At 36.9% G+C, this 41,974-nt stretch carries 46 protein-coding genes (1 of these 46 only partly in view); 18 read left to right on the top strand and 28 right to left on the bottom strand.

Annotated features, from left to right (window positions below; genetic code table 11):
• The first annotated feature begins 292 nt into the window (after positions 1-292).
• The gene (locus AC6EI2_RS11280; protein ID WP_498462398.1) at positions 293-955 is read left to right on the top strand and encodes a TIGR04282 family arsenosugar biosynthesis glycosyltransferase; all 663 of its coding nucleotides are present in this window, start codon (positions 293-295) and stop codon (positions 953-955) included.
• Positions 904-1,608 (top strand): TIGR04283 family arsenosugar biosynthesis glycosyltransferase, encoded by a 705-nt coding sequence (locus tag AC6EI2_RS11275; protein WP_498462397.1) that lies wholly within the window; start codon positions 904-906, stop codon positions 1,606-1,608. The genes AC6EI2_RS11280 and AC6EI2_RS11275 overlap by 52 nt, the downstream gene beginning before the upstream one ends.
• A 23-nt stretch (positions 1,609-1,631) precedes the next feature.
• Here the strand turns inward: AC6EI2_RS11275 and AC6EI2_RS11270 are convergent, their stop codons facing one another.
• From AC6EI2_RS11270 to hisG, 3 genes are read right to left on the bottom strand one after another with little or no spacing between them, the layout of a single operon-like run.
• Complete coding sequence (locus AC6EI2_RS11270) at positions 1,632-2,174, bottom strand: GNAT family N-acetyltransferase (RefSeq protein ID WP_498462396.1); 543 nt, start codon at positions 2,172-2,174, stop codon at positions 1,632-1,634.
• 13 nt (positions 2,175-2,187) lie between these two features.
• Positions 2,188-3,984, bottom strand: coding sequence for an ABC transporter ATP-binding protein (locus AC6EI2_RS11265; RefSeq protein ID WP_498462395.1), 1,797 nt, complete (start codon positions 3,982-3,984; stop codon positions 2,188-2,190).
• A complete protein-coding gene (gene hisG, locus AC6EI2_RS11260; RefSeq protein ID WP_498463496.1) occupies positions 3,971-4,633 on the bottom strand; it encodes an ATP phosphoribosyltransferase in 663 nt (220 codons plus the stop codon). The genes AC6EI2_RS11265 and hisG overlap by 14 nt, the downstream gene beginning before the upstream one ends.
• Before the next feature lie 50 nt (positions 4,634-4,683).
• Between hisG and gloB the strand changes: the two genes are divergently transcribed.
• From gloB to AC6EI2_RS11245, 3 genes are all read left to right on the top strand, one after another.
• Positions 4,684-5,439 (top strand): hydroxyacylglutathione hydrolase, encoded by a 756-nt coding sequence (gene gloB, locus AC6EI2_RS11255; RefSeq protein WP_498462394.1) that lies wholly within the window; start codon positions 4,684-4,686, stop codon positions 5,437-5,439.
• A gap of 43 nt (positions 5,440-5,482) precedes the next feature.
• Positions 5,483-5,893 carry a RidA family protein gene (locus AC6EI2_RS11250; protein WP_498462393.1) on the top strand — a complete coding sequence of 137 codons (411 nt, stop codon included), beginning with the start codon at positions 5,483-5,485 and terminating at the stop codon, positions 5,891-5,893.
• An 86-nt stretch (positions 5,894-5,979) separates the two neighbouring features.
• The gene (locus tag AC6EI2_RS11245) at positions 5,980-6,210 is read left to right on the top strand and encodes a DUF3136 domain-containing protein (RefSeq protein ID WP_011294518.1); all 231 of its coding nucleotides are present in this window, start codon (positions 5,980-5,982) and stop codon (positions 6,208-6,210) included.
• Positions 6,211-6,216: 6 nt separating this feature from the next.
• On the opposite strand, the gene AC6EI2_RS11240 is transcribed toward AC6EI2_RS11245, so the two are convergent.
• The 9 genes from AC6EI2_RS11240 to csoS1 (AC6EI2_RS11200) form a co-directional block, all read right to left on the bottom strand.
• Positions 6,217-6,471 (bottom strand): 4a-hydroxytetrahydrobiopterin dehydratase, encoded by a 255-nt coding sequence (locus AC6EI2_RS11240; protein WP_498462392.1) that lies wholly within the window; start codon positions 6,469-6,471, stop codon positions 6,217-6,219.
• Between the two features lie 75 nt (positions 6,472-6,546).
• A complete protein-coding gene (gene csoS1 / locus AC6EI2_RS11235; protein WP_498462391.1) occupies positions 6,547-7,095 on the bottom strand; it encodes an alpha-carboxysome major shell protein CsoS1 in 549 nt (182 codons plus the stop codon).
• Between the two features lie 45 nt (positions 7,096-7,140).
• Complete coding sequence (locus AC6EI2_RS11230; protein ID WP_158466232.1) at positions 7,141-7,392, bottom strand: carboxysome peptide B; 252 nt, start codon at positions 7,390-7,392, stop codon at positions 7,141-7,143.
• Positions 7,392-7,667: an alpha-carboxysome shell vertex protein CsoS4 gene (gene csoS4, locus AC6EI2_RS11225; RefSeq protein WP_011294514.1), complete on the bottom strand. Its 276-nt coding sequence runs from the start codon at positions 7,665-7,667 to the stop codon at positions 7,392-7,394. The genes AC6EI2_RS11230 and csoS4 overlap by 1 nt, the downstream gene beginning before the upstream one ends.
• Positions 7,668-9,227 carry a carboxysome shell carbonic anhydrase gene (locus AC6EI2_RS11220; protein WP_498462390.1) on the bottom strand — a complete coding sequence of 520 codons (1,560 nt, stop codon included), beginning with the start codon at positions 9,225-9,227 and terminating at the stop codon, positions 7,668-7,670.
• 7 nt (positions 9,228-9,234) lie between these two features.
• Positions 9,235-11,619 (bottom strand): alpha-carboxysome scaffolding protein CsoS2, encoded by a 2,385-nt coding sequence (gene csoS2, locus AC6EI2_RS11215; protein WP_498462389.1) that lies wholly within the window; start codon positions 11,617-11,619, stop codon positions 9,235-9,237.
• Between the two features lie 98 nt (positions 11,620-11,717).
• Positions 11,718-12,059: a ribulose bisphosphate carboxylase small subunit gene (locus tag AC6EI2_RS11210; protein WP_036906978.1), complete on the bottom strand. Its 342-nt coding sequence runs from the start codon at positions 12,057-12,059 to the stop codon at positions 11,718-11,720.
• 100 nt (positions 12,060-12,159) lie between these two features.
• On the bottom strand, positions 12,160-13,572 hold the full coding sequence (locus AC6EI2_RS11205) for a form I ribulose bisphosphate carboxylase large subunit (RefSeq protein WP_036906976.1): 1,413 nt from the start codon (positions 13,570-13,572) through the stop codon (positions 12,160-12,162).
• 73 nt (positions 13,573-13,645) lie between these two features.
• A complete protein-coding gene (gene csoS1, locus AC6EI2_RS11200; protein ID WP_011130577.1) occupies positions 13,646-13,957 on the bottom strand; it encodes an alpha-carboxysome major shell protein CsoS1 in 312 nt (103 codons plus the stop codon).
• Between the two features lie 355 nt (positions 13,958-14,312).
• Here csoS1 (AC6EI2_RS11200) and AC6EI2_RS11195 point away from each other — a divergent pair, with 355 nt between their 5' ends.
• On the top strand, positions 14,313-14,900 hold the full coding sequence (locus tag AC6EI2_RS11195; RefSeq protein ID WP_498462388.1) for a non-canonical purine NTP pyrophosphatase: 588 nt from the start codon (positions 14,313-14,315) through the stop codon (positions 14,898-14,900).
• Here the strand turns inward: AC6EI2_RS11195 and AC6EI2_RS11190 are convergent, their stop codons facing one another.
• Positions 14,901-15,677 carry a BMC domain-containing protein gene (locus AC6EI2_RS11190; protein WP_498462387.1) on the bottom strand — a complete coding sequence of 259 codons (777 nt, stop codon included), beginning with the start codon at positions 15,675-15,677 and terminating at the stop codon, positions 14,901-14,903.
• Between the two features lie 104 nt (positions 15,678-15,781).
• On the opposite strand from AC6EI2_RS11190, the gene AC6EI2_RS11185 reads away from it, so the two are divergent.
• Positions 15,782-16,147 (top strand): DUF8679 domain-containing protein, encoded by a 366-nt coding sequence (locus AC6EI2_RS11185; RefSeq protein ID WP_498462386.1) that lies wholly within the window; start codon positions 15,782-15,784, stop codon positions 16,145-16,147.
• Between the two features lie 11 nt (positions 16,148-16,158).
• Here the strand turns inward: AC6EI2_RS11185 and AC6EI2_RS11180 are convergent, their stop codons facing one another.
• Positions 16,159-17,736, bottom strand: a complete 1,578-nt coding sequence (locus tag AC6EI2_RS11180; protein WP_498462385.1) for a ferredoxin:protochlorophyllide reductase (ATP-dependent) subunit B — start codon at positions 17,734-17,736, stop codon at positions 16,159-16,161.
• Positions 17,737-17,740: 4 nt separating this feature from the next.
• Positions 17,741-18,997 carry a ferredoxin:protochlorophyllide reductase (ATP-dependent) subunit N gene (locus AC6EI2_RS11175; RefSeq protein WP_498462384.1) on the bottom strand — a complete coding sequence of 419 codons (1,257 nt, stop codon included), beginning with the start codon at positions 18,995-18,997 and terminating at the stop codon, positions 17,741-17,743.
• 360 nt (positions 18,998-19,357) lie between these two features.
• On the opposite strand from AC6EI2_RS11175, the gene bchL reads away from it, so the two are divergent.
• On the top strand, positions 19,358-20,248 hold the full coding sequence (gene bchL / locus AC6EI2_RS11170) for a ferredoxin:protochlorophyllide reductase (ATP-dependent) iron-sulfur ATP-binding protein (protein ID WP_036906964.1): 891 nt from the start codon (positions 19,358-19,360) through the stop codon (positions 20,246-20,248).
• A gap of 16 nt (positions 20,249-20,264) precedes the next feature.
• Here the strand turns inward: bchL and AC6EI2_RS11165 are convergent, their stop codons facing one another.
• Both AC6EI2_RS11165 and AC6EI2_RS11160 read right to left on the bottom strand, forming a co-directional pair.
• Positions 20,265-21,278, bottom strand: a complete 1,014-nt coding sequence (locus tag AC6EI2_RS11165) for a protochlorophyllide reductase (protein ID WP_498462383.1) — start codon at positions 21,276-21,278, stop codon at positions 20,265-20,267.
• A gap of 69 nt (positions 21,279-21,347) precedes the next feature.
• Positions 21,348-21,752 carry a hypothetical protein gene (locus AC6EI2_RS11160; protein WP_498462382.1) on the bottom strand — a complete coding sequence of 135 codons (405 nt, stop codon included), beginning with the start codon at positions 21,750-21,752 and terminating at the stop codon, positions 21,348-21,350.
• A 269-nt stretch (positions 21,753-22,021) separates the two neighbouring features.
• Between AC6EI2_RS11160 and AC6EI2_RS11155 the strand changes: the two genes are divergently transcribed.
• Entirely contained in the window at positions 22,022-22,771 is a 750-nt protein-coding gene (locus AC6EI2_RS11155; protein ID WP_498462381.1) for a lipoyl protein ligase domain-containing protein, read from the top strand.
• Here the strand turns inward: AC6EI2_RS11155 and AC6EI2_RS11150 are convergent.
• Positions 22,762-24,045 (bottom strand): site-2 protease family protein, encoded by a 1,284-nt coding sequence (locus tag AC6EI2_RS11150; RefSeq protein ID WP_498462380.1) that lies wholly within the window; start codon positions 24,043-24,045, stop codon positions 22,762-22,764. The genes AC6EI2_RS11155 and AC6EI2_RS11150 overlap by 10 nt on opposite strands.
• A 20-nt stretch (positions 24,046-24,065) precedes the next feature.
• Here AC6EI2_RS11150 and AC6EI2_RS11145 point away from each other — a divergent pair, with 20 nt between their 5' ends.
• A complete protein-coding gene (locus tag AC6EI2_RS11145) occupies positions 24,066-24,746 on the top strand; it encodes a phosphoribosylanthranilate isomerase (protein WP_498462379.1) in 681 nt (226 codons plus the stop codon).
• Between the two features lie 22 nt (positions 24,747-24,768).
• Here the strand turns inward: AC6EI2_RS11145 and AC6EI2_RS11140 are convergent, their stop codons facing one another.
• The 5 genes from AC6EI2_RS11140 to AC6EI2_RS11120 all read right to left on the bottom strand — a co-directional run bounded on the left by AC6EI2_RS11140 (position 24,769) and on the right by AC6EI2_RS11120 (position 29,302).
• Positions 24,769-25,476 carry an SDR family oxidoreductase gene (locus tag AC6EI2_RS11140; protein ID WP_498462378.1) on the bottom strand — a complete coding sequence of 236 codons (708 nt, stop codon included), beginning with the start codon at positions 25,474-25,476 and terminating at the stop codon, positions 24,769-24,771.
• Between the two features lie 26 nt (positions 25,477-25,502).
• Positions 25,503-26,492, bottom strand: coding sequence for an acetyl-CoA carboxylase carboxyltransferase subunit alpha (locus AC6EI2_RS11135; RefSeq protein WP_498462377.1), 990 nt, complete (start codon positions 26,490-26,492; stop codon positions 25,503-25,505).
• 25 nt (positions 26,493-26,517) lie between these two features.
• Positions 26,518-27,558 carry a long-chain acyl-[acyl-carrier-protein] reductase gene (locus tag AC6EI2_RS11130; protein WP_498462376.1) on the bottom strand — a complete coding sequence of 347 codons (1,041 nt, stop codon included), beginning with the start codon at positions 27,556-27,558 and terminating at the stop codon, positions 26,518-26,520.
• A gap of 146 nt (positions 27,559-27,704) precedes the next feature.
• Positions 27,705-28,430 carry an aldehyde oxygenase (deformylating) gene (locus AC6EI2_RS11125; protein ID WP_498462375.1) on the bottom strand — a complete coding sequence of 242 codons (726 nt, stop codon included), beginning with the start codon at positions 28,428-28,430 and terminating at the stop codon, positions 27,705-27,707.
• A gap of 74 nt (positions 28,431-28,504) precedes the next feature.
• Positions 28,505-29,302 (bottom strand): creatininase family protein, encoded by a 798-nt coding sequence (locus AC6EI2_RS11120; protein WP_498462374.1) that lies wholly within the window; start codon positions 29,300-29,302, stop codon positions 28,505-28,507.
• 101 nt (positions 29,303-29,403) lie between these two features.
• On the opposite strand from AC6EI2_RS11120, the gene AC6EI2_RS11115 reads away from it, so the two are divergent.
• From AC6EI2_RS11115 to AC6EI2_RS11105, 3 genes are all read left to right on the top strand, one after another.
• Positions 29,404-30,675: a S1 RNA-binding domain-containing protein gene (locus AC6EI2_RS11115; protein WP_498462373.1), complete on the top strand. Its 1,272-nt coding sequence runs from the start codon at positions 29,404-29,406 to the stop codon at positions 30,673-30,675.
• A gap of 32 nt (positions 30,676-30,707) precedes the next feature.
• Complete coding sequence (locus AC6EI2_RS11110) at positions 30,708-31,595, top strand: Tab2 family RNA-binding protein (RefSeq protein WP_498462372.1); 888 nt, start codon at positions 30,708-30,710, stop codon at positions 31,593-31,595.
• A gap of 574 nt (positions 31,596-32,169) precedes the next feature.
• The gene (locus tag AC6EI2_RS11105; RefSeq protein ID WP_498463495.1) at positions 32,170-32,346 is read left to right on the top strand and encodes a laccase domain-containing protein; all 177 of its coding nucleotides are present in this window, start codon (positions 32,170-32,172) and stop codon (positions 32,344-32,346) included.
• A 28-nt stretch (positions 32,347-32,374) separates the two neighbouring features.
• Here AC6EI2_RS11105 and AC6EI2_RS11100 read toward each other — a convergent pair whose 3' ends face one another.
• The 3 genes from AC6EI2_RS11100 to hemH form a co-directional block, all read right to left on the bottom strand.
• Positions 32,375-32,722 (bottom strand): nuclease, encoded by a 348-nt coding sequence (locus AC6EI2_RS11100; protein WP_498462371.1) that lies wholly within the window; start codon positions 32,720-32,722, stop codon positions 32,375-32,377.
• A 14-nt stretch (positions 32,723-32,736) separates the two neighbouring features.
• Positions 32,737-34,500, bottom strand: coding sequence for a biosynthetic-type acetolactate synthase large subunit (gene ilvB, locus AC6EI2_RS11095; RefSeq protein WP_498462370.1), 1,764 nt, complete (start codon positions 34,498-34,500; stop codon positions 32,737-32,739).
• Between the two features lie 146 nt (positions 34,501-34,646).
• Entirely contained in the window at positions 34,647-35,822 is a 1,176-nt protein-coding gene (hemH, locus tag AC6EI2_RS11090; protein ID WP_498462369.1) for a ferrochelatase, read from the bottom strand.
• Positions 35,823-35,892: 70 nt separating this feature from the next.
• Here hemH and AC6EI2_RS11085 point away from each other — a divergent pair, with 70 nt between their 5' ends.
• The 5 genes from AC6EI2_RS11085 to AC6EI2_RS11065 all read left to right on the top strand — a co-directional run bounded on the left by AC6EI2_RS11085 (position 35,893) and on the right by AC6EI2_RS11065 (position 40,378).
• On the top strand, positions 35,893-37,050 hold the full coding sequence (locus tag AC6EI2_RS11085; protein ID WP_498462368.1) for a site-specific integrase: 1,158 nt from the start codon (positions 35,893-35,895) through the stop codon (positions 37,048-37,050).
• Between the two features lie 81 nt (positions 37,051-37,131).
• The gene (gene cobO / locus AC6EI2_RS11080; RefSeq protein WP_498462367.1) at positions 37,132-37,824 is read left to right on the top strand and encodes a cob(I)yrinic acid a,c-diamide adenosyltransferase; all 693 of its coding nucleotides are present in this window, start codon (positions 37,132-37,134) and stop codon (positions 37,822-37,824) included.
• Between the two features lie 97 nt (positions 37,825-37,921).
• The gene (gene pyrH, locus AC6EI2_RS11075; RefSeq protein WP_498462366.1) at positions 37,922-38,635 is read left to right on the top strand and encodes a UMP kinase; all 714 of its coding nucleotides are present in this window, start codon (positions 37,922-37,924) and stop codon (positions 38,633-38,635) included.
• Between the two features lie 52 nt (positions 38,636-38,687).
• Positions 38,688-39,236: a ribosome recycling factor gene (gene frr / locus AC6EI2_RS11070; protein ID WP_498462365.1), complete on the top strand. Its 549-nt coding sequence runs from the start codon at positions 38,688-38,690 to the stop codon at positions 39,234-39,236.
• Positions 39,233-40,378 (top strand): NAD(P)/FAD-dependent oxidoreductase, encoded by a 1,146-nt coding sequence (locus AC6EI2_RS11065; RefSeq protein WP_498462364.1) that lies wholly within the window; start codon positions 39,233-39,235, stop codon positions 40,376-40,378. The genes frr and AC6EI2_RS11065 overlap by 4 nt, the downstream gene beginning before the upstream one ends.
• Here the strand turns inward: AC6EI2_RS11065 and AC6EI2_RS11060 are convergent.
• Both AC6EI2_RS11060 and AC6EI2_RS11055 read right to left on the bottom strand, forming a co-directional pair.
• Entirely contained in the window at positions 40,367-41,365 is a 999-nt protein-coding gene (locus tag AC6EI2_RS11060) for a transaldolase (RefSeq protein ID WP_498462363.1), read from the bottom strand. The genes AC6EI2_RS11065 and AC6EI2_RS11060 overlap by 12 nt on opposite strands.
• A 92-nt stretch (positions 41,366-41,457) precedes the next feature.
• Positions 41,458-41,974 carry the 3' end of a peptidoglycan D,D-transpeptidase FtsI family protein gene (locus tag AC6EI2_RS11055; protein WP_498462362.1) on the bottom strand. Its footprint extends 1,280 nt past the window's final position, so the window shows 517 of its 1,797 coding nt (coding positions 1,281-1,797); its start codon lies beyond the right edge, outside the window; its stop codon occupies positions 41,458-41,460.

The raw sequence follows: 41,974 nt of genomic DNA, 5'->3' as shown, positions 1-41,974 counted from the left end.
AGAAATTACCTAATGGATTTTGATTTTAGCGAGAACTTCAATCAGAAATTGTTAAATCTGGGAATCCAGTTGTAAAAATTGAATCGTTACATTCAAGAAGGTAAATTTCGTCATGGATCAGAAAAAAAAATCACATAAATAGGTTTATTTTTTTTTAAGAACAAAAATTAATCAGATGAAATAAATAGTAACTTAAACTTCAAGAACGTCGAAAAGACCTAAATCAATAACTATGTATAAGGTAGTTAAAACGGCAAGATTCAATAAAAGCAATAAACCAACTATAGTTTTAATGACAAGATGGCACGCTATCTTTAGATGTAAAAGTCGTTTATCCAAGGATATAGGGGCACTTCATGCAGCAAAGATCCAAGAAAAACTCACTAATCACACTATTCAAGTAGCTAAAGAGATTCAAAAAGATGGTCTCGCTGATGTAACAGTTGCCATCGATGGAATTGGAATTCAGGCAGCAAAAAAATGGGCGCTCAAAAATAAGATTCAAAAAATTGCGCTTCAAGGGCCTGGCAATCTAGGAACAAAAATGAAAAGACAGTTTTTAAAGACTCAATTTGAAAATACTATTTCTCACAAAACGATTCATAAACCTGTCCTATTAATTGGAACTGATTTACCATCAATCTCACAGTTTGACTTAATTCAAGCTATTCAAATACTTAATAAAAAAGAAATGGTATTAGGTCCCTCAAAAGACGGTGGGTACTGGCTTATTGGATTATCAAACAAACTCTTAAATCCACTATGCACCTGGCCATTTTCTGGTATAAAATGGGGAAGCGATAAAGTGCTTGAAGAGACAATTCGATTGGCTTCCTTAAATCAAATAAATTATCAATTACTTCAAACTAAAAATGATCTTGACAATATTTTGGATTTATCACCATGGCTAGATCACAACAATTTCCAACTCTCAGCATCGTCATACCAACTCTAAACGAAGCAGATCATCTTCCTCTTCTCTTTGCTGATTTAAATGAATGGCCTGATGCTTTTGATTTAACAATAGTGGATGGAGGGAGTACAGATTTAACTATTTCAATTGCAAAAATACAAGGAGTTAGTGTTATCAATAGTCCTAAGAAAAATAGAGGATATCAATTAAAAACTGGTGCCTCCAAAGCAAAAGGAGATTGGCTTCTATTTCTTCATGCAGATAGTAGGTTAGACAAAAGATGCGGAGAAACTTTGTTTAAAATAATTCAAAATAAAACATCAAAGAATTATGCATGGTATTTTGATTTTAAAGTCAAAAAAGATAGGTTAGAATACAGAATTTTAGAACTCGCTGTAGCACTTAGAAGTCATTTTTTACAACGTCCTTATGGCGACCAAGGTTTACTAATTCATAAAGACCTTTACCACCGATCAGGAGGGTTCTCATCCTTAAAAATAATGGAGGATCTCGACTTGATAACTAGAATTACGACAACTGCAAAAGTAAAGCGTATCGGTTTAAATTTATACACTGACGATATAAGATGGTCTAATTCAAATATAATTAAACGTGCTATTAAGAATGCAAGGTTAAGAAAGAAATGGCGCCAAGGCCATGGAACAGATAAATTATCAAAAGAATACTATTCATAATTTATCAACTGTAATTTAATCAATTAATTAGAATACCAAAAGGCACATTTATTCCCTTTTGGTTCTAGATTCCATCCTTGTCTTTTATAAAAAGTTATCACATCAGAATCAGCAAATAGAGTTACTCTAGTAACACCTTGCCTTTTTAAACTCCGCATTAAATATGACATAAGTTGTTTCCCTAATCCATAACCTTGATAAACAGGATTAATGGCTACATCCCATATTGTTGCATCAATAACTCCGTCTCCGGTGCATCTTGCAAATCCAATTAATCTTGGAAACTTAGGATCATGTTGCCATAGACCAATCTTAAGCAAGCTATTATCTAGAGCTCGTTTCACTCTTCGAAGTGGTCTTCTTCCCCATCCAACTGCTTGTAAAAGTTGCTCAAGTTCAATTAAGTCAAAAGATTTAGAATCACTAAAAACGAAGAGGGATGAATTATCTTGATTAAAGTATTGAACAGCTTGTTGTCCATATATATTTTTTAAGGTTTCATCTGCAAGAACATTTTGATTCCTCCAGCCTGACATTCCTAATTTTTTTGAACCTAGATTAATCATAAATTAGTACTATTCAGATAGATGCGAGACCTTTTTCTTGCAAATCAGATAGTTGGGCATAAAGTCCACCCAAAGCCCTCAACTCTTCATGATTACCTTGCTCAACTAGCCTTCCTTTTCTCATTACAAGGATTCGATCAGAAGATTCTATTGTTGCTAATCTATGTGCAATAACGAGCGCTGTTCTTTTCTCTAACAACCTATCAAGATCTCTTTGCAAAGTTGCCTCCGTTGACGGATCCATAAAAGCAGTAGCTTCATCCATGATTAATACTTTTGGATCTCTTATTGCAACTCTTGCAATAGACAAAAGTTGTCTCTCACCTGAAGAAAGATTCCCTCCTCTTTCCCTGATATATGTATCTAATCCATTTGGAAGCTTTCTCAATAAATTATCGAGTCCTAATTCACTGCATATATCTTTCAAGCCCTGATTATCTATTGAAGAATCCAAACGAAGATTATCTGCAACGTTTCCACTAAAAAGGAAAGTGTCTTGAAGAACTACTCCAAGTTGTTTCCTAAGAGCTTGAATAGAAATGTTTCTAATATTTTGACCATCAATGTATATATTTCCTTTTTGAGGTTCATAAAGCCTACATAATAATCTAATCAAAGTGGTCTTACCTGACCCAGTTGGGCCAACGAGAGCGACATGTTCACCAGGATTAATTTTGAAACTTAAATCGTTTATTATTGGTTCATCTTCTCTGTAAAAAAAACTAACATTTTCAAATAAAACTTCTCCAATTCGAGTTTCATTTGAATTGATTATCTTTTTATTTTCTAGCTTCTTATCAATTTGATCATAAATCTCTATTTTCTTTTCAAGCAGCTCACTTATTCTCTCAACTGCTGTTAGCCCTCCCTGGATTTGTGTAAATCTTTCTGCCAATTGTCTCAGAGGTTCAAATAATCTTTGTGAATAAAGAATAAATGTGGTTAAAGTACCAAGTCCCATAGCTCCTGCCGTAACCATATAGCCGCCCAAAGAAATAACCAATGCGACTGCTGCCAATGAGACCCATTCAATAAAAGCTGAAATACTGCTGTCATAAAAAATAGTCCCGTTTACCGCATTTTTATAATTAGCACCTGTTTTGGAGAATTTTTGACCATTTAATGATTGCCTTCTGAACATCTGAACAACTTCTAGGCCTTGTAAATTTTCCTGAAAGTTTGCATTCAGTTGGGAAAGTTCCTCTCTAACTTTATAGTTTTCTATTCGATAGCGTTTTTGTAACCAAAGAATAAAAGCTGTAACAGGTATTTGAACAATTAAAAGAAGCAAACCCAATCTCCATTCAATTAAAATCATAGTTATTGATATAACTATAAGGCTTACAAAATCAGCTAAAACACCAACAGCTCCACTTCCAAAAACTTCTGACAATGCATCAACATCACTAGTTAATCTTGTTAGCAATTTACCAACAGGCATTTTGTCATGAAAACGCAATGACAACGACATGGAATGAGAAAACAAATCATTTCTAATTCTTGCAGTCAGCCTTTGCCCTACAGCCTGTATATTGTATGACTGAAAACCCTGTAATCCAAGTCTAAGTAGTACTGTTATGAATAGAGTTATTATTATCAAACTAATTGATGATTGACCAGATAAATTATCAAAAAAAGATATCGTATCTTCTCCTCTTAAAACAGAGATAGCTTGCCCTACAAGTAGAGGTTGAATTGCACCGGCTAAAGCAACAGGTATTAGTATTAGAAGTATTAGGATTAAACGTTTTTTTTCCTTTTTTAAATACTTACCAAGTTTCTTAACTCTTCGAAAATCATTTTTTGCCATCAGGAGAGAGATTAATCTGAGATTGGATTTGAATTGAATCAATAATTTCTTGAAGTGGACCTCTATCTAACCTAAGTGATAGTGGATGACCAACAAGCCGAGCGCTTGATTTGAAAAGTTCTTCAATTTCTATCAGACCATTATCTCTAAGAGTACGGCCAGTTGCGACTAAATCAACGATTGCTTCAGCCATACCTGTTATTGGACCAAGTTCAACCGATCCACTCAAATGAACCAATTCAACAGGCAAATCAATTTGATCAAAAAATTTCTTTGCACAGTTTGTAAATTTACTTGCAACACGACAGTTAGGTGGCAAGTCAGAAGCACTCAAATAACCACTACTCGATTTAACTGCAACAGACATATGGCAAGCTCCAAAACCAAGATCAACTAAATTAGACACCTGTAATTTCTGCTCTCGTAACACATCAAAACCCACTATTCCCAGTTGTGCCTGTCCATAAGATACGTAAACAGGGACATCACTATTCCTTACTAAAAGGGCTTTAGCTCGTCCACAAACTGACGGAACCATCAATTGACGATTGCTATCTTCTAAAACAGCCGAGAAGTCAAGTCCAACGTTCAAAAACATTGAGACTGATTCTTTCAACAAGGCGCCTTTTGCTAATGCAACTGTAAACATGTCAAAAACCATTGAAATGGATGCCAACTATTTCATTACTTAAATAAAAAATGTTAGAGAAAGAAAGCGAATTCACTATTCATCCAATTACTGTTTTACAGGACAATATCGTATGGGTATGGGTCCACAATTGCAATGCGGTAGTAATAGATCCATCTATCTCAAGTCCGGTAGAAAAATGGCTTTTAGAGAAAAACCTATCCTTGAAAGCTATCCTTCAAACGCATCATCACGATGACCATATAGGTGGAACACAAAAGCTAATAAAAAGATGGCCGAATGCAAAGGTAATTGCTTCAAAAAAAGAACTTACAAGAATACCTTTTCAAACATTTTCAGTAGATGATAATGATATTTTTCATTTAATGGATGGTGAGATTAAAATAATTGAAGTGCATGGTCATACGAACAACCATATTGCCTTTTATGTATCAAAAGAAAATGCTAAATATAATATATTATTCCCTGGAGACACAATTTTTGGAGGTGGTTGTGGTCGCCTTCTAGAAGGAACGCCGTCTCAAATGTTTGAAAGTTTATATAAACTTAATTCCTTACCAGAAAACACAAAAATATACTCAGCTCATGAATATACAGAAAACAACTTAAAATGGGCATTAACTTTAGATTCAAAAAATATTTCTATTAAAGAAAGATTAGAGCTTGTTCAGAATAAGCTTCGAAATGGAATACCTAGTCTCCCATCAACAATCGCAGAAGAAAGAAAAACAAATTTATTTTTAAGAGCGCAAAATGTCGAAGTATTTACAAAACTAAGACTGCACAAAGATAGTTGGAAATGTTAAATTCTAATTTAACTATAATCTCTTAACACAAGCCTATACATTTATGAAAAGTTCAGATATAGAGCCAATCGAGACAGAATTCGCACCTAAACCAGTTGGCCCTTATAACCAAGCTGTATTAGTAGAAAACTGGTTGTACTGCTCAGGACAAATTGCTTTAGACCCTTCAACTGGGATAATGCTAGGGAATGGGAACATAGAGGAGGAGACTAGACAAGTTTTAAAAAATTTAATGGCAGTGGTTGAAGCTGCTGGTGGAAAAACTTCAAATGTAGTAAGAACAACTATTTATTTAACTGATTTAAACGACTTCGCAAAAGTGAATTCGATTTATGCAGAAACCTTTGGGGGAGAAGCGACGAGCCCAGCAAGAGCATGCGTGGAAGTATCAAATCTTCCAAAGGGAGGAAAAATTGAAATAGATTGTGTTGCTTGGCTAGGAAACAAGAAATAAAAACAACTTTGTGACTAAACAGAACATTGCCACTTTGCTAAGTGGCCCCATGATTGTCTAAATTAATAATTGATTAGCAATAGACAATGTCCACTGCCAAGTTGACTATTGGCGAACTAGAAGCAGGATACCCTCTGTACTGCAAAGCACTTAGGAGGCTCTTGCAACAAGGACGTACCGCTGATCAAATTCAAAGAACAGTTTGCTGGAGCCATCTAGAGACTCTCAATCGCTGTTTACCAGGGAGATATAAAACCCCCTCTTATCTAATGGCATTAATCAAAAGAGACCTAGAACAACCAAAAGAGGAAGATTAATTTTTTTCACTGATTATTTAAAAAATCTATATTATTCGCGAAATCAAAATCATCTTTTGATATTTCTTCTTTCTCATTATTTTCTACAGGCCTGATGGTGATGTTTGCATAAGTCTTCCCAAAACTTATGTCAGGGTAGCGATTTACCTTCTCGCAAAAATCACCTAGCTCATCTAGAAAATCTCTGTTTTCTTCATAAGATTGGAATTCAAACCTTTTTTCTAGACACTCTGGTCTTTTCTTTTGCCTCCACCCTTCCATAAAAAAAACATTTCTTTTATAAAAACTACTACATCGTGAATTGATTGAAGAAATAATTTATAAACAAAAAACTAATTAACTTCTTCTTTTAGCACCACTCCCTTTTAAAGCCGGCTCAACTTCGATATGTGGACGGGCAATGATGTGTGCCGCAACTAAACCATCCCCAACACGCTCACATGCATCAGCACCTGCTCTCACAGAAGCATTCACAGCACCAGTTTGACCACGAACCATTACTGTTACATATCCTCCACCTACGAGTTCCTTAACGATCAAATTAACTTCAGCAGCCTTAGTCATTGCATCTGCTGCTTCTATTGCGGGTACAAGTCCACGAGTCTCTATCATTCCAATTGCAATCCCTGATTTTGAATTACTTTTAAAACCTTTATTTTTTTTAATTGGAGTTTTTGTTGAGCCAGAACCTCCAGAGCCATTTAATATATTTTTAGCTCCAGGAATACTTTTATTATTAGATACTTTTTCATTCGAAGAGGACTTTATGTTGGAAGTAATTTTTAATTTAGTGCTTAAATTCAAGGGAGTAATATCAACAATCTGATCTTTATTTTTAATGCTTTTATTACCACTTTTTGGTCGTCGATTTGAAGAGTTAGTCATAATTTAGGAATTTATAAAATTTAGCTTTATTGAATAGTGCTGAAACTAATCATCAGGTGACCAATTGTCAATAATCCCACCAATAGTTAAATCAGTTTGAACATTTGGATCTGGGCATCCCCACCTTGCTGCGGTTCCTGTTGCAGTAAAGACCCAATTACCTTCTCGCGCACCGACAGGGTCAACAGCCACAAGTCTTTTACCTTTGTTATTACATAATATTCTTAAATGCATGTGTCCTAAACCTTCCACTCTCTGTGTACATACCAACCGTCCCATAACTTGCATGATCTCCATTATTTTGCTCCTCCTGAAATCTGTTGTTGTGTCTCTGGATCCCAATGATCAATAATCCCAACAATAGTTAAATCACTAGGATAAGACTTACTTCCAGCAGCTTCGCGAGCTGCAGAACTTCCGACACATATAACCCAATCATCTGGTTTACATCCAACAGCATCAACAGCAACTTTTTTTGAGCTACCGTCTAATACAACCTGTAAATGCTTATGTTCAAAGCCTGGGATACGATTGGTTGAGACAAGTGGTTTGAGAACTTTACAAATGAGCATTTAATGAGCCTCCTGAGTGACTGGATCGAGGGAAGAACCTACAACTTCTGCAGGAGCCTTTTTATCTCGATCTCGAATAGTAAGAAATGTGTGAAGTGAACCATTATCTATTAAATCTCGATAACGAGACTTAATAGCCTCATTAATTCTATGACAATCAGATAATGCTCTATTTCTAGCATGAGGGACACTACCTGAGTAATCAAAGCGAATGACAATAGGGATTGGTAAACTTCTCGAGATGTTGAGACCTGTAAAAATTTTCACTCCGACGTCTAGATCAGGAGCTCCTTGTTCAACAGTCTCCAAATGAGCAAAATAAGTAAGATTCCTTAAGTGAACTTCTTTAAAACCAATACCTACACCAATAAACCTCTCAGCATGACCTGCATCTTGGTAGCTTCCGGAATGAAAATTCTTCACATAATCAATTTGAGAAATATTATTAGAAATGAGTCTGGTAATAAACATAACCATATTTGGATCTGTTTCTCCAGGGCAAACACTTTTGATGTTTTCTTGAATCTTATGAAGAGCCTCCTCAGTAGTTAGAAATTGAGTCTCTTTGTATATTTCATTTGCACAAACCCATGACTTCAAATCAACTTCATTAGTTTTCGAAGGAGTATGAACTCTTATCGCATCTGTATCTGTGTCAATACCAATTAAAAGCAAATCAACAGATGCACCACAGCAAAAACTATTTTCGACTGCTTCCCTAAAATCTAGTAATCGCTGTAAGCCTTCTGATGCTGCCAACTCATCATTACTACCATGAGCAGCACATCCTTGGTGCGTTGGATCAACAGAACTAAAATGATAGATTACTGATTTTAAATATCTTGTTGGCTCAGTTGCAGAGTTGGGAGTTGACTCTCTATATCTACTATGTTCAGTTTTAATCCAACGATTAACTGTTTTTTCAATATCGAATAGTGCACCGGCATGAGAACGCCTCCTAACAGAGCTAAAAGGTATACGTAAAGCGTAAGAAATAGAATGAGCTAATCGTCCATCAGCGCAAGGAGTTATATCTAAAAGATGAAAGCCACATTGATAAAGAAAAGATTGAAAAGATTTGGCATGTTGACTATCCTCAGATCCCTCTATTGGATCTGAATTAAAAAATTCATTACTAGTCAATTGGTGTGATTGAAAAACACACCATGCAAACAAGGCACTAATATCAACACTCCCGATCCACGCCTTTTCAAGTATGTGCGATGGTAATTCATACCCTAATTCTGAGCGACATAAATTTTGAGCTCTTTCTACAAAATTTAAATCGTTTTGAAGACTAGAGACTCTTTTTAAAAGAGGGACAATATTATCAAATCGACCTTTAACCTTTTTTTCGTATTGATTTAACCTCTGATTTTCTTGAGAATTCGTTAATGGATGATCAGTTGAGAAAGAGCTAATAGTTTTGATTTCATCAGAGAAAGAATTAGTAGTCTTAATTACTTCAGGATTCAAGCTCTGGTTACCTAGATCGACAAATCTTTTCATAGGAGCTGTAGGCCCACGAAAAGATTTCTTGGCCAAATTTCGATAGGCCATCGGCTATTTAACCTCTTGCTCCACCAGAGAAAGTAACCAATTGACCTTCCCTTGTATTGCCACTAGATCCTGTGATCAAAAAGTCTGGCTCAGGGACTTCCTGATTCCTTTTCAATTCAGCTGCCTGCATTGCACTCATTGGACCTGGGCGAGAAGGATTACGTCTCTTAGCAGAAGCCCCTTCTGTTCCTGTTACATGTTGTCCTCTTGCCCAATCATCTCCAGTAATATTTAAACCAGCTGATTGGCCCTCGCCTGTGATTCGTGAGGTTGGTCTTTGCTTGGTCTCTTCGTTAACTACTTCATCAACTTTATTTTGCTGAGCATTAGATATTTTTTTATCAAATCTAAATTGTTCGGTACCAGTTACTTTATTAGCAGCCATGTCAAATGGGCCTGTAATTCTGGAACTATCTTCGTAGCTTGTTCCAGTAACACCTGACTTTAATTCTGTTTGAATATGAGCTTCCCTTGCTGGAGATTTCACACTAAAACTTGTCCAAGGTGCTTGTTCAGTATTTTCTTGATGCGCATAACCTGCAGAACTATTTGAAAGACCACAATTTTCGCTTAATTGATCACCACCAACATATGGTGTTCCAGTTAAAGGCTCGCAAGCACCTTTGTGAGCTCCTGTCATTTTCCCCCCTATACCAGGTTGCTGACCAGTCAATCTTGCCGCAGGAGTCCCAAGTTGCCGAGGGGTTCTAGCCTCTATCTCAGAAGAGGTAGCTTTATCACACCATTGATTTGCTTGTTCTAAACCTGCATATGGTGTTCCAGTTACTGCTTTACAAGTTCCAGGTTCATCTCCAGTTACAAGCTGAGATCTACCTGTCATTGTTCCACTTACAGACTGAGTCTTATTAGTCAGACTTAAACCAACCTTGGCAGGATCAGGCTCAGGTTTACCACCACAAAAAGAATCGAATTGCTTAGAACCTACATATTCGTCTCCTGTCACATTTTTACAACTGCCAGCCTCATTGCCAGTCACATTTTCTCTTCTTGACACATCAGTTCCAGTTACACCATTACCACGAATTGTTTTTAAGGAACCAACCTTTTCAGCAGGTCTTCCAGAAGGCAATGGATCAGCACCTAAATACTGGTCTCCAGTTAAATCCTTACCTGAGCCTGCTTCATTACCTGTTACCAACTCTGACCTTCCAGTCATGGTTCCACTTACTTTTCTACCATCAAGTGTATTGCTATAGCCAATCTTTGAAGGTGAAGGATTAACACTTCCGCAGTAGGCATTTGATTGATTAGCAGAAATATATTCAGTGCCTGTAAGATTCTTGCATGTTCCTGGCTCATCTCCAGTAACTTTTTCTGATCTACCTACCTCATTACCTGTGACTAAATTTCCATGAGTTGTATTTGTAACGGCTACCTTGGGGGGTTGACTTATGGAAGTATTAGCACCATTACAAAAAGAATCTATAACTTCGGAACCTAAATATTGAGTACCTGTAATCGAACGGCATGTACTTGCTTCATTGCCAGTAGTTTTCAGAGATCTATTTGCTTGAGTTCCTGTAACAAGTTGACCAGTAGAAGTTTGACTCATACCTACCTTCCAATGAGCATCTGGAGCACTGGCATTCTGTTTTGCTCCATTTTTATTTGGCCCACAAGGACGTGTTGCGGCAGTACGGTTTGTTCCAGTAGCGCCAGTTTTGCTTTTAAGCTCTCTTACTCTTTGAGCTATTTCCTTAGTAGTTAGATCTGGATTACCTTGTCTTGCAACAGATGCAGCTGATGTTGGTTGCTTCCCTGCAGATTTGCCGTGTTTTGACAAAGCCTCTCTTCGAGCAAGAACAAATGCTCTACTTGAATTAGTAATAGCTTTTCTTTTACCAGTCGAACGGCGATCCGTTGTTCTTTTATTTAAAGTCAAAGTAACTTCTGGTTTTGAAATTGTATTACTAGACTGCTCTAGAGCTTTTTCCTCACACTCTGGACAACAATGTTCAGACTTTTTTTCATTATAAGAGGGAGTATTTTTACCCTTTTTCTTCTCTACGTCGACCCGAGTTATATCTTTTGTATGATCAGCAGATTTACCTCTACGAGATAGGGCTTCTCGTCTAGCAATAACAAGTTGGCGACTAGAATGTGCTACTGAGCTTTTATATGATCTTGAACCTATTGAACTTCCAGAAGTACCTGATTGATAATTATTAGTACTTAAATGAGAAGAAGAATTATTTGAATTAGCTAAATTCTTTTTGGGCTTAACAAATGTTGAATCAGTTCTAGTAGCTCTCGCGTCAGCGGAAGAACGAACTCTATTAGGTGTTGAACCTTTAATAGAGGCATTTTTACCTCCTTGACTTAAAGCCTTGCGGCGATCAAGAACTAATTGTCTACTTGTTTGTTTAGCCATATCAATCCAATGGAGAGACCGAAGAAATAATTTTTTAATTCTCTAAGGAATTATTAGCCCCGAAAGCTTTTCAGGGCTAAATTTATCAAAGCCTGAAACTAGCGGCCTTGGAAAACTACAAAGCAAGTACCTTGGCTTTGTGTATAGGCGTCATATCCAACGATACGCACATGGTGGTCAGGATATGCTCTATGACAAGCTTCTAACTCACTTACTACGAGATTCAAATCCTTTTCACCAAAGAAAGGTAATTTCCAATAAGACCAATAGGTCTGCATTGAACCACTTGGATGAACATGCTCAATAACTGGGCTCCAACCCTGAGCAATGATATAAGCAATTTGATCGTAAATTTCGTCCTGGGTCATCGGCGGTAAGAAGCCGAATGTTTCCAGGGTGGCGACTGTCTGATAGTCACCTACTGTGCTCTGGAAAGGCATGGTGAACTTAGGTTAGTGAATGAATGAAAGTCGACTGAGTCATCGACTAGTGAATTTAAGAAAATTAGAGGTGAATCTTAAAAATCACCTCTATATTTTTTTACTGAACGTCGAGTTTATCGACTGTATCGAATTCGAACTTAATCTCCTTCCATGTCTCAAGCGCAATTGCAAGCTCAGGGCTATGCTTTGCAGCTTCAAGAAGGATATCGCGACTTTCTTTTTCGATTTCTCTACCTGCATTACGTGCTTTAACACATGCTTCTAGAGCTACACGGTTCGCAGCCGCACCAGCAGCTGAGCCCCATGGGTGACCATGAGTACCACCACCAAACTGGAGACATGAATCATCTCCAAAGATTGCGAGCAATGCTGGCATATGCCAAACATGGATACCACCAGATGCCACAGCAAATACACCAGGCATAGAACCCCAATCTTGATCGAAGAAGTTACCGCGAGAACGGTCTTCAGGGACAAAAGATTCACGAAGGTTATCGATATAACCAAGAGTTGTTTGACGATCTCCTTCTAGTTTTCCAACAACTGTTCCTGTATGAAGTTGATCTCCGCCTGATAGGCGTAAACACTTCGCAAGAACTCTGAAGTGAATACCATGCTGAGGATGACGGTCAATAACCGCATGCATAGCACGGTGAATATGAAGGAGCATGCCGTTCTTACGACACCAGTTAGCAAGACCTGTATTAGCTGTAAAACCACCAGTAATGTAGTCATGCATGATGATGGGCATATCGAGTTCTTTAGCAAACTCAGCACGCTCATACATCTCCTCAGGAGTAGTCGCAGTACAGTTAAGGTAATGACCTTTTACTTCACCAGTTTCCTGCTGGGCTAGCTTTACTGCTTCAGCTACAAATTCAAAACGCTCTCTCCAACGCTGGAATGGCTGAGAATTAATATTCTCATCATCTTTAGTTAGATCAAGACCGCCTCTTAGACATTCGTATACAACGCGACCGTAGTTTTTACCTGAGAGACCAAGTTTAGGCTTAATAGTACAACCAAGTAACGGACGACCGTACTTATTAAGACGATCACGTTCAACTACGATTCCGCTAGGAGGGCCGCCACAAGTTTTGATAAATGCCATTGGGAAGCGTATATCTTCAAGACGAAGATGACGCAGGGCTTTAAAACCAAAGACGTTTCCAACGAGTGATGTTAAAACGTTAGTTATAGATCCTTCTTCAAAAAGATCTAATGGATAGGCAATAAATGCATAGAAGGCATCCTTATCTCCAGGGACATCTTCAATGCGGTAACAGCGCCCTTTGTAGAACTCGAGGTCTACAAGTAGTTCGGACCAAACTGTTGACCATGTACCTGTGGATGATTCAGCCGCAACAGCTGCTGCAACCTCTTCCTTTGGTACACCTTCCTGACCTGTGCATTTAAAACATGCAAGTAGATCAGTATCTAGGGGGACGTAATCAGGAGTGAAGTAAGTATCTCTATACTCCTTAACTCCAGCATCATACTTTTTAGCCATTGATAGCTCCTGTTAATTAGTTTGGAAGGTTGAAAATTTGAAAAGTCCTCTCCTCTTCGGACTTACTCAAAAATCAGTCCTTCTGACCTAAGAAGTTACCGTTGCCCAAAGCTGGCTCAACTTCACGATGAGGACGAGCAATGATGTGAGCTGCAACGAGTCCGTCACCTACACGCTCACAAGCATCTGCACCTGCGCGAACTGCTGCGTTTACAGCACCAGTTTCTCCTCGAACCAAAACTGTTACGTAACCACCACCAACAAACTCACGACCAATCAAGCGCACTTCTGCTGCCTTGGTCATCGCGTCAGCAGCTTCAATTGCTGGTACTAAACCGCGTGTCTCGATCATGCCGAGAGCAATACCCATAGTTTCGCTAGCCATGTCCTATTTCAGTAAAGGGATGGAATGTTCAGGAGGGACAATGGCCCTTCAAATAGCAATTAGTCAAGGGGGTTCTTTAACAGCGCTGATTACAGTTTCTAGTCTTTTGTATAAGCTAAACTTATCACCCTTGCTATGACAGTTGAGTAACACTGTTCGTTCAATAGTCAGGGCATACTCATATTGCATTGCGTAAACACGTTCATGTAGTTATTTTTACCCAGAGACAGTTTCCTGGCCATGTCAGGGTTGGAATGTTCACCCAAAAACTGTCTCAAAATCATCTAAAAATTCAACGACTATTGTTTTTGAGTTCTTCCTGTAAGACTATATAGATCTGTTTGAATTATTCGATTTGGAAAAGCCACTAATAACAATTGCTAGTGGTAATCCGAAAAAGGTTGCCGAAATAGAGGCAATGCTTGGGCCACTCCCAATTGAAGTCAAGAAACAACCTAGCTCTCTGGATGTTGAAGAGACAGGAAAAACATATCTGGATAATGCAATATTGAAAGCAAAAGCAGCGGCAGAATTAACTAACAGTTGGACTATTGCGGATGATTCTGGACTTGAAATTGATTCTCTTGGTAATGCTCCCGGTATTTTTTCTGCGCGACTTGCAGACACTAATGAAAAAAAGATAGAGAAGATTCTCTCTGCTCTTGGTGACAGTCCTTACAGAAGTGCAAAAGTATGCAGCGTAATGGTGCTTTGCACAAACACCGGAGAAATTATCAAAAATACGATAGGGATTTGCTGGGGTGAAATTTTAAAAAAGCCTGCTTATCCAGATGGTGAATTTGAATCATTATTTTGGGTTCGTGAAACTAATTGCACTTATGGAGAATTAAATAATGCACAATTATCAAAACATGGGAGTAGAGGCAAAGCAGCTAGAGAATTAGCTCCTTACCTTTTGAAAGCCATGGGGATAAAAAGATAATTAATTTCTATTTATGTAATCAATAGCTCTCATTGCCGCAGCAGCAGCCTCTTCAACATCGCCTTCTTTTCCCGCCAAAGTCAGCCTTCCAAAAGCACCAACTCCTTTCACATCAACGATTGTGACATTTGATGACTTCTCTGCCTCGTTTGCAGCCATCAAAACATATCCCGCTGGTTCAGTCTCAAGGATGAACATACTCATGCCAGATTGAATCATTGAGCCACGTCTATTTTGGCGATTGATCAAAACAGCATGGTCAGGAGTAATAGATCGAATAACTTCAGTCCAAGTAACTTGAGGATTAGTTCTCCTATCGATTGTGCTTCCTATGGCATCTAAAACGACATCGCCAGAATGCAGTACTGTACTTTGATCTCGGTGATAAAGAGCAAGAGATCCAAATGCCCTCTCAACGATCATTTGGCCTAATCGCACGTTGCTGGCTTTTAGTGCTATGTCAGTAACCCTGTGCACAGCCATTCCAGGAGAAACCTCCATCCAAAGGCAAGCATCGCCAGGTATGGGTAAGAATCCTGAACTGGCAGTTCCCATATAAGCCGCAAGTTGAGGCTGCAATGAATCTAGGAACACATAGGTTCTTAATTCAATTTGTTTTACATGACTTGCTTGCCGAGCAACTAAAGATTTTTCCGAATCAGTTGTTATTACTCGCTTTGGATCGTCAGCAAGATATTCATTTACCTCTGCACCAGTAACTCTCAGGCTGCCACCTAGTCGCCTTTCATTATTTTCAAATGTGGCGAATCTTGTCATGGGCGGGATAATAGCTCAAAGATTGCCTTTTTAGCTAGCAATTTAGACTTGCATGCTGAATTTAAGCCGATAAATTCAATACATACTATAGATCTGCTTGAAGGATGTCTGTACCTCAGCCAAAGGATTCAAAAAACAATAACTCAAAAACTGATATCAATCCCGAGCAAGCGCTCGGTTTAGTCTCATTAGGTCTTATGCAAAAATTGTCCGACAAAGGTATTGATAATTTGAATTGGTTAAAAGAAGACGAAAAATGTGATACTTATGAGCTACGACAAAGACTTGAACTAACTTCTTTAGCTATTGAAACAGGAGCTCCTCTAAGCACTTCAGAAGTATCAAAACTTTTAGGCGTTAGGCCAGGCTCCTCAAAAGTTCAGAGAGGTGGACTAATTGCTAAGAAAATATCAAGAAATGTCTGGAGATTAATTAAGTCAAGCCAAGAAAATTCTCATTGGCGTAATTAGTAGAACCTAATTTAGGCTTTAAAATGAGCCTTAGCGTCATAAAGGGTTTCTTCGTTGATTTCTCTACAACCAGCTTGGCGAGCATAATTCTCTGTATTTCTTCTTACTTTACCTCTTACGAAAAATGGGATTTTCGAAAGTTCTCTTTCACCCTCATGTGTCCATATAGGATCAGCATTTGAAGTTGTTGAGTCACTTGAAACTGTTGTTTTAACTTCTTGATTAACATTATGGTTTCCTTTTCCACCTAAATGTCCTAGATGACTTTGATGACCATCAACAAATTCAAAGTCATGCTTAAACATTCCAATTAAATGTTCTTCAAGTCCCATCATTAGAGGATGCACCCAGTCGTCAAAAATGACATTTGCTCCCTCCCAGCCCATTTGAGGACTATATCTAGCAGGTACATCCTGAACATGCATTGGTGTGCTGATTACTGCACATGGTATGCCAAGTCTTTTTGCACTATGTCGCTCCATTTGAGTACCAAGGACTAATTCTGGAGAGGTTTCTTTTATCGCTTCTTCTACTTCTAAGTAGTCATTTGTGATCAATGCCTCTAAGCCAAGTGCCTTAGCGGCTGGACGAACTTTTCTGGCCATTTCACGGCTATAAGTTCCTAAACCAACAACTTTAAAACCAAGCTCCTCGTTAGCAATTCTTGCTGCAGCAAGAGCATGTGTTCCGTCTCCAAAAATAAAGACTCTTTTTCCTGTTAGATAATTCGAATCTACTGAGTTCGAATACCAAGTTAATTTAGAATGATTCGATTCATTTACCGATTTTGGTATTTCCATCCCTAAAACTTCGTGCAATTCTCGAAGAAAATCCTGAGTAGCCCCAACACCAAGAGGAACTGTTGTCGTAAACGGAATATTTAAATTTCTTTCAAGCCAAATACAAGTTGATTCCGCTATCTCTGGATAAAGGCAAACATTCACATCTGCATCTGGTATTCGAATGATATCTGCAGGTGATGCTCCCAAAGGTGCTACAACATTAACGTCTATACCGTGCTGAGCAAGTAGTTTTTGTATTTCCAAAATATCATCACGACATCTAAAGCCAAGCAAAGTTGGCCCAAGAAGATTTACTCTTGGTCTTCTTTTTTCTTCCTGCCAAGTTTGTTTTGATTCTTTCGAATGGTCTTTGAGTAAATTTCTTACTATTTGATAAAAAGTCTCAGAACCACCCCAGTTTTCCTTTTTGCTATAAGCAGGTAACTCTAGGCTAACAATTGGGATGTCAAACCCCATACCTTTAGCAAGTGAACCAGGCTGATCTTGAATTAATTCGGCTGTACAGCTTTCTCCAACTAAAAGAGCCTCTGGATTAAACCTTTCAACAGCTTCTTTTAAATGTCCTTTTACAAGTTCAGCTGTATCTCCTCCTAAATCTCTAGCTTGAAAAGTTGTATAAGTTACAGGTGGTCTACTACCACGACGTTCAATCATCGTGAAAAGAAGATCAGCGTAGGTATCTCCTTGAGGAGCGTGTAAAACATAATGTAATTTTTTCATCGACGTAGCAATCCTCATTGCACCAATATGAGGAGGTCCTTCGTATGTCCAGAGAGTTAATTCCATGAAATTAATTTGATGTAAGAGTTTTAGGATTTAAAATGTCATGCCTGCGAAGTGGCCTTGAGAACAATTCTGCCAAATCTGAAGCTTGGTCAATCCCGTGAATTGGGCTGAAAACCATTTCAATTGACCATTTAGTTGATATCCCCTCTGCTTCAAGTGGATTAGCTAGCCCCATTCCACAAACAACCAGATCTGGTGAACTATCCCTTACTCTGTCTAATTGCTTCTCTACATGTTGTCCCTCAACGATACGACAATCGGGAGGAAGCAAGTCTATTTCTGCTTTCATTAAATCTCTATTTAAGTAAGGCGTTCCTATTTCAACAATCTCCATTCCACATTCGTTACTTAGAAATCTGGCGAGAGGTATTTCTAATTGAGATTCGGGCAAAAGAAACAGTCTCTTTCCAGAAAGTTTCTCTACATGAGGAGTCAAAGCTTGCTTTGCCCTTAATATTAATGGATTTAAAATTGAATCAACTCGAGATTTCTCTATTCCAAATGAATTGGCAGCAGCCTGAATCCATAATGTACTTCCCGTAACACCTAATGGGAAGGGAGCTTGAATTATTTCAGCGCCTCTATTTTTTAGTTCTCTTGCCGTATCAGTTAAATATGGCTGCGTAAGAAGAACTTTTGTCTCTGGGCCGATTGAAGGTAATTCAGTTGACTGCCGGGGTGGAAAACTTTCTACATTGTCTATTCCAAGTCGATTAAAAATACTTGTAAGCCGATCCTCCACAGCATTTGCAAGAGTACCCACTAAAAGTAATTTTTTTTGAACGCTCTTCGGCATCAATGGAATCAACGCTTTTAAAGCTCCATCTTCGCCTTGCGTGAAAGTTGTTTCAATTCCACTACCCGAATAATTCAATACCGTTACTTGACCTTTAAGTTCAATATTCAGGTTTTCGGCAACTCGTGAAAGATCTATTTTTATTACTTCGCTCGGGCATGAACCAACTAGAAAAAGGGTTTTAATTTCCGGACGTCTTGCTAAAAGATTTTTAACTACCCTGTTTAACTCGTCATGAGCATCAGCTAATCCTGCCAAGTCTCTTTCTTCCAAAATTGCTGTACCAAAACGCGGTTCAGCAAAAATCATCACACCAGCTGCACTTTGAATCAAATGGGCACAGGTTCTAGAACCCACAACAAGAAAGAAAGCATCAGGCATTCTCCTGTGGAGCCAAACAATTGATGTTAGGCCGCAAAAAACCTCTCTTGGCCCAGATTCCTTAAGGAGCGTTGCACCGCTCATAGAAATAAATTTAATACATATATATATTCAAATTGCATCCAAAAAGGGTAACCCGTCAACAAACACTTAATCTCTTTCGCATTTAGTTACTTTTTAGCTACCTAATGTCTGACTACGGTGACTTTTGCTCTACCAACAGTTAGCAGTCCTTAGTATCGACAAAACATCTAAAAGGTAATTTCTTATCCAAAAAGCAAGTCAAAAACATGAGTAGAAATACGCGTTAGCCCTGTTCTATATGTATATGTTTCCATTTGAGGATATATATTTAATTTCAAATGTATCGAATTCGCTAAACATTTCCTAAAGAGATATTTGACTGCAAGAATATAAACAAGGACTTTCGAAAGAAAAAGATTAATGACTTCGACAATAACTCGTAAGGAGGACGGTGAAGGTAGCGTTCAGGTAAAACAAGATCCAAAAGCACAAATCCAAGAAGGAGCTCTTGTTATTGCCGTATATGGCAAAGGAGGTATTGGTAAATCAACTACTTCTTCGAATTTATCAGCTGCATTTTCAAAACTTGGAAAGAAAGTACTTCAAATCGGTTGCGATCCAAAGCATGACAGCACTTTTACCCTAACGCACAAGATGGTGCCTACCGTCATAGATATTCTTGAAGAAGTAGATTTTCATAGTGAAGAGCTGAGACCTGAAGACTTTATGTTTAAAGGTTTTAATGGTGTCATGTGCGTTGAGAGTGGTGGGCCTCCAGCCGGAACAGGCTGTGGTGGCTATGTCACTGGTCAAACAGTCAAACTTCTAAAAGAGCACCATCTTTTAGAAGATACTGATGTGGTTATATTCGATGTTCTTGGTGACGTTGTATGCGGTGGTTTCGCTGCTCCATTACAGCATGCAAATTATTGTCTAATTGTTACCGCAAATGATTTTGATTCAATTTTCGCAATGAATCGCATCGTCGCAGCAATAAATGCCAAAGCAAAAAATTACAAAGTTCGCTTAGGAGGTGTAATAGCCAACCGTTCTGCTGAATTAGATCAGATAGAAAAATTCAATGAAAAAACAGGTCTTAAGACCATGGCTCATTTTCGTAACGTAGACGCAATACGCAGATCAAGACTTAAAAAGTGCACAATTTTTGAGATGGATCCAGAAGAAGATGGCGTAGTAGAAGTACAAAATGAATATCTTTCGTTAGCCCAGAAAATGATAGATAACGTTGAGCCATTAGAGGCAGAACCTTTAAAAGACCGTGAAATATTTGATCTACTTGGATTTGACTAAATAAATACCTAAAGGTCTATTGCAGACCAACTAAACGCATAGACAATTCCCAAACTTTTCTAGAAGTCACTGGATCTGTCACTCTATCGGACAACTCTTGTGAGAATTGTTGTCTGTCCTTACGTTGTCTATTACCCCAGCTCCAATGGACACCTGAAATAGCAAATTGAGGGTCTGCAACGACTTGCGCTACTCTGTCACCAGCGAGCGCTTCACTGACAAAACCTCCAGTTATTAATTTCTGAAACCATGGGAACAACCATTGAAACAGTTTAGGAGTGTTTCTAAATAATCTTGTATTAGCGACACATCCTGGATATAGAGAACTAAAAAGAATTGGAGAAGAATTAAATCGCCTATGTAATTCTTGAGTCGTAATCATATTGCATAACTTACTGTCTTTATAGGCTTTCCCTGGTTTAAAACGTTTACCACTAGCCATTGATATTGGTTCGCAAAAACCCTCTTCAAAACCAGATAGATTTCCTAGATCAGCAGGAGCTGGTATTGGTATTTTCCCGCCTAACTCTTTGTTGTTGGCGGTCACTGTCCCTAAGATAACTACTCTAGATGATTCCACCCCCCAAGATCTTCCCTTCCAGACCGGTCTTGAGGACTTACTAAGATTTTCCAAAAGCAACTGAATCAATAAAAAATGCCCAAAATGATTTGTTGCCATTGATATTTCATATCCCTGTGGAGATCTCAATGGTTTTTTTAAACGAGGCAGATACACAGCAGCATTACAAACCAAAGCATCCAATGGTTTGTCCAAATCCTCTAGAAGACTTTTAGCCCCATTGCGAACGCTATCCAAGTCGCCAAGATCAATTTGTATATGTTTCAGTTGTCTTGGACTATTAATAGGTAAACCAATAGCTGAGGCCGAAGCTTCCGCTCTCAAAGAAGATCTATTTGCAGTAATAACTCTCCACCCCCTATTTACCAAAGACTTTGTTGCATACAAACCAACACCTGAGGTTGTACCAGTAATTAAAACAGTTCCTGGTGCCGCTTGTACTAGAGCCATCTTCTTTAGTAAAAACTATTTTTAATCAATTTTCAAAAACAAATCTAAGCCTAAGAGACGCAAAGTTAATCATCGCCAGATAACTCTGACACTATTTGGAGTAATCCACTGATCTTGCTCCTTAAAAAAACTTTGTTCTCCACCATTTATAAACATTTCATCAAAACGTAGTCTTAACTTTTGAAGTTTTTTGGATTCTCTTTCTAATAAATATGACAACTCCAGATTCCTATTTACACGTTGATGAGATGCAAGTCCTAAATTCACGAGACTTGTTGAAAATACAATCAATAGACCAAACTTCAAAATTAATCCCACATAGCTATATAAAAGCTCTCGCCTAATTTCTTCTTTCTGAAATTCAGAAACTTGAGTAAAAGCATCGATTTTTTTATTTACAGAAGGATTCCTCTTGATAATTTTCTTTGATCGCTTCCTTCTGAATGGTTCTTCAATCCATTGAGGTTGTCCCAAAATCAAATGAAAATCTCACATGTTTTCATGTTAACTTACTTAACAATAGAATCAATTCTTTCACTACTTTCAATGCTTTATGAATTCAAAAAAAAATAAATACGTAAAGGAGAATATAAAGAAAGTAATATTTTAAGAAGTCAAATAAATCTTTAAAATACTAGTTTGACTCAAAATATAATCAAATAGCTTTTACTATTCTTAGATTAAGTTTATGATGTTTGAGCTTCTACTTGAAAAGTTTTCATAACAAATAACTAAAAAGCAAAATGAATAATCGAGAAGAAGTTCTTTATTTAAATCCTCTTGAATTAAGTGGACCAGAACAAATGGCAATTGATCTCTTTTTGTTAGAGAAATCATTTACTGACCAAAAATTTAATATGGCAATACGTTTTTACACTTGGGATGGGGACTGGTTGTCGATTGGTAAAAATCAAAAAGAACTACCAAAAGGCTGGCTTAAACTTTTAAAAAATGAACAGTTAAAAATTGTAAGAAGGCCTAGCGGAGGGAATGCTGTTCTCCATAGCAGAGGGCTGACTTATGCACTCATATGGAAATATCCGCCAAGGAACAAAAAAGAATCATACCTAAAGACAACTGAATGGTTAATATGTGGTCTAAAAAAAGCTGGAGTGGATTTATCTTTCGGGACTGAACCTGTGCATTTATCTAATAGTAATTGTTTTTCAACTTCAACATTAGCTGACTTAATTGATAAAGATAAAAACAAGCATATTGGAAGTGCACAATACTGGAGGAAGGGACACTTGCTTCAACATGGAGAAATATTAATGGAACCGTCAAAACAATTATGGAAGAAAGTTTTTAATACTAATCCACCAAAAATAAAAAATGAAATCAAAGATAAAGGTAAGGTTATAAATATTTTAAAAGAGTCATTCAGCAAAATATGGCCTGGTTTAGAAATGTCTAATTACAAATTAGATGAAAAAGATAAAGAAATAATAAAACGTTTATCTATAGAAAATTTCAACAAGATCAATCATTTTTGACTGTCATCTAGATCACTCGAAGCCATTGAATTTGCTATTTGAGAAAGATTCAATCCTATTGGATAAATATTTTCTTGTCTTGCGACTTTAATTAATTGATCTGGAAGATTTAATCCAATTTTTTTTAGTACTGCTTTACCAATATCTACTCTATCAAGTGTTCCTAAAGGAAGGCCAGCACACGAAAGGACAAGTAATCTTGCGTCTCTTGTTTTTTCAATTTTTATTATTGCTTGCCATAAAGATTCTTTTTCATTAATCGATGGCAATTCATCTATTGGCAATGAAAACTCATAAAGAAACTTTTTATCCCAATTTTGTACAACAATATTTTGCAAGATTTTTTCATGCACATAACCAACCCATCTACCTTCTCTACACAAAAGAATCCAATCTTGATTAGAGCCATTATTTTTATTAAATGAATTAGATTTAGATAAAATTTTAACTGGCAAATTATCCTCTAGGACCCTGTATGAGCGACTGCATACTTGATTGACATTCAATTCAGATAATATCTTTTGTATTTGAATAATTTGGCTCTGTGACTTGGCTGAAGTAAAGATAAATAAACCAATAATAAATAAGCAAAATGCAACATAAAAGCTACCACTGAGCAAACTAAAAATGCCTACAAAGATAGCACTAAAAGAAATCAATCTTGCAGAGGCTATTGCAACTTTAATACCTGTTCTTTTACTACCAGTAAAATGCCAAATTAAAGATTTTAATATTACACCACCATCAAGAGGGATTATAGGAAGCAAGTTAAATAAGCCTATTAAAAGATTAAGGTTCCCAACCTGCTTAAATAAGTTCGAAAAAACAAGATTTGATACGGATAAATTATTACTTAATAAAATCATTAAAAAGGCTAAAAAAAGACTAACGATTGGTCCTGAAATTGCAATTTTCAAACTTCCTTTTGAAGTTTTACATTCTTTTTCTAGGTTTGCCATTCCCCCAAGAAAAAAAAGTGTTATGTCTCTAACTTTTAGACCTTCTCCAATTGCTACAAAGGAATGAGCCAATTCATGCAATAAAACAGATATGAACAAAAGAATCGACGTAAAAACACCTATCAGCAAGCCATCAAAAATAGATGCTTGACCATCCAACATTGTCTCAAACTGCTCTCTTGCTGACAAAGTAAAATATAAGAAAACCAAAAACCAACTAGGATGGACCCTTAAGGGGATGCCTTTGATTTTCATAACTTCCCAACTATCCAAGCTTAAATTCCTCCAAAATCTCAATAAATCTATTTCAATCAATCCTAATAAAAGTTCTGAAAATGATCAGAAAATCTCCTTCGATAAAATCAACAGCAATAAAAATTTGTGGGATAACAAATACTACGCAAGCAAAATCCATAGCTCAATTCAAAATAAATGCTATTGGGGTTATTGGCGTAAAAAATTCCCCTCGTTTTGTAGAAGAAGAAGAATGTGTAAAAATTTTTAATGAAGTAGAAAAGGTTTCTTCAGAAATTGAGAAAGTATTAGTTATCGCAAATGAAAATTTAGAAACAATAAAATTTATAAGTAACAGATCAATTCCACCATCAGTTATCCAACTACATGGGGATGAATCAGTTGATTATTGTCGTGAATTAAAGAATAAATTTTCACCAATTAAAATATGGAAAGCTTTCAGATTAAAATCTATTAATGATTTAAATATAATAAGCCAATACGAGGATTATGTTGATGCTATCCTCTTAGATGCGTGGGATGAAAAGTCACTTGGTGGAACGGGTAATAGAGTTCCAGTAGAGTTACTGGTTAACAAAAATTTTAAAGCTCCTTGGATATTAGCTGGTGGAATATCAGCCGAGATAATTCCTGAAATTTTTTCTAAACTTAGGCCTGATGGGGTTGACGCCTCAAGTCAATTAGAAATATCTCCAGGAATTAAAGATCTGAATAAAGTTGAATCTCTTGTGCGTAAAATAAGAGAACAAAACAACAAATGAGTTTTACTTTGATTTGACTAATTTAGAATGCACCTGCGGAGGGCATAAGTGTTATGTCCTCAATAATTTGATTAATTGGCTGATTAGCAAGATGTAAAAGCTGAGATGCCGCTTGATCAACTGAGAGCATAGAATCTCTATCAAATTGCATCCCGACGCTATCAGCATCCCAAAGAGATGAATTTACTGATCCAAGTGTAAGTGTGCATGCTCGTATTAAATTACTTCGTTCTTCTTCTGCTAAGCATTTAGTAAAACTTGCTAATGCTGCTTTGGAAACACAATATGCTCCCCATTGCGGGAAAACATTTCTAGCAGCATGGCTACTAACGTTGATAACTAATCCTCCTTTTTTTCTCATTAAAGGAACCACTTCAGAGCAAACCTGAAAGATACTGGTTAGGTTCATTTGCATGACCCATTCCCATTTCTCAAGTGGCATAGATAAAAGGTCTCCAGTCCAAGCAACTCCTGCATTATTGATCAATACTGAAGGAATCAATCCACTTTTCATCAATTCAACTATCCCATTAGAGATATTTTTGGAATTACTGAGGTCAATAGATTTGTACAAGACCTTGACTTTCTTATTGTCAATTTCCTGAGATAGACTTTCCAGTTCTTCTTCAGATCTAGACAATAGTAGTAAATCCCATCCAGAATCAGCAAAAGCTTTGGCAGTTGCCCTCCCAATTCCTCTAGAAGCACCTGTGATTAATACTGTTGACAAGAAAGTTAATAGCAAACATGAAAACTTTAAACTGAAATTTCACTTTCTATAGACTGAGTTTCCAAATATTTTCCCATTTCCCTAAATTTGGAATATCTATTGTCTCTCAATTCATCAGGGGATAAAGCTAATAATTCAGATAAATGCTTCTCAAGGGCATTTTTTAAAGTTTCTCCAGCCTGCAGCGGTGCCCAATTATTCCCACCAGAAGGCTCTTTTAAGACCTCATCAACAATTCCTAACTTCATAAGATCAGGACCAGTAATTTTCAATGCTGATGCTGCTTCAGGAGCCTTACCCGCATCTCTCCATAAAATCGAAGCACAAGCTTCGGGGCTTGCAACTGTATAAACACTATGTTCAAACATAAGCAACCTGTCTGCAACACCTATACCAAGAGCCCCACCAGATCCACCTTCTCCAATAACAGTTGCAATTATGGGAACTTTAAGCCTAAACATTTCTCGCAAATTCACTGCGATTGCCTCTCCCTGACCTTGTTCTTCTGCGATGAGTCCTGCATAAGCACCAGGAGTATCTATAAAACAGATTATTGGCAGATTAAATCGATCCGCATGATCCATAAGCCTTAAAGCCTTTCTATAGCCTCCAGGCTTTGCCATGCCAAAGTTTCTTGCAACATTCTCTTTTGTATCTCTACCTTTTTGTTGTCCAATGAGAAGAACAGACTTTTCACCGATTCGAGCTAACCCTCCTATGAGAGCTTGATCATCAGTTCCGTTTCGGTCTCCATGTAATTCAACCCAGTCCTCGCAAAACATTTGGATGTAATCAAGTGTGCTAGGCCTTTGAGGATGCCTAGCTACTTGAATCTTTTGAGCTGGTGTGAGTGCATTAAATATTTCATCTCGCCTTCTTGCAGCAAGAGTCTCTAATTGTAGAAGTTGTTGGCTTACATCAACCTCTGAATCCCTTGCTAATTCTCTGATTTGATCAATTTGATTCTCTAATTCAACAAGAGGTTTTTCAAATTCGAGAAGAAAACGTCTAGCCATAAAAAATAACCAGCTATTCAAATACTCAGACGGTTAGAGTCTGAATATTTTTTTTCAATCCAACAGCAGAAAATCCGTGCCTCTCAGAAGCTTGACCAATAAAATCCATCTTTTCAAGAGTGATATTGTTCCTACCCCAACTGAAATTTGTATGACAATTCTCGAATTCAAGAATCATTGCTTCAGCAAAACAAGCGAACATTTCCCTTTTAGGATTTTCCATCTCAGCCAACTCCATCATGCTCCAACCAATATCTTTAAAAAATTGAACTATTCCACCTTTTAAAACGTGTATACCAGGTCCTGAAAACTTCTCACCTAAATTTTTAGGGTAACCTCCATCAATCATCAAGCAGGGTCGTTTGATTTTGGATGGGTCAATTTCTAAGGTTTTGGGCATACTTGCGACCCAAATCACAATATCTGCCTCGGGTAAAGCCTCATCAAGGGTGAGAATTCTACCTCCACCAAGTTGAGATTGAAGTTCAGTCAAAGGTTTTTGTTGTCTAGCTACTAATAGAAGTTCTGATACACCCGTTCGACTTGTAAGCCATCTACAAACAGCACTACCAATATCACCAGTAGCTCCAACAACAGCAACTTTAGATTTACTTAAATCAATTCCTATTCGAGGTGCATTTTGCTCTAACTGCTTACAAATAATCCAAGCAGTATGAGTATTACCAGTTGTAAATCTTTGCCAATCAAGTTTTGTATTTCTAACTTGTTGATTTTGAAGCAAATTAAAATTCTCAAAAATTATTGATGTAAATCCACCAAGAGCCGTAATACTTATCCCTTTTTTTTGAGCCAACTCCATCGCATTCAATACTTTTCTTCTTGCAGTTTTGAAGCGACTCAGCATCTCAGGGACAAAGCATGAGTCTATATAAGCTCCCTCGATTGTCTTTCCGATTGCACTAACAATTTTTACATGCTCAACCAACTGAGGAGGAGCAGTACACCAGACGTCTAAATCCCCTTCAGCAATATGGTCATAGCCCAAGTCCAATGCCTTTCTCTTGGCATCGTCAAAACTTGTCGAATGTCCAATTAGCCCAAACATTTGGTTGAAAGCAAGTTCAAAATTTAAACAAAATATTTATCCAAGATTGAAGATTAGACCACGAAGGTCAAAAAAAAAAGAATTCCTCAAGAACTTTAAGTTCATGAGGAATCAATGAAGATATATAAATATAGATTTTAAATAAACTAAATCACTGCTGCAAGAGCCATTCTAGCAATTTCTCTATTGTCAAGGCCTATTTCCAAAAGGGAATCTTGGTAAGCAATCATAAATTCTTCCATTAACTCTTCCTTATCCATATGAAGTACTTCAGCATCATTTGAAACCTCATCAAGCATTGATTTGATCAAAGGCAAATTTACTTTATTAGCCTTCATAAGATCTTTCTTAACAGAATCAAGATTGGCCTTTAACCACTCTTGACCATAATTCAAATGTAAATATTCATCTTGAACAACACCTTCTGTAATTCTTTTAGCAAAAGGATCGGCTACGCCAATGTAAACGTTATATGCAGAGATTGCGAAAGATTCAATTAAAATACACTGAATCAAAAGGCACGTTGTAGTGTCACCGGCAGCAAAAGCTTCCAGGAAATTATTATGAAGTCTTGAGAAGAATTTTTTAGCAAAAGGCATATCCGGCTTGACGGCAAGATTCCTTCCACAGGCACAAAAACCGTGCATATGTTTTTTTTCCATCTTTCCAAGTCTTACAAGCTCATCGGCATGCTCTGGAATCAACTTGGCTAAATCGCAAAAATTTGCGTAAGCTTCCTCTTCACCCTCAATAACAATTGCATTGATCCTGCTGTATGCGTCTTTGTATGAATCTGATGCAAAATCTGGAAGAGCTTCAGAACTTATCTCTTCTTTTTCTACGGTTAGATTGTTGGATGCAAGAGCTTGCATAGATCTATTGGAAATTTATCAATCTGAGTGATCTTACAGAATAAAAAGCAAAATGGTAGTTCAGTTATCACATCTTAACTGCTAGAAACAGGTCTTTCAGACATAACTGGGGGCCATTCACTGTCCAAAAGGCTTATAAACATTGACTTCCAATGATCTATTAGTGCATTTTCCAAAGCTGCACCCAATTCAACATTTGAAGAGCTTGCATCACCAATAACACCAGAAGAACTCAAATCTTTTGTAAGCCATGCGCATGGAGAGGCGCCTTCAAGGCTCCATCCTTTTGGTGTAGAAATAATCTCCTCACTAGAAATCTTTTTATCTAAATAAGAATCATTTTGAACCAAATCTTTAGCCATATGCAACATAAGACTTGTTTCTGCAGTAGCTGCATGAAGTCCTTCTTCGACCTCTTTATCAGTCAAAAGATTTTCCAACCCAGGAACTCCACTCCATAAAAAGCAAGGCAAAACAGCTAATGAGGGGCATTGAATTCTTAATTGTCTTGAAACAGCTTGAAGTAATCCTATTTGTCCTCCATGTGCATTAAAGAAGACCAATCTATCGAATCCCATTTTTGCTATTTGCTGACCGACATCAGTAACCAGTGAAAGCAAAACATTTGCAGATAGGGACAAAGTTCCTGGAAAATCCTGATGCTCAGGAGAGAACCCAATTGTCTGGGATGGCATCATCCATATCGGCATTTTTTCTGGCAAACATTCAAGTGTCTTAATTAAAATATTCTCAGCAAAAAAAGTATCAGTAATCAAAGGTAAATGAGGTCCATGTTGTTCACATGCTCCAAAAGGCCAAACCAAGGTAGATCCTTTAGCAGAAGCGGCTTTAGATGCCTCAGGCCAGGTCAAATGCTCAAATCGGCGAGTTTGAAAAATGATAGAAATCTCCTAATAATTAAAAAACAACTTACCCTTGACTGTAAGAATGTTTAACTTATTACAAGGGTATTATGGCCGGGTCAGATTCTCAGCCTAAAAAAGCTACTCCCCCCAGGCCGGCAGCAAATGCTCCGCGCAAACCATTACAGGTTATGCACATCAGTCGAAAGACTGAAGAAAAAATAATTGACAAAGGATCATCTGAAAAAGAAATTTCAGATCAATCTAAAGATAAAAGATTTGATGAAAACGTTTTAGATCAAAAAGAAACTTCTCAGTTAACTAAAGCTCCTTCTATTCCCACAGACTCAAACGACAATCTCAAAACACAGACCATGGAAGATGTTCTGTGTTTTGAAAATAGTTCTGACCATAAAAATATTCAGACTTTTGATGATCAAAATATTCTTGACCAAAGAAGTAGAACAGTTGATGAATTTGATTTTGATGAAGACGAATTTTTAGCAGCCTTAGAAGAAAATCAACCAATCGGTACAACTGGAGAAATTGCAAAAGGTTCAGTTATTGCAATTGAAAGTGATGGTATATACGTAGATATTGGCGGAAAAGCACCTGGTTTCATGCCTAAAAATGAATGCGGGCTAGGGGTAATTACAAATTTAAAAGAACGTTTCCCAAAAGGGTTAGAAGTCGAAGTTCTTGTTACTAGAGAACAAAATGCAGATGGGATGGTAACAGTTAGTTGCAGGGCATTAGAACTAAGAAAAAGCTGGGAAAAAGTTCAAAACCTTGCAAAAGAAGGAAAAGTTGTTCGAGTTAAAATAAATGGTTTTAACCGTGGGGGTGTTACATGCGACTTCGAAGGATTAAGAGGCTTTATTCCAAGATCTCAACTTGAAGACGGAGAGAATCATCAATCTCTTGTTTCAAAGACACTCAACACCGCTTTTTTAGAGGTAAATCCAGAGAGAAGAAAGCTTGTTCTCTCTGAGAAGAAAGCTGCAATTGCCTCAAGATTTTCCGAATTAGAAATTGGACAGTTAATTGAGGGTAAAATCTTAACAATAAAACCCTATGGTTTTTTTGTTGATTTGAAAGGAGTCAGTGGATTATTGCATCATTCAATGGTAACCAATGGAAGCATGAGAAGCCTTGGAGAAGTTTTTCAAACAGGCGAATCTATTAAAGCTCTAATAACTGATTTAGATCCTTCCCGGGGACGAATTGGATTAAACACAGCCCTTTTGGAGGGTCCTCCAGGAGAACTTATTACTGACAAAGCAAAAGTAATGGAAGAAGCGGATGAGCGAGCAGTTAAAGCTCGCAATAGCTTGAATAAAGAAAAAGTTGATCCTCAAAAGGAAGATAAAGGCATCAACTAACCCTCTTAAATTTACTTTGAAGAAAAAAAATTGTGATTGCTTCAAAAAAATCTGATTTAAAAAAAGCAGACTGGGAAATAGACTTTTATTCCCGCCCAATAATTGATGAAAATGGGAAAAAAAGATGGGAATTATTAGTCACATCTACAAATAACTTCAAAGCCACGAAAACTTTTAAATGGGTAAAGATATGCCCAGCATCCAGTGTTAATTCTATTTGGTTAAAAGATGCTTTAGACGAAGCTATTGATACAGCTTATTCTCAAGGTTGGGATAAACCGTCCGTTATTCGTTGTTGGCGATCCTCTATGAAGACAATGATCAAACGTGCAGCAGATCAAATAGGTATTGAACTTGTTTCTAGCAGGAGAACCTATTCATTATTGGAGTGGCTTATTGACAGAGAAAGGAATTTTTATCCCCAGCAAAAAGGCTATATCGGCGTCAATCTTTCTCCTCCTTCAAAACCAATTGCAAACCAGGCTATCCCTTTACCAGAAGAGGTAAGAGGTGACTCTTGGAGCTTTGCTTCCCTAACTCTAGATACACTTAGAGAAGCCGATGAATGGGAAATAGAGTTTTCCAATTTAATCCCTATAAAAGATTCAATTAATCAAAATATTTCTATTCCAGGTATTAGGCTTTTTAGTTCAAAAAGATCTTTAGCACTTGCAGCTTGGCTTGGGGGACTTGAACCTGCAAAGCTTTTAATCGAAGGGACCCAAATAATATTAGAAGCAGGGCAAGCTGATAGATGGTTGGTGACTGATGTAGAAGAAGAATCACAAAAAGCTATTGAAAATAATTTTCTAAATACAAAAACAGAGGCCGATGGACTTCAATTTATTTCAGTTCAAAAAAGTCCTGAAGAAAATTCTCTAGATGGTTTTTGGATGCTAAAAGATATTGGAGAAATTTAACAGCAATATCGAACTAAACTATATAAGTAAGTTAGTTCCCCTTAATAAAATAAAATAAAATTGATTTTATCTAGCTGCAAAAATATTGATTTTTTCAGTCTAAATTATTAAAAGTATATGATTTAATACCTGCTTTTTCACTAAAATAACTAGCAATAATGAGCCAGCAAAATAAAAAGAGCAGCTAAATCTTACTTCTAAGATCAATCATCTGAAGCAAAAACATAGTATCAAGTAATTCAAGTTAATAATACATTTAATTCAAAAGAAAAAGTTACTGATTGTTTAACAAAAAAAGCAAGAAATCAAAGTCTATGGATATATACATCAGATTATATACCTATACATATCGCTGATATAAAAACAGGGACATCTCGTCTTTCATTGCGGATTTAAAGGTCTTGAATAGAAAATTATCACAAAAACTTTAAAACTTTTAGAAAAAATAGGATCTCATAAAAACAACTTAATTATTAAAATCACAGGTGAAATTTTTACGAAGAAAAATTCAAATATAAAAGCAATAAAGGAGAAAAAATAATTCCCTTATTCAAAAGACTCTAACCCTAATAAAATACTTTTTGACATACAAGGTACTGCTATCTCACAATTATATAAAGAAGGTATTAAAGAATATCAAATCAATACATATAGAATTTGCACACACTCAAATCTAAAACCGTTTAATTCTTACAGAAGAGAAAACATAATTCAAGACAATGGAGCTGCATATATTGATGATTATAGATAAATATAAACTATATATATCTATAATTAATTTAGCATTTATTTGTTGCTAATCCTTCATTTATGTATTCCTCCGCGATGTCAATATTGCTATCAAAAGGAATAACTTTAGCCACCAAGACACCATCGACTGAGCCTTTAGGTTTTAAATTTACTTTTGTATGTCTTGGCAGTTTTTTTTTGAGCCAATTAACTGATTTTTCTTCTAAATCAGGGTTGATTTCTGTGCAAGCTAACTTGACAGTATAGGTACGATTATGATCACCTATCAGCAACACAGACGAACTTGTAACTTGCAAAACTTCGGCCGCATCAACTTCCAAATAAAAACAAAAAAAAGAAATTAGTAATATTAAAATCTTTGTAAAAAATCTATTCATAAAAGTTTTTACAATTATGTTTTCATCTCAGGGATACCAACCATTTGAGCGTTACTTTTACCAGGTGGCACCATAGGATAACAATTTTCACCTTTTCGTACATTTACGTTAACAAGAACTGGGCCTTCACTACCCAAGGCTTCTTGAAGTTTAGGTATTAGCTGGTCTCTCTCAGAAATTACAATCCCCTCAATACCAAAAGCATTAGAAAGCGAAACAAAGTCAGGTTCCCCAAAGGACATATTAGATGCTGAATATCTTTCGTCATAAAAACTTTCTTGCCATTGCCTAACCATCCCTTGCCAATGATTATTGATAATAATTACTTTTATGTTCAACTTATATTGAGCAATAGTTCCAAGCTCCTGGATATTCATGAGGATACTTGCATCACCGGCAATACAAATTACTTGCTCCTTAGGTAAAGCAACTTTGACTCCCATTGCAGCGGGCATTCCAAAACCCATTGTTCCAAGTCCAGCACTGCTTATCCATTGTCTTGGTCCATTTAACAAGTATTGAGCTGCCCACATCTGATGTTGTCCAACATCAGTTGTAATGAAAGCATCTTCTGCCAACTCTCTTAAAGCAATTAATACTTCCTGTGGATAAATTTCTCCTTCTTTAGGGGGAATTATCAAAGGAAAATTATTTTTCCAATTATTAATTTTGTTAAGCCAGTTGGAGGTTCTTGGATTTATTTTTCTTTGATTACTGAGATCTAATAATTTAACAAGACTTATTCCTACATCTCCTAATACCGAAACTTCAACTACTCTATTTTTATTTATTTCAGCAGGATCAATCTCAAAGTGAATTACTTTTGCCTTAGGAGCAAATGTATCTAGTTTACCTGTAACTCTGTCATCAAATCTTGCTCCAATCGCAATCAACAAATCACATTCAGTCACAGCAAAGTTTGCAAAAGCTGTTCCATGCATACCAAGCATCCCAACTGATAAAGGCTCACGTTCATCAAACGCGCCTTTCCCCATCAAAGTTGTGGTTACGGGTATTTGAAATCTATTAGCAATAGCCGCGAGAGTTTCATGTGCCCCCGAAGAAATAACACCCCCTCCAACATAAAGGAGTGGTTGCTCAGCATTTTCAATTAAATCCAGAGCTGCACTTATGGCTTTATGTTCTGGCGCGAATGGTAGTTCAAAACCTGGTGGCTTTATTGAACCTGGTTCAACAGGAAGATAATTAAACATCTCTTGTCCAACATCTTTTGGTATGTCAATCAAAACTGGTCCAGGTCTACCCGATGAGGCAATAAGAAAAGCTTGAGCCACAACTCTTGCAATTTCAGATGGATCTCTTACTACCCATGAATGTTTAACAATTGGAAGTGTTATCCCAAAAATATCTGTTTCTTGAAAAGCATCAGTGCCTATTGCAGGTCTAGGGACTTGTCCTGTTATCACGACAAGAGGCACAGAATCCATCTGAGCGGTGGCAATTCCTGTTACTAGATTCGTGGCTCCAGGACCTGATGTACCAAAACAAACGCCTACTTTGCCAGTCGCCCTAGCAAAACCATCTGCAGCATGAGTTCCACCTTGCTCATGTCGAACAAGAATGTGTTTTAACCACCCCTCTTGCTCTGCTTTAAAAACCGCATCATATATTGGGAGTATTGCTCCGCCTGGATAACCAAAAATAGTATCTACTCCATGCCTACGAAGAGAATCCATCAAGGCATCAGCACCTGAGATCTCATTTTGAGTTTGTGCTCCTGAATCCCCTATTTGATTGGGCGCAGAAGTCAGGGTCACGGCAAAAGAAAATCTAAACTAACAATAAATCTTAGTGTGAATAATTTCAATTAATCTAAATTAAGCAAAGATTTAATTAAATTCTCTAAGTTTTAATAGGAAGCTTACTTATCAAATAAATTAACACAAATAATCATTTTAATTCTTCAAAGCAAACCTATTTGATGTAAAGGTCCACCACCAATTATTAATTCCACCAAAAAACAAAGAAAAACAATCATTGCAACTCTTCCATTCCAAACTTCAGAGCTGTTATTCCAACCCCACTGCCATTTCTCCTGAGGATAAAGTTTTACTCTTTCTGGCAATTTTGATGCTTCCTCTAAAGTTATCCCCGCACCGTTTAAGCAAGAAGAAACCAGGTCAGCCAATCCTTCAATAAACAAAGGATATGTATCAAGCGCTGGAACTCTTTTAAAATTAACAATTCCATTCTTCTCAGCAATTTCTTTGTACTCAATATCAATCTCCTGGAGGGTTTCAATATGCTCACTCACAAAACTTATTGGGACCACAACAAGTTCCTTTACGCCGGATTTGCCTAGTTTTTCTAATACTTCTTCAGTGTATGGTTTTAGCCACTCTTCTGGCCCAACTCTGCTTTGATAAGCAAGTGAGAATGAATTGCTATATCCAAGTGAGTTTTCAAGCTTATCAATAATCAAAAGTGAACAGTTTTGTATTTGATCTTGATAAGGATCACCGGCTTCTTCTACATAGCTTTTAGGGACACCATGTGCAGTAAAAAAAACGTGGGCCCCTTGGGGTAAATCACAAGCCAAGATTTCTTTCTTTATTAATTCAGTCATTGAGGAAACATAGGCTGGATGATCAAACCAGCTACGAATACAACGAATTGATAATTCTGCGAACTCAGAGTCACCATCTTTTAACCTTTTCAATTCTCTAAAACTTGATCCACTTGTACTTATAGAAAAATGTGGATAAAGAGGTAGAACAACAACCTCGCTAACACCATCAGCCTTCATATCCGCTACAGCCGACTCAGTAAATGGATGCCAATACCTCATTGCAACGTATGTTGTAGCGTCTATTCCAATATTTCTAAGATAGCTCTGAAGTTCTCGTGCTTGCTGCTCGGTAATACGGCGTAAAGGTGATCCACCTCCTATCGATCTATAAGCCTCTTGTGATTTACTGCTTCTTAATAAGCTTATAAGCCACGCTAGGGGTTTTTGGAAAGAACGAACTGGTAAACGAATTATCTCTGGATCAGAGAATAAATTATACAAAAATGGTCCTACGTCCTTAATCCTCTCTGGACCTCCGAGATTTAATAAGAGGACACCAACCCGAGCCATTTCAGAAAAAACTCCTTATAAAGGTTATATAAACCCTAATAAAAGTAAAGCTAGCTAAATTTACAGGATCATGGACGAGAATCAAAAGTTACTAGATATCAACCAAGACCTTGAATCAAAGGGAATCAATCTGAGAATTGAGAAAAGGGGTAAAGTTTTAAACATTCGAGGTTCTTTGCCAGATAAGAAATCTCATAATCTTTCCAAAGTACAAAGAATAAGTCTTAAACTTCCACACAACATTCATGGTCTAGAGGAGGCTAGAAAAGCTATAGAGTTAATTGATTTTCAACTCAAAAAAAATCAATTTTCCTGGTCTAATTGGATTAAAGAAAAAACCATAACAAAAAAGACTAATAAATCAGTGGTAAGCAATGAAATAGAAAACTTTAAAAGGCAATTTTTTTCTGACACATCCAGGAGCAAATCATCAGCTGGAATGATCAGCACCTGGCAGTCTGCTTACAAACCATATTTGAACAGATTAATGGGAGAAAGTCATAAATCTACTTTAAAATTAAACGAGGATTTTCTAGTGAAAATCCTTTTAAGTTACAAAAAAAACTCAAGGAGCAGACAACAATGTGGAATTGCTTTGGGTGCTTTAGCTAGATATCTTAAATTGGAGCTTCCAGAGAACTGGAAACAACTTCAAAGTGGTTATGGAATACACGAGTCTAATTTCAGAGAATTACCAAGTGACGAAGAAATTATTGATAGTTTTAAATTAATACCAAATCCAAAATGGAGATTTGTTTTTGGGCTAATGGCAACCTATGGGCTTAGAAATCATGAAGTCTTTTTTAGTGACTTATCTTGTTTAAAAAAAAGTGGGGATCAAATACTCCGTGTTTTTCCAAACACAAAAACAGGCGAGCATCAAGTTTGGCCCTTTCATCCTGAATGGGTTGGTTTATTTGAGCTAGATAACAAAATTAATACTTCAGATTTACTCCCAGATATCCAAACGGATCTCAAGGTGACAACTCTGCAACATATCGGAAGAAGAGTATCTGAACAATTTAGAAGATATAAAATATCATTTACCCCCTATGATTTAAGGCATGCATGGGCAGTCAGAACAATCTTAATAGGCCTACCAAATACCGTAGCTGCAAAAATGATGGGGCACTCAGTCTCAATACATACAAAAACCTATCATCATTGGATAACAAGAAGAGACCAACAAATTGCTGTTGATAGTGCTCTATCAAAAGTTAAATTTTAACAAGAAGAATAATTAATATTTATAGCCATATCATTCTTAGAAATTATTCTTTTATTAACTTATATAATTTAAGCCAAAGGAATGAAAAATAAGATTTCCGAAGAAGATTTAAAACTTAACAGCCTAGATAAGAGTGCAGACAAGATAGGAATGGGAGGTAATTTAATACCAAATATAACTGAAGAAAAATATCGAGAAAGGATGCAAAAGAGGAAAGAAGTTCAAACACAAAGATTACAAGAAAGAAATAAAGAAAAAGGTCTTATAATAATCAATACTGGACAAGGCAAAGGTAAAACTACTGCTGCTCTTGGGATGGGATTAAGAACTATTGGTCATAACCACAAAGTTGCAATCATTCAATTCATTAAGGGTGGGTGGGAACCAGGGGAGACGTTAGCCTTGAAAGTATTTGGGGACAAGTTAAAATTTCACGCCTGTGGAGAAGGGTTCACATGGGAAACACAAGATAGAAATAAAGATATAAATTTAGTTAAATCAAGCTGGAGAAAAGCTGTCTCTTATATTAAAGACCCAAATTATAAACTTATAATTTTAGACGAGATTATCGTAGCAATAAAACTCGGATACATAGATGAAGATGAAATTATAAATGGCATAAATTTACGCCCCGAGCTTACACATATAGTCTTGACGGGGAGAGGTGCTTCAGAAAAATTAATCCATTCAGCTGATCTTGTGACAGAAATGAAATTAATCCACCATCCTTTTAGAGAGCAGGGAATAAAAGCACAAGAAGGAATCGAATATTAGTTTATGATTGTGAAACTATTTCCATCGCAAGGGAACCAATACAGACATAAAGACGTTCTCCCAAGACTTGCTACTGTCAGTTTGTTATGAACTTTTAATGACATACTCTAGAGCACTTATAAAACTCAGTGGTGAAGCTCTTATGGGAGAAAAACCTTATGGAATTGATCCTGAGATTGTTCAGTCTATTGCCAAGGATGTTTCGAAAGCCGTTGAAAATGGGACGCAAATAGCAATTGTGGTTGGCGGTGGAAATATTTTTAGGGGTCTAAAAGGATCCGCTGCAGGGATGGATAGAGCCACTGCTGACTATGTAGGAATGCTTGCAACCGTAATGAATGCAATCACACTTCAAGATGGACTAGAAAGAGCTGGCGTACCCACCAGGGTTCAATCTGCTATTGATATGCAACAGATTGCTGAACCATACATAAGAAGAAGAGCAATAAGACATTTAGAGAAAGGAAGGGTAGTAGTTTTTGGAGGTGGGTGCGGCAATCCATTTTTTACAACTGATACCACTGCTGCTCTTAGGGCCGCTGAAATCAACGCAGAAGTTGTTTTCAAAGCCACGAAAGTTGATGGGGTTTACGATCGAGATCCAAAGAAATTCTCTGATGCAGTCAAATATGAAAATCTCACCTTTCAAGATGTATTAACCAACGAAATAGAAGTAATGGATAGCACTGCTATTGCTCTTTGCAAAGATAATAAAATCCCAATAGTTGTTTTTAATATTTTTCAACCTGGGAACATTGCCAAAGCTATTTCTGGCGAACAAATTGGATCAAGAATATCTAATTCAAGTTAAAACTAAATTTTTGAACCTTATTTAATAATCAATTCGCAATAACTTTATCTAAATGTCAAACCAAGAGCTAAAAACCACAATGAGCAAATCTGTTGAAGCAGCTCAAAGAAATTTCAATACAATCAGGACGGGAAGAGCAAATACATCTTTATTAGATAGAATCTCAGTCGAATACTACGGAGCAGATACTCCACTAAAATCACTAGCAACAATAACTACTCCCGACTCTCAAACGATAGCAATTCAACCGTTCGACTTAGGCTCATTGGCTTCCATTGAAAAAGCCATTGCTACAAGTGATCTAGGTTTTACTCCAAACAATGATGGTAAAATTATTCGTATCAATGTTCCACCTTTAACTGAAGAGCGTAGAAAAGAATTTTGCAAACTCGCATCTAAATATGCAGAGGAAGGAAAAGTCGCACTAAGGAATATACGCCGTGACGCAATAGAGAGAGTCAAAAAATCTGAAAAGGATGGTGATCTTTCCGAAGATCAAAGTAGAGATGAACAAGAAACAATTCAGAAAGAGACTGATACTTTTATTAAAGATATTGAAAAAAAACTTTCAGAAAAAGAAGCTGAGATTTTAAAAGTTTGACACTTTTAGATGTTGCCATTATTGGAGGGGGAGCATCAGGTACTACTACAGCATTTCATCTGGCTAGTAAAGGGAAAAAAGTATGTATTCTTGAAAAAAATAATTCCTCTCCAGAGAGAATCTGTGGGGGTGGAATGTCTGCTGCAGTGCAAAATTGGTTTCCGTTTGAACTGTTACCAATAGTTGATGAAGTCATAACAAATGTAGAGTTTAGTTGGTGCAATACCGACAAAGTAATCGCTGAACTCTCAGGCTCTTCTCCTTTTTGGATAGTTAAACGTGAAAAACTTGATGCATTCTTATTAGATAAAGCACTATCTTCAGGTTGTAATTTATTGACTACTTTTAAAGTAGTCGATCTAAAAAAAGTTTCAAATATTTGGCATATTACCGCTCTTGATGGGAGACAAATAGAGGCAAGAGCAGTTGTTATTGCTGATGGCTCTGAATCACCATGGCCTAAAACTTTTAATTTAGGTCCAAATCAACAAAAATTCGCCTCCACTTTCTCAGGAAGAATTAAAAGGAGGGGAAACTTAGGAAATCAAACTGCTAGATTTGAATTTGGCCTGGTAAAAAATGGTTTTGCATGGGCATTTCCATTAAAGAATGAAGTAAATATTGGTATGGGAACTTTTCTGGATAATACGACTTCAATTCAAGTTAATGACATACTTCAATCATTTCTGCCTGATTTGGGCTTAGACCCAACTGAAATAATCGGTCAGAAAAAAAAATTAAGGATATGGAATAGCCACAGCAAATTAAACGGGGAAGGAATTCTTCTGGTTGGTGATGCCGCCTCATTATGTGATCCCTTTTTAGCAGAGGGATTAAGGCCCGCTTTAATGAGTGGATTTGAAGCTGCAAAAAACCTTATCTATTGGTTAGATGGAGAAGTCAATTGTTTAGATTCATACACGAAAACAATGCAAGAAACATGGGGAAATTCGATGGCTTGGGGTAAAAGAATTTCTCAAGTTTTTTATCGTTTTCCAAAAGTTGGATATCAATTAGGTGTAAAAAGACCTACTGCTCCAAAAAGGATTGCACAAATTCTTTCTGGTGAGATGAGTTATGAAGACATCGCAAAAAGAGTAATCAAGAGATTACTCTTTCAAAATTCAAGTTCAAAGAGTTAGTGCAATTCCTCTTTCAATCAACTCAAGTCTTTCATTCAATTGATTTTCCAACTTATCAATTGCTTGGCTGAAACCGCTAATTCCTTCATTTAGTTTTTCCGTAGCCATTTTATCTCCGGCCATCATTAGTTCAAAAGCAGTCTGATCTAAATGAATCGTCTCATCAATCACTAAAGGGTTTTGTGCGTTTAACTTAATTGGCAAATCCGAATATGATTCATTAAGTTCCTGAAGCAATTTAGGGGAAATCGTTAACAAATCACATCCTGCAAGCTCAGTTATTTCCTCTATATTCCTGAAACTTGCTCCCATGACTTCTGTCTCATAACCATTTGACTTGAAATAATTAAATATTTTAGTAACAGAAACGACCCCTGGATCCTCAATTGCTGAATAAGAATCTCTTCCTGTAGCGGATTTATACCAATCCAAAATCCTGCCAACAAAGGGTGAAATAAGAGTTACACCTGCCTCAGCACAGGCAACTGCTTGATAAAAATTAAACAGCAAAGTTAGATTACAATGAATATTCTCTTTTTCTAGTACCTCAGCAGCCTTTATCCCCTCCCAAGTAGAAGCTATTTTGATTAAAACCCGATCGTTAGTAATGCCATCTTGGTTGTATTTAGCAATTATTTTCCTCGCTTTTGCAATCGTGGCATCAGTATCAAAGCTAAGTCTTGCATCAACCTCTGTTGAAACTCGGCCAGGAATTAATTTCAAAATCTCTTTACCAAATACAACACATAGTTCATCCAAAGCTTCTTTAACAACATTAGCTCTCGAGGCATTAGCTCCTAGCATTTCTCTTGAAGTGGCTAGCGCTTTGTCAATCAAACTTTGATAAGCAGGTATTTGTGCCGCCGCCAGGATTAAAGAAGGATTTGTTGTAGCGTCTCTAGGTTGAAATTTTTTAATCGCTTCAAGATCACCGGTATCAGCAACTACTACAGTCATTGAAGATAACTGCTTAAGAAGGGATTCCATAATAAAAAACGTCTTGCATAGAAAACAGACTAGCTATATTTTTTGTGGATTTCACCCTTTAATTTGCACTTTTGGAAAAATTTAGCCATCTCTTAGCTTTTGATAGCTAAATATTCTTTTTTAGAAATACTTGGTGGGATTTTTTCAATAACAAGCAAAGTCTCAATAATTTTTTTTGCCACAGGTAGGGCCACAGTTGATCCATAGGCATTTGGCTTTTGGGGTTCATCAATAACTGCTAAAACGACATAGCGGGGATCATCGATAGGAAGACTTGCAACAAAACTGCAAATTTTAGAACTATAATTTAGTCCATCCCTCGATTTTTGTGCAGTTCCTGTTTTTCCTCCAATTCGATAACCAGGAACATTCACCTCAATACCACTTTCATCGTAAAAAGACACAACAGTTTCCATCCAGCTAAGAACAGTATTTGTAACTTCAGGAGATAAAACTTGCTTAGATACAGACGGAGTATTGAAATACGACTCATAATCACCTTTCAGTCCTTTAGTGATGTGAGGGGTAACAAGTTTGCCTCCATTAGCAATCAAAGCATGCAATTGAGCTAGTTTCAGAGGTGTAATAGAAAAACCTTGGCCAAAGGAA

It is taken from the genome of Prochlorococcus sp. MIT2302 (assembly GCF_059772385.1).
The sequence above is the reverse complement of the archived record's forward strand: the minus strand, read 5'-3'. Positions and strand labels throughout refer to the sequence as shown.

Coding starts and splice junctions, on each gene's coding strand:
- AC6EI2_RS11280 (WP_498462398.1), top strand. CDS start 293: ATGACAAGATGGCACGCTATCTTTAGATGTAAAAGTCGTTTATCCAAG.
- AC6EI2_RS11275 (WP_498462397.1), top strand. CDS start 904: ATGGCTAGATCACAACAATTTCCAACTCTCAGCATCGTCATACCAACT.
- AC6EI2_RS11270 (WP_498462396.1), bottom strand. CDS start 2,174: ATGATTAATCTAGGTTCAAAAAAATTAGGAATGTCAGGCTGGAGGAAT.
- AC6EI2_RS11265 (WP_498462395.1), bottom strand. CDS start 3,984: ATGGCAAAAAATGATTTTCGAAGAGTTAAGAAACTTGGTAAGTATTTA.
- hisG (WP_498463496.1), bottom strand. CDS start 4,633: ATGTTTACAGTTGCATTAGCAAAAGGCGCCTTGTTGAAAGAATCAGTC.
- gloB (WP_498462394.1), top strand. CDS start 4,684: ATGTTAGAGAAAGAAAGCGAATTCACTATTCATCCAATTACTGTTTTA.
- AC6EI2_RS11250 (WP_498462393.1), top strand. CDS start 5,483: ATGAAAAGTTCAGATATAGAGCCAATCGAGACAGAATTCGCACCTAAA.
- AC6EI2_RS11245 (WP_011294518.1), top strand. CDS start 5,980: ATGTCCACTGCCAAGTTGACTATTGGCGAACTAGAAGCAGGATACCCT.
- AC6EI2_RS11240 (WP_498462392.1), bottom strand. CDS start 6,471: ATGGAAGGGTGGAGGCAAAAGAAAAGACCAGAGTGTCTAGAAAAAAGG.
- csoS1 (WP_498462391.1), bottom strand. CDS start 7,095: ATGACTAACTCTTCAAATCGACGACCAAAAAGTGGTAATAAAAGCATT.
- AC6EI2_RS11230 (WP_158466232.1), bottom strand. CDS start 7,392: ATGGAGATCATGCAAGTTATGGGACGGTTGGTATGTACACAGAGAGTG.
- csoS4 (WP_011294514.1), bottom strand. CDS start 7,667: ATGCTCATTTGTAAAGTTCTCAAACCACTTGTCTCAACCAATCGTATC.
- AC6EI2_RS11220 (WP_498462390.1), bottom strand. CDS start 9,227: ATGGCCTATCGAAATTTGGCCAAGAAATCTTTTCGTGGGCCTACAGCT.
- csoS2 (WP_498462389.1), bottom strand. CDS start 11,619: ATGGCTAAACAAACAAGTAGACAATTAGTTCTTGATCGCCGCAAGGCT.
- AC6EI2_RS11210 (WP_036906978.1), bottom strand. CDS start 12,059: ATGCCTTTCCAGAGCACAGTAGGTGACTATCAGACAGTCGCCACCCTG.
- AC6EI2_RS11205 (WP_036906976.1), bottom strand. CDS start 13,572: ATGGCTAAAAAGTATGATGCTGGAGTTAAGGAGTATAGAGATACTTAC.
- csoS1 (WP_011130577.1), bottom strand. CDS start 13,957: ATGGCTAGCGAAACTATGGGTATTGCTCTCGGCATGATCGAGACACGC.
- AC6EI2_RS11190 (WP_498462387.1), bottom strand. CDS start 15,677: ATGACAAGATTCGCCACATTTGAAAATAATGAAAGGCGACTAGGTGGC.
- AC6EI2_RS11185 (WP_498462386.1), top strand. CDS start 15,782: ATGTCTGTACCTCAGCCAAAGGATTCAAAAAACAATAACTCAAAAACT.
- AC6EI2_RS11180 (WP_498462385.1), bottom strand. CDS start 17,736: ATGGAATTAACTCTCTGGACATACGAAGGACCTCCTCATATTGGTGCA.
- AC6EI2_RS11175 (WP_498462384.1), bottom strand. CDS start 18,997: ATGAGCGGTGCAACGCTCCTTAAGGAATCTGGGCCAAGAGAGGTTTTT.
- bchL (WP_036906964.1), top strand. CDS start 19,358: ATGACTTCGACAATAACTCGTAAGGAGGACGGTGAAGGTAGCGTTCAG.
- AC6EI2_RS11165 (WP_498462383.1), bottom strand. CDS start 21,278: ATGGCTCTAGTACAAGCGGCACCAGGAACTGTTTTAATTACTGGTACA.
- AC6EI2_RS11155 (WP_498462381.1), top strand. CDS start 22,022: ATGAATAATCGAGAAGAAGTTCTTTATTTAAATCCTCTTGAATTAAGT.
- AC6EI2_RS11145 (WP_498462379.1), top strand. CDS start 24,066: ATGATCAGAAAATCTCCTTCGATAAAATCAACAGCAATAAAAATTTGT.
- AC6EI2_RS11135 (WP_498462377.1), bottom strand. CDS start 26,492: ATGGCTAGACGTTTTCTTCTCGAATTTGAAAAACCTCTTGTTGAATTA.
- AC6EI2_RS11130 (WP_498462376.1), bottom strand. CDS start 27,558: ATGTTTGGGCTAATTGGACATTCGACAAGTTTTGACGATGCCAAGAGA.
- AC6EI2_RS11125 (WP_498462375.1), bottom strand. CDS start 28,430: ATGCAAGCTCTTGCATCCAACAATCTAACCGTAGAAAAAGAAGAGATA.
- AC6EI2_RS11115 (WP_498462373.1), top strand. CDS start 29,404: ATGGCCGGGTCAGATTCTCAGCCTAAAAAAGCTACTCCCCCCAGGCCG.
- AC6EI2_RS11100 (WP_498462371.1), bottom strand. CDS start 32,722: ATGAATAGATTTTTTACAAAGATTTTAATATTACTAATTTCTTTTTTT.
- hemH (WP_498462369.1), bottom strand. CDS start 35,822: ATGGCTCGGGTTGGTGTCCTCTTATTAAATCTCGGAGGTCCAGAGAGG.
- AC6EI2_RS11085 (WP_498462368.1), top strand. CDS start 35,893: ATGGACGAGAATCAAAAGTTACTAGATATCAACCAAGACCTTGAATCA.
- cobO (WP_498462367.1), top strand. CDS start 37,132: ATGAAAAATAAGATTTCCGAAGAAGATTTAAAACTTAACAGCCTAGAT.
- pyrH (WP_498462366.1), top strand. CDS start 37,922: ATGACATACTCTAGAGCACTTATAAAACTCAGTGGTGAAGCTCTTATG.
- frr (WP_498462365.1), top strand. CDS start 38,688: ATGTCAAACCAAGAGCTAAAAACCACAATGAGCAAATCTGTTGAAGCA.
- AC6EI2_RS11060 (WP_498462363.1), bottom strand. CDS start 41,365: ATGGAATCCCTTCTTAAGCAGTTATCTTCAATGACTGTAGTAGTTGCT.